General features: G+C 65.4%; 59 protein-coding genes, 1 tRNA gene and 1 pseudogene (2 of these 61 cut by a window edge). 37 read left to right on the top strand and 24 right to left on the bottom strand.

Annotation, left to right across the window (positions count from 1 at the left end):
* From KQ310_RS08995 to KQ310_RS08985, 3 genes are all read left to right on the top strand, one after another.
* Window positions 1–157 carry the end of an MlaD family protein gene (locus KQ310_RS08995; RefSeq protein WP_259721410.1) on the top strand. 749 nt of this gene lie to the left of the window's left edge, so the window shows 157 of its 906 coding nt (coding positions 750–906); its start codon lies off the left edge, out of view; the stop codon is at window positions 155–157.
* A gap of 163 nt (window positions 158–320) precedes the next feature.
* Entirely contained in the window at window positions 321–614 is a 294-nt protein-coding gene (locus KQ310_RS08990) for a hypothetical protein (RefSeq protein WP_259721409.1), read from the top strand.
* Window positions 615–913: 299 nt separating this feature from the next.
* A complete protein-coding gene (locus tag KQ310_RS08985; RefSeq protein WP_259721408.1) occupies window positions 914–1,387 on the top strand; it encodes a tellurite resistance TerB family protein in 474 nt (157 codons plus the stop codon).
* Window positions 1,388–1,632: 245 nt separating this feature from the next.
* Here KQ310_RS08985 and KQ310_RS08980 read toward each other — a convergent pair.
* Window positions 1,633–1,717: transfer RNA gene (locus KQ310_RS08980), tRNA-Ser, on the bottom strand.
* A gap of 91 nt (window positions 1,718–1,808) precedes the next feature.
* Between KQ310_RS08980 and KQ310_RS08975 the strand changes: the two genes are divergently transcribed.
* The 4 genes from KQ310_RS08975 to KQ310_RS08960 all read left to right on the top strand — a co-directional run bounded on the left by KQ310_RS08975 (window position 1,809) and on the right by KQ310_RS08960 (window position 5,046).
* A complete protein-coding gene (locus KQ310_RS08975) occupies window positions 1,809–3,113 on the top strand; it encodes a SpoIIE family protein phosphatase (protein ID WP_259721407.1) in 1,305 nt (434 codons plus the stop codon).
* Between the two features lie 104 nt (window positions 3,114–3,217).
* The gene (gene siaB, locus KQ310_RS08970) at window positions 3,218–3,766 is read left to right on the top strand and encodes a biofilm regulation protein kinase SiaB (protein ID WP_259721406.1); all 549 of its coding nucleotides are present in this window, start codon (window positions 3,218–3,220) and stop codon (window positions 3,764–3,766) included.
* 6 nt (window positions 3,767–3,772) lie between these two features.
* On the top strand, window positions 3,773–4,168 hold the full coding sequence (siaC, locus tag KQ310_RS08965; RefSeq protein ID WP_259721405.1) for a biofilm regulation phosphoprotein SiaC: 396 nt from the start codon (window positions 3,773–3,775) through the stop codon (window positions 4,166–4,168).
* Between the two features lie 5 nt (window positions 4,169–4,173).
* The gene (locus KQ310_RS08960; protein ID WP_259721404.1) at window positions 4,174–5,046 is read left to right on the top strand and encodes a GGDEF domain-containing protein; all 873 of its coding nucleotides are present in this window, start codon (window positions 4,174–4,176) and stop codon (window positions 5,044–5,046) included.
* Window positions 5,047–5,184: 138 nt separating this feature from the next.
* Here KQ310_RS08960 and nrdJ read toward each other — a convergent pair whose 3' ends face one another.
* Entirely contained in the window at window positions 5,185–7,653 is a 2,469-nt protein-coding gene (gene nrdJ, locus KQ310_RS08955) for a ribonucleoside-triphosphate reductase, adenosylcobalamin-dependent (protein WP_399238004.1), read from the bottom strand.
* Between the two features lie 107 nt (window positions 7,654–7,760).
* Here nrdJ and KQ310_RS08950 point away from each other — a divergent pair, with 107 nt between their 5' ends.
* Window positions 7,761–8,471, top strand: coding sequence for a class I SAM-dependent methyltransferase (locus tag KQ310_RS08950; protein WP_259721403.1), 711 nt, complete (start codon window positions 7,761–7,763; stop codon window positions 8,469–8,471).
* Here KQ310_RS08950 and KQ310_RS08945 read toward each other — a convergent pair.
* Entirely contained in the window at window positions 8,468–8,761 is a 294-nt protein-coding gene (locus KQ310_RS08945) for a hypothetical protein (RefSeq protein WP_259721402.1), read from the bottom strand. The genes KQ310_RS08950 and KQ310_RS08945 overlap by 4 nt on opposite strands.
* Between KQ310_RS08945 and KQ310_RS08940 the strand changes: the two genes are divergently transcribed.
* From KQ310_RS08940 to KQ310_RS08930, 3 genes are all read left to right on the top strand, one after another.
* Window positions 8,760–10,427: a peptide chain release factor 3 gene (locus KQ310_RS08940; RefSeq protein WP_259721401.1), complete on the top strand. Its 1,668-nt coding sequence runs from the start codon at window positions 8,760–8,762 to the stop codon at window positions 10,425–10,427. The genes KQ310_RS08945 and KQ310_RS08940 overlap by 2 nt on opposite strands.
* 117 nt (window positions 10,428–10,544) lie before the next feature.
* Window positions 10,545–10,769: a hypothetical protein gene (locus tag KQ310_RS08935; RefSeq protein ID WP_259721400.1), complete on the top strand. Its 225-nt coding sequence runs from the start codon at window positions 10,545–10,547 to the stop codon at window positions 10,767–10,769.
* 71 nt (window positions 10,770–10,840) lie between these two features.
* Complete coding sequence (locus KQ310_RS08930; RefSeq protein ID WP_259721399.1) at window positions 10,841–11,527, top strand: CPP1-like family protein; 687 nt, start codon at window positions 10,841–10,843, stop codon at window positions 11,525–11,527.
* A 3-nt stretch (window positions 11,528–11,530) separates the two neighbouring features.
* Here the strand turns inward: KQ310_RS08930 and hslO are convergent, their stop codons facing one another.
* Together hslO and KQ310_RS08920 are read right to left on the bottom strand one after the other, a co-directional pair.
* Window positions 11,531–12,445 (bottom strand): Hsp33 family molecular chaperone HslO, encoded by a 915-nt coding sequence (gene hslO / locus KQ310_RS08925; RefSeq protein WP_259721398.1) that lies wholly within the window; start codon window positions 12,443–12,445, stop codon window positions 11,531–11,533.
* Window positions 12,446–12,589: 144 nt separating this feature from the next.
* Window positions 12,590–13,264, bottom strand: coding sequence for an ABC transporter ATP-binding protein (locus KQ310_RS08920; RefSeq protein WP_259721397.1), 675 nt, complete (start codon window positions 13,262–13,264; stop codon window positions 12,590–12,592).
* Window positions 13,265–13,361: 97 nt separating this feature from the next.
* On the opposite strand from KQ310_RS08920, the gene KQ310_RS08915 reads away from it, so the two are divergent.
* Both KQ310_RS08915 and KQ310_RS08910 read left to right on the top strand, forming a co-directional pair.
* Entirely contained in the window at window positions 13,362–13,817 is a 456-nt protein-coding gene (locus KQ310_RS08915) for a DUF3531 family protein (RefSeq protein WP_259721396.1), read from the top strand.
* Between the two features lie 38 nt (window positions 13,818–13,855).
* Window positions 13,856–14,716 (top strand): 16S rRNA (uracil(1498)-N(3))-methyltransferase, encoded by an 861-nt coding sequence (locus KQ310_RS08910; RefSeq protein ID WP_259721395.1) that lies wholly within the window; start codon window positions 13,856–13,858, stop codon window positions 14,714–14,716.
* A gap of 86 nt (window positions 14,717–14,802) precedes the next feature.
* On the opposite strand, the gene KQ310_RS08905 is transcribed toward KQ310_RS08910, so the two are convergent.
* Window positions 14,803–15,228, bottom strand: coding sequence for a hypothetical protein (locus KQ310_RS08905; RefSeq protein ID WP_259721394.1), 426 nt, complete (start codon window positions 15,226–15,228; stop codon window positions 14,803–14,805).
* Between the two features lie 94 nt (window positions 15,229–15,322).
* Between KQ310_RS08905 and KQ310_RS08900 the strand changes: the two genes are divergently transcribed.
* A complete protein-coding gene (locus tag KQ310_RS08900) occupies window positions 15,323–16,099 on the top strand; it encodes a DUF92 domain-containing protein (RefSeq protein ID WP_259721393.1) in 777 nt (258 codons plus the stop codon).
* Here KQ310_RS08900 and KQ310_RS08895 read toward each other — a convergent pair.
* The 7 genes from KQ310_RS08895 to KQ310_RS08865 form a co-directional block, all read right to left on the bottom strand.
* Entirely contained in the window at window positions 16,071–17,087 is a 1,017-nt protein-coding gene (locus KQ310_RS08895; protein ID WP_259721392.1) for a sigma-70 family RNA polymerase sigma factor, read from the bottom strand. The two genes, KQ310_RS08900 and KQ310_RS08895, sit on opposite strands and share 29 nt — an antisense overlap.
* A gap of 102 nt (window positions 17,088–17,189) precedes the next feature.
* On the bottom strand, window positions 17,190–17,885 hold the full coding sequence (locus KQ310_RS08890) for a GDSL-type esterase/lipase family protein (protein WP_259721391.1): 696 nt from the start codon (window positions 17,883–17,885) through the stop codon (window positions 17,190–17,192).
* Window positions 17,886–17,979: 94 nt separating this feature from the next.
* Window positions 17,980–19,536, bottom strand: a complete 1,557-nt coding sequence (locus KQ310_RS08885) for an ABC transporter permease (RefSeq protein ID WP_259721390.1) — start codon at window positions 19,534–19,536, stop codon at window positions 17,980–17,982.
* A gap of 14 nt (window positions 19,537–19,550) precedes the next feature.
* On the bottom strand, window positions 19,551–20,315 hold the full coding sequence (locus tag KQ310_RS08880) for an ATP-binding cassette domain-containing protein (RefSeq protein ID WP_259721462.1): 765 nt from the start codon (window positions 20,313–20,315) through the stop codon (window positions 19,551–19,553).
* Between the two features lie 288 nt (window positions 20,316–20,603).
* Entirely contained in the window at window positions 20,604–20,840 is a 237-nt protein-coding gene (locus KQ310_RS08875) for a hypothetical protein (RefSeq protein ID WP_259721389.1), read from the bottom strand.
* Window positions 20,841–20,953: 113 nt separating this feature from the next.
* Window positions 20,954–21,892, bottom strand: coding sequence for a putative selenate ABC transporter substrate-binding protein (locus tag KQ310_RS08870; RefSeq protein ID WP_259721388.1), 939 nt, complete (start codon window positions 21,890–21,892; stop codon window positions 20,954–20,956).
* A gap of 64 nt (window positions 21,893–21,956) precedes the next feature.
* Window positions 21,957–23,135 carry a pyridoxal phosphate-dependent aminotransferase gene (locus KQ310_RS08865; protein WP_259721387.1) on the bottom strand — a complete coding sequence of 393 codons (1,179 nt, stop codon included), beginning with the start codon at window positions 23,133–23,135 and terminating at the stop codon, window positions 21,957–21,959.
* 138 nt (window positions 23,136–23,273) lie between these two features.
* Here KQ310_RS08865 and KQ310_RS08860 point away from each other — a divergent pair, with 138 nt between their 5' ends.
* The 10 genes from KQ310_RS08860 (at window position 23,274) to KQ310_RS08815 (ending at window position 34,496) form a co-directional block, all read left to right on the top strand.
* Window positions 23,274–23,978, top strand: coding sequence for a uracil-DNA glycosylase family protein (locus KQ310_RS08860; protein ID WP_259721386.1), 705 nt, complete (start codon window positions 23,274–23,276; stop codon window positions 23,976–23,978).
* 59 nt (window positions 23,979–24,037) lie between these two features.
* A complete protein-coding gene (ispG, locus tag KQ310_RS08855; RefSeq protein ID WP_259721461.1) occupies window positions 24,038–25,264 on the top strand; it encodes a (E)-4-hydroxy-3-methylbut-2-enyl-diphosphate synthase in 1,227 nt (408 codons plus the stop codon).
* Window positions 25,265–25,359: 95 nt separating this feature from the next.
* On the top strand, window positions 25,360–26,691 hold the full coding sequence (locus tag KQ310_RS08850) for a S41 family peptidase (RefSeq protein WP_259721385.1): 1,332 nt from the start codon (window positions 25,360–25,362) through the stop codon (window positions 26,689–26,691).
* A gap of 181 nt (window positions 26,692–26,872) precedes the next feature.
* The gene (locus tag KQ310_RS08845; protein WP_259721384.1) at window positions 26,873–28,279 is read left to right on the top strand and encodes a V-type ATP synthase subunit B; all 1,407 of its coding nucleotides are present in this window, start codon (window positions 26,873–26,875) and stop codon (window positions 28,277–28,279) included.
* On the top strand, window positions 28,276–28,887 hold the full coding sequence (locus tag KQ310_RS08840; protein ID WP_259721383.1) for a V-type ATP synthase subunit D: 612 nt from the start codon (window positions 28,276–28,278) through the stop codon (window positions 28,885–28,887). Before KQ310_RS08845 ends, KQ310_RS08840 begins: the two co-directional genes overlap by 4 nt.
* Entirely contained in the window at window positions 28,884–30,692 is a 1,809-nt protein-coding gene (locus KQ310_RS08835) for a V-type ATP synthase subunit I (RefSeq protein WP_259721382.1), read from the top strand. The genes KQ310_RS08840 and KQ310_RS08835 overlap by 4 nt, the downstream gene beginning before the upstream one ends.
* Entirely contained in the window at window positions 30,689–31,144 is a 456-nt protein-coding gene (locus tag KQ310_RS08830; protein WP_259721381.1) for an ATP synthase subunit C, read from the top strand. Before KQ310_RS08835 ends, KQ310_RS08830 begins: the two co-directional genes overlap by 4 nt.
* A gap of 57 nt (window positions 31,145–31,201) precedes the next feature.
* On the top strand, window positions 31,202–31,903 hold the full coding sequence (locus KQ310_RS08825; RefSeq protein ID WP_259721380.1) for a hypothetical protein: 702 nt from the start codon (window positions 31,202–31,204) through the stop codon (window positions 31,901–31,903).
* Window positions 31,900–32,643, top strand: coding sequence for a DUF2764 family protein (locus tag KQ310_RS08820; protein ID WP_259721379.1), 744 nt, complete (start codon window positions 31,900–31,902; stop codon window positions 32,641–32,643). The genes KQ310_RS08825 and KQ310_RS08820 overlap by 4 nt, the downstream gene beginning before the upstream one ends.
* Window positions 32,640–34,496, top strand: a complete 1,857-nt coding sequence (locus KQ310_RS08815) for a V-type ATP synthase subunit A (RefSeq protein WP_259721378.1) — start codon at window positions 32,640–32,642, stop codon at window positions 34,494–34,496. The genes KQ310_RS08820 and KQ310_RS08815 overlap by 4 nt, the downstream gene beginning before the upstream one ends.
* 5 nt (window positions 34,497–34,501) lie before the next feature.
* Here KQ310_RS08815 and KQ310_RS08810 read toward each other — a convergent pair whose 3' ends face one another.
* The 6 genes from KQ310_RS08810 to KQ310_RS08785 all read right to left on the bottom strand — a co-directional run bounded on the left by KQ310_RS08810 (window position 34,502) and on the right by KQ310_RS08785 (window position 38,252).
* Window positions 34,502–35,290: a hypothetical protein gene (locus tag KQ310_RS08810; protein WP_259721377.1), complete on the bottom strand. Its 789-nt coding sequence runs from the start codon at window positions 35,288–35,290 to the stop codon at window positions 34,502–34,504.
* Window positions 35,291–35,571: 281 nt separating this feature from the next.
* Window positions 35,572–35,799 carry a hypothetical protein gene (locus KQ310_RS08805; RefSeq protein ID WP_259721376.1) on the bottom strand — a complete coding sequence of 76 codons (228 nt, stop codon included), beginning with the start codon at window positions 35,797–35,799 and terminating at the stop codon, window positions 35,572–35,574.
* Window positions 35,774–35,941 carry a hypothetical protein gene (locus KQ310_RS08800; RefSeq protein ID WP_259721375.1) on the bottom strand — a complete coding sequence of 56 codons (168 nt, stop codon included), beginning with the start codon at window positions 35,939–35,941 and terminating at the stop codon, window positions 35,774–35,776. The genes KQ310_RS08805 and KQ310_RS08800 overlap by 26 nt, the downstream gene beginning before the upstream one ends.
* Window positions 35,938–36,258 carry a mechanosensitive ion channel family protein gene (locus tag KQ310_RS08795; RefSeq protein ID WP_259721374.1) on the bottom strand — a complete coding sequence of 107 codons (321 nt, stop codon included), beginning with the start codon at window positions 36,256–36,258 and terminating at the stop codon, window positions 35,938–35,940. The genes KQ310_RS08800 and KQ310_RS08795 overlap by 4 nt, the downstream gene beginning before the upstream one ends.
* The gene (locus KQ310_RS08790) at window positions 36,225–36,533 is read right to left on the bottom strand and encodes a hypothetical protein (protein WP_259721373.1); all 309 of its coding nucleotides are present in this window, start codon (window positions 36,531–36,533) and stop codon (window positions 36,225–36,227) included. The genes KQ310_RS08795 and KQ310_RS08790 overlap by 34 nt, the downstream gene beginning before the upstream one ends.
* Window positions 36,534–36,605: 72 nt before the next feature.
* Window positions 36,606–38,252 (bottom strand): mechanosensitive ion channel family protein, encoded by a 1,647-nt coding sequence (locus KQ310_RS08785; protein WP_259721372.1) that lies wholly within the window; start codon window positions 38,250–38,252, stop codon window positions 36,606–36,608.
* A gap of 393 nt (window positions 38,253–38,645) precedes the next feature.
* Between KQ310_RS08785 and KQ310_RS08780 the strand changes: the two genes are divergently transcribed.
* From KQ310_RS08780 to KQ310_RS08755, 7 genes and pseudogenes are all read left to right on the top strand, one after another.
* Window positions 38,646–38,861 carry a hypothetical protein gene (locus KQ310_RS08780; RefSeq protein WP_259721371.1) on the top strand — a complete coding sequence of 72 codons (216 nt, stop codon included), beginning with the start codon at window positions 38,646–38,648 and terminating at the stop codon, window positions 38,859–38,861.
* Between the two features lie 87 nt (window positions 38,862–38,948).
* Window positions 38,949–39,173, top strand: a complete 225-nt coding sequence (locus KQ310_RS08775; protein WP_259721370.1) for a glucosylglycerol 3-phosphatase — start codon at window positions 38,949–38,951, stop codon at window positions 39,171–39,173.
* A gap of 43 nt (window positions 39,174–39,216) precedes the next feature.
* Window positions 39,217–39,318: pseudogene (locus KQ310_RS16025) on the top strand (hypothetical protein); the annotation flags it as partial.
* A 28-nt stretch (window positions 39,319–39,346) separates the two neighbouring features.
* Window positions 39,347–39,787: a glucosylglycerol 3-phosphatase gene (locus KQ310_RS08770; protein WP_259721369.1), complete on the top strand. Its 441-nt coding sequence runs from the start codon at window positions 39,347–39,349 to the stop codon at window positions 39,785–39,787.
* An 84-nt stretch (window positions 39,788–39,871) separates the two neighbouring features.
* Window positions 39,872–40,789, top strand: a complete 918-nt coding sequence (locus KQ310_RS08765) for an alpha/beta hydrolase (protein WP_259721368.1) — start codon at window positions 39,872–39,874, stop codon at window positions 40,787–40,789.
* 5 nt (window positions 40,790–40,794) lie between these two features.
* Entirely contained in the window at window positions 40,795–42,309 is a 1,515-nt protein-coding gene (locus tag KQ310_RS08760) for a 1-acyl-sn-glycerol-3-phosphate acyltransferase (protein ID WP_259721367.1), read from the top strand.
* Between the two features lie 96 nt (window positions 42,310–42,405).
* Entirely contained in the window at window positions 42,406–42,798 is a 393-nt protein-coding gene (locus KQ310_RS08755; protein WP_259721366.1) for an MAPEG family protein, read from the top strand.
* Window positions 42,799–42,871: 73 nt separating this feature from the next.
* Here KQ310_RS08755 and KQ310_RS08750 read toward each other — a convergent pair whose 3' ends face one another.
* Window positions 42,872–43,615 (bottom strand): DUF3598 family protein, encoded by a 744-nt coding sequence (locus KQ310_RS08750; protein WP_259721365.1) that lies wholly within the window; start codon window positions 43,613–43,615, stop codon window positions 42,872–42,874.
* Window positions 43,616–43,684: 69 nt separating this feature from the next.
* On the opposite strand from KQ310_RS08750, the gene KQ310_RS08745 reads away from it, so the two are divergent.
* The 5 genes from KQ310_RS08745 (at window position 43,685) to KQ310_RS08725 (ending at window position 48,753) form a co-directional block, all read left to right on the top strand.
* Complete coding sequence (locus KQ310_RS08745) at window positions 43,685–43,996, top strand: DUF6737 family protein (RefSeq protein ID WP_311134725.1); 312 nt, start codon at window positions 43,685–43,687, stop codon at window positions 43,994–43,996.
* Between the two features lie 468 nt (window positions 43,997–44,464).
* Window positions 44,465–45,046 carry a hypothetical protein gene (locus tag KQ310_RS08740; RefSeq protein ID WP_259721364.1) on the top strand — a complete coding sequence of 194 codons (582 nt, stop codon included), beginning with the start codon at window positions 44,465–44,467 and terminating at the stop codon, window positions 45,044–45,046.
* 40 nt (window positions 45,047–45,086) lie between these two features.
* Complete coding sequence (locus KQ310_RS08735) at window positions 45,087–45,656, top strand: hypothetical protein (protein WP_259721363.1); 570 nt, start codon at window positions 45,087–45,089, stop codon at window positions 45,654–45,656.
* Between the two features lie 169 nt (window positions 45,657–45,825).
* A complete protein-coding gene (locus KQ310_RS08730) occupies window positions 45,826–47,610 on the top strand; it encodes a GGDEF domain-containing protein (RefSeq protein WP_259721362.1) in 1,785 nt (594 codons plus the stop codon).
* A gap of 186 nt (window positions 47,611–47,796) precedes the next feature.
* Window positions 47,797–48,753: a cation diffusion facilitator family transporter gene (locus KQ310_RS08725; protein ID WP_259721361.1), complete on the top strand. Its 957-nt coding sequence runs from the start codon at window positions 47,797–47,799 to the stop codon at window positions 48,751–48,753.
* A 190-nt stretch (window positions 48,754–48,943) separates the two neighbouring features.
* On the opposite strand, the gene KQ310_RS08720 is transcribed toward KQ310_RS08725, so the two are convergent.
* The 4 genes from KQ310_RS08720 to pyrC form a co-directional block, all read right to left on the bottom strand.
* Window positions 48,944–52,102: an efflux RND transporter permease subunit gene (locus KQ310_RS08720; protein WP_259721360.1), complete on the bottom strand. Its 3,159-nt coding sequence runs from the start codon at window positions 52,100–52,102 to the stop codon at window positions 48,944–48,946.
* Between the two features lie 132 nt (window positions 52,103–52,234).
* Entirely contained in the window at window positions 52,235–52,471 is a 237-nt protein-coding gene (locus KQ310_RS08715) for a DUF3136 domain-containing protein (protein ID WP_399237987.1), read from the bottom strand.
* Between the two features lie 133 nt (window positions 52,472–52,604).
* On the bottom strand, window positions 52,605–54,101 hold the full coding sequence (locus KQ310_RS08710; protein ID WP_259721358.1) for a bifunctional orotidine-5'-phosphate decarboxylase/orotate phosphoribosyltransferase: 1,497 nt from the start codon (window positions 54,099–54,101) through the stop codon (window positions 52,605–52,607).
* Between the two features lie 96 nt (window positions 54,102–54,197).
* A complete protein-coding gene (gene pyrC, locus KQ310_RS08705) occupies window positions 54,198–55,280 on the bottom strand; it encodes a dihydroorotase (RefSeq protein ID WP_259721357.1) in 1,083 nt (360 codons plus the stop codon).
* A 30-nt stretch (window positions 55,281–55,310) separates the two neighbouring features.
* Between pyrC and KQ310_RS08700 the strand changes: the two genes are divergently transcribed.
* Window positions 55,311–55,527, top strand: partial view of a bifunctional aminoglycoside phosphotransferase/ATP-binding protein gene (locus KQ310_RS08700; RefSeq protein ID WP_259721356.1) — the start only. The gene runs 1,424 nt beyond the window's last position; 217 of the gene's 1,641 nt are visible here — the first part of the coding sequence; the start codon lies at window positions 55,311–55,313; the stop codon falls past the right edge of the window.

Below are 55,527 nucleotides of genomic sequence, written 5' to 3'. Positions count from 1 at the left end.
CCTGCGCGAGATCCGCCGCTTCACCGCCGGCACCAATCGCCTGCTGCAGATGTTCGCCGCTCCCCTGCTGGTCGACTCACCAGCCGAACCGGAACCGGCCAGTCCTCTGGTCAGTCCTCCCAGCAAGGCAGATCCATCCGACAAAACAGCCAACTGACGCGGCAACCGACTGGGGAGGCATGGGAAGATCTCCGGGATTGACGCGGGAGTCAGCCTTGATTGACATGCACGCAACTGGCTCCAGCGCAGCAACAACCGACCGGCCTGCGCCAGAGCCAGCTACTGGCAGGCGGGACTCGTTGCTGAACAGACTGGCGCCCATGGCGGTCACGGCCCTCGCCCTTGTCCTGGGTCCTGCGGCCACTGCCGAGGCCGCCGACAACGAATTTCTGGTGCGCCAGGCCGTCGACTTCTACTGCGGCAGCATGAAAACCGAAAACCCCGGCCGGATGACCGATTACGACCGGGGGCTCTACGAAGGCATGGCGATCGGCTTCATCTTCGGTCAGTACCCCAAGCAGGCTGATTTTGTCGAAAAGCTGGGGGAGGATCGCTTCAACCAGCTCTTCTACGGCGGTATTCGAAAGCAATGCCCGTCCAAGGCGTTCGATTGATAGAGGCTCGACTGTCACAGGCGCAGCTGATGGTCGCTGGTCTGCAGAACCTTCGCTGACGGTCGCTGGGCTGTAGTGCAACAGGCTGAGATCTGGCGCCCGGGACCTGAACTGTGTCCATCGCGTCCCACAGGGTGATCCATGTGAGGAGATGCCAATCACACCGGCTCAACGAAAGCCATCAACGTGGGGCATCAACATGAATCTGCATGACAAGACAGCCGGGCCTGTTGCAATGGCGACCGAAGTGCGGCGGGGGTCTGACTGGTGATAGAGATGATCTTCCTCTGATCCGCTCCATGGATTCCCCCACCGCCCTTGCCGCCGTGGCACTGGCTGCTGTCTCCTGGGATGGCAGCCTCACCCGCGCCGGCACCCGTTCCCTGCGCCACCTGCTGGATTATCGGGCTCCCTACAACCAGCGCAGCGAAGCCCAGATGATTGCGCTGATGGATGACCTGCTGGCCGAATTGCGTCGGCTCGGAGCTGAGGGGCTGATGGAGCGTGCAGCCAGTGTTCTCGACCCGCGGCAACGTCACACCGCCTATGCCATGGCGGCGGAGATCATGCGCTCCGATGGTCCCCTGCTCGAACAGGAGCAACTGATCCTCGAGCATCTGGCCGACACACTCGAACTCGATCTGCTCGAAACCACCAAGGTCCTGGAGGTGATGGATGTCCTCCACGCCGCCCTGGACGATCCGGCCTGGTTGCCTCCCAGCATCGAGACCCGGCTCACCGAAGACAAGTCCGTCGCCTCCGTGGCCGTCTGAAGCGCTGCATCCCTGGCTGTGATGCGTCACCGTGATCCAGAGCGGCGATCACTCCGGCTCAGCCAGGCTCGGCTCGGCGAAGAACCTGCAGGCCTCTGACCATGGCAGGAGTCAGAGGCTCTACGGTGCTGGGTAGACAGTCGGGGGGTCGATGCAAGTGGCGACATGACCCGAAGCGAAACCAACCCCAAGGCGACCATCCGCCATTTCAAAGGGCTCGAGCGAGGCCTCAAGGAGCTGAAAAGCGGAGGGGGCGGGATTCGAACCCGCGGAGGCTTTCACCTCGCTGGTTTTCAAGACCAGAGCCATCAACCACTCGACCACCCCTCCAGGGGTCGCTTCGGGTTGAGGCTCAGCAGCCACTGCCCGAATGCTGCACCATTGTCCCACAGGCATTTCCCTCCCTGCCGCTTCCACCGTCATGGTTCCGCAACGTCGGCACAAGCTCCGAGGCAGTTCCTTCGCTGGACAAGCAGCAGACATGGATAAAATCTATTACCGTTCCGATCATCGTGTTCCCGAATCGGAGGAGATGATTCTCCCCCGATTCGGAGCAGACACCAGTCGGACCTTGATGGCCCCTCAGAAGCACCTCTCGATCCAGAAGACTTTCGCCCTGATCGCCCTGATCAACGGCGGAGTGCTGTTGTATCTGATTATCTATAATTTTACCCTGCTCAGAGGAGAGACTGCCGAGCAATCTTCAGTTTATGTCTCCCTGCTGCTGACGCTCATCCTGGCAGTTCTTGCCATTATTTCCTATCGCATCATCTTCGCCCGGATCGTTGCACCTCTGGCCCGGCTGGTCGAGGAAACCCGCCGGATTGAAAGCAATGATCACGATATCTATCTCACCGTCAAAGGGAAAGACGAGGTCAGCCTGCTTGCCCACACCTTTAACCTCCTGCTCTCCAACATGCGGCAGGCGTTTGACGAGATTGATTCCTCCAATAAGCAGCTTGTTCATGCCAATCGCCAGATTTCAGAATCGCTTCGCTATGCGGGCTTGCTGCAGCGCTCCATTCTTCCCGACCGTCAGCTGAAAGATGTCTTTGGCGACGATCATTTCATCCTCTGGCAGCCTCGTGACACCGTTGGTGGTGATTACTACATCCTCCATACTGAGCCCGATCGCTGCCTTGTCGGCGTGGCCGACTGTGCCGGCCACGGCGTCCCCGGAGCCATGATGACGATGATGGCCAGAGCTGGCGTGGATCGTTCCGTTCAGGAGATGGGACTCGATTCCCCAGCGGCACTGCTTCGGGCCATCGACCATTCGATGCGGAGCCTGCTCGGAGATGCTCAGCTGAGTCGGGCGATCGCCACCAGCATGGACATGGGCCTGGCTCTGATTGATTTTCAGAATCGCTTGATCCGCTTTGCAGGTGCAAAGATCACTCTCTACGCAAGCAACGGCGTTGATGTCATCAAGCAAAAAGGAGACAATCGCGCCATCTGTGATCGCCGAATTGGAGCCTATCAAGATTATGATGTTCCTTTGCGTCAGGGATATACCTACTATCTCACCACTGATGGCTATCTTGACCAATCCGGTGGCGAGTATGGCTTCGGCCTGGGCAGCGAACGGTTCTCTGCCTGGCTCCTCCAGCACGCCGCCAAGCCCCTTCCCGATCAGCGCCGGGCATTCTCAGAGAGCCTGGCTGAATTTCGTGGTGCTCTTCCCCAGCGTGACGACGTGACCGTGTTGTCGTTTCGATTCCCGTAGATGTCAATACCAATCATTTTCTCTACGGACAGCCCCTCATCCACCATGAGCATGCAACCATTAAGTCTGCCCGAAAGGATTCTGCCACGGTCCTGGATCTTGCCATGACAATCACGATCCAAAATCTGTCAGCCTTACGCCAATACTTTAGCGCTGAAAGTATTTTCATCTGCTTCAATGGTCCCGTCTCTCGCAGCCTCATCAGCGAGATCGGTTTGGCCTTGAAAAATCACATTGAATCCATCGAGGCCAGCCAGACAGCTGCGATTGATGTGTTCAGTGTCTACGTGGAAATGAGCCAGAATATCCGTCATTACACCAATTCGCAAGGATACAATGAAGCCGACTCAACCGCGACCGTCGTGATCGCAGCCTCTGATGAGCTGCACTACTCGGTCTCGGCTGGCAATGTGGTGGAGCAAGCTGATGGGGAAAAGCTGTTGGAGCGAATCATGGAGCTTGCAGCACTTGATAAGATGGAGCTCAAGGCACTCTATAAAAGCCAACTCCGTCAACCACGCAATCAAGAGGCTGTCACAGGCGCCGGCCTTGGCTTGATTCAGATTGCCCGGATCGCCTCGCGCCCCTTGGAAGCTAACCTAGATCTGCTGGACGACGGACGAGCCTTCTTCAGTCTTCGCGCCATCATCTGAGTGCCTATGGATTCGCCGACCGGCCCAAACCTCAGCCTTCCCGCCAGCCAGTCGACGCCTGCGATCGATGCTGACTGGGCAGCGGGGCTGCTGGTGATGACCGGTGAATCCTATCCGGAAAACACCTACGAACTCTTTGACCAGGTGATCTCTTGGGTGGAGAACTATCTGGAAACTGGCAAGATGCCGCTGAGGATCAACCTAAAACTGAATTATCTCAATACCAGCAGCATTCGAGCGATGATCGATATCTTTGACCTTCTCCAAACTGCTTTCGATGAAGGAGGAGATGTTGCTGTTCACTGGATTTACGATACTCGCAATCCACGCTCTGCCGAGCTAGGCGAGGAATTCAAGGAAGACTACTCCTTTCCTTTTGATATTATGACCATAGAGAGCTGATCATCATGACCGCCAAGGAGAGTAATGATGAGCTAGAGCTGCTGGTGCAGCAACTCTTGGAGGATGAAGCCCATCATGGCCACCCTCTACATGACGCACTCCAGCAACTTTGGCGGCGCATGGCTCTGCAGCTGACGAAGCTGGAGCACGTCACCGACACTGACCACCCTGCTGAGGCCGCTACTGACAAACCTTCCGATGGTGCTGCTCACAACACCGCTGAAATTGCTGCTGCTGCTGCCGCTGCTTCGTCGCATCATCACTCAAATCTGTTGCACCGCTATGACAGGCAACTGCACCGACTGGAGCGCGTGATCAAAATTTCAGATCGCTATCAGGCGATGCTGAAAGATCTGAATCAAAGCCTGCATGAAGCGGCAACCCATGACCAGCTCACCGGGATTCCCAACCGCCGGTTAATGGCTGATCGCTGCCGAGATGAGGATGAACGCGCTTCCAGGCATGGCACTAGCTACTGCATGGCCATCTTTGACGCAGACCTTTTCAAGTCCGTGAACGATACCTATGGCCACGACATGGGCGATCGTGTCTTGATTGAGCTGGCTGCAGTCTTAAGGGGTGGCATGCGCGAATACGACCTTTGCGCCCGCTGGGGCGGAGAAGAGTTTCTGGCTCTTTTCGTCGGAAGCAGTGCAAAGACCAGTCTGGAAATCGTCAGCCGCCTCCTGCAGAATGTGCGCAACTTGACAATCTCTGCAGACGGCCAAGAATTGCGCGTCACCATGAGTGCTGGCTTGGCAGAGCACGAACCTGGAGAAACCTACGTGGAGACCTTCACACGTGCCGACGCCGCTCTCTATGAAGCCAAGCAGAGCGGACGTGATCGCTGTGTCTTTCATCAGTTCGGCATTGACTGATCAATCTGAGACTTAAAGCCAATCAGGACCAATCCAAGTCTTAAAGCCAATCAGATTGATCGTGGGCGCGCTCAAGATCGCAACATTCCAGGCTGAGATGCCACCAGACTTTGGCTGGCAGCATCTGATCTGGAACGGCTATGTGGGCTGGGCCAGCGGCAACAGACACTTATCAGAATCACATCCTGCCGGGCCGGCTTCGATCAATTCGCCACCATCGTAATGCCGCAGAGCTTCGAAGAAATCGACCGTATGGCGACGCTGCTCCACCTCACGTTGCAAGCGTTCGTAGGTGGCATGATCGATCGGCTCAAACGGCAATCGCGGGAAGGTAGCGTTGGCATCGAAGCGGGCCAGTAGAGCCGCAGAGATATATCCCTTTCCTTCATCAATGGCCTGCCAAATGGCATCAGCCAAGGGCTCAATCTCATCCTCACGGAACTCCACGGTGGCCGATGTGTTGTGCGCCGTGTAGTGCTGCTGCACCTGCATATAGAAATCAAACTGGGCTAAGGCAGAGAAGTTGTTGATCTCCACCCTGTCGGCACCGGGGATGTTGGCCCAGCTCACCTGGGTGGGGATTTCAACCAGCCACTCCGTGCAACGGGGATCAAACGGATCATCCAGGAGCCGGCCCTGCTCATCCTTATCGCTCTGGCTGGGGACGATGGTGTAGCCGTAATCCATGCAGGCCAGGGCGACCGGATCATTCTTGCGGAAGGTGATGCGGCGGATGAAGCGTTGGGCCTTGGGCGGATGCCAACCGGGGGATGCACCCGTGAGCAGGCTCTTGGTGCCGGCTGGCTGCACCGTGGTGCAACGGTTGGGGCGGCGCATTCCGTGGCGATCGCAGTAGTTCCACACCGCCTGGTTGACGATCTCCTTCCAGCGGCTCAGGTAGGCGGCCTCCTGGGCCTTGAAACTGAGGCCCTCGGACGTGGCAGGACGGCCAGCTTCCCACCAGTTCAGCCAGGGGGTGCCGAAGGCGTGCACGAAGAAGTCGAACAGGCCGGTGAAGCTCACCCCCACGATCGGATCCCAGGCGCGGCTCTGGCGGTAACGCTCCACCTCGAAGCGGTGGTTGAGCAGGCAGGCCACGGCCAGGCCACCGGCCGTGAAGGCCTCCTCCTGGGCTTTGTGGTCGGCAGGATCGATGCGGTTGAGGTGGATCTCAGCCAGGTTGCAATGGAAATCGTCGCCGAGGATTTCGCCGCAAGGGTTGAGGCCGTAGCGACCCAGGCGATGCTCCAGTTCGGCCGGACTGATCTCCGGATGATGCAGCGTCAGCCAGCGGCCTGCTTCCTCGCGTCCCTGATCCACATAGATCTCGATGAACTCGCTGCGCAGCTCCGGGGTGGGCAGCAGATCGGCGTTGGAGCGGGCGATCGCCTCAGGGGCGAACTGGATCGCGCCCTCGCCGGACTGGAACTGCTTGATCACCGCCTCCAGCACCGTCTCACGACTCGGGCGGGTGTGAAAGACGCGGGTGTGGTTGGCCATCCGGAGCGCGTCGCGCTCGGGATCGATCCGCCAGTTGCCGGCAGCATCCTGTTGCCAGAGGTTCTCCTTGGCGCCAGCCGCGGGCAGGTCATCGGCGGCGAACTGACGCATGCCGGCACTGCGACGAATGTTGCCCGCCACGATCGTGACCGCCGCCTCATCGATCAGCAGGCAGCACTCCACAGAGCTGAGCTGACGGCCACGGGCCTTGTTGAGGATCTTGGCCACCCGGCCATAGAGATCCTTCAACTTCACCGGGTTGGCCATGCCGCCGAAGCCCTTGAGGGTTTCACCGACGGGACGCACATCGGAGAGATCGACCGAGATCTCGACGGTGCCGCCCTGTTCAGCCTCGCCGAAGCGTGGGTCACTGCAGAGTTCAAGCAGCAGCTGATAGCTGTCAACCCAACCGCGGCGGGTATCGCCCACCCGGATGTGGACCTTGTGGCCCTCGATCGTGTGGCTGGTGGTCTCCTGCCGCTGGCCTGCGGGGGTGGCGCCGATGTCGCTGACCCCGGTGATCACCAATTGGTTGCGCACCGCCGGCAGCCGGTTGATCAGACGGGGCTCGATGATGGCGCCGGTGCCACAGCCCATCATGGCGAGGTCCATCATCAGACCGAATGCCTCCCAATCCACCAGGTTGGTGGAGGTGCAGTTGTAGGCACCTGAGAAGTTTTCCGGTTGCTCGATCCAGTCGGTGCCACCGATCCAGAGCCAGCGGCCCGAAGGGAGAGCCATCTGCTGCTGCTGCATCCGACGCAGCAGGTTCACGTCCTCCTCCGAGAGGTTCCCGAGGCTGCGCAGCCCGGCCAGGTTGCGTTCGGCCACCTCATGCCAGCTCTCGCGGCCGGTGGCCGTCTTGCGGGAATAGGTGCGGTAAAAAACCGGATTGGCCGCAGGCGCGGTGGCGGGGAAATCAGTCTGGGACTGACCCTGCTGGCCGCCAGCCTCGCCGCGTTCAACCGCCGCCGCCGCACCGGCAGCCACAGACTGGGGATCGCTCTGCTGGAGCGACTCCGGGCGAAGGGGGGTGAGGGTCACCGCTGCTGAGGCCAGGTACGTGAAGGCCACCTTAACGCCACTGGTGGGGGCAGCAAGGTTCACCCTGCACCAGCGGCAGTGGTCAGGTCCGATCGGGCGCGGCGGACCAACAGCGGATGTGGCTTGGCGGTTGCCGCAGCAGGCTGGGATCCTTCGCCGCCACGCTTGCCATGCCCCGCCCCGATCCCGAACCGATGCCGAGGCAGCCAGAGCCGGAGCTGATGGACGAACCGGCCCAGGCGACGGCCTATGCCGCGGCCGATTTCACCGCCACCGACAGGCTGGTGGTGGATCGTTTCGCTGAAATCCTGGCAACCCTCACGCCAGGCCGATGCCCCGGCTTACTGGTGGACCTCGGTTGCGGGCCCGGCAACATCAGCGTTCTGCTGGCCGAGCGTTATCCCGGGGCCCATGTGGTGGGCATCGACGGGGCCGCGGCGATGCTGGCGATCGCCCGGGAACGGCTGGACAGGCAGGGGGATTTCCCTGCAAGCCTGGAATTCCGTCAGCTCGTATTGCCCTGCGATGCCCTGGATCAGAGTGATCTGAGCGGGGCCTGCGAGGCGGTGCTCAGCAACAGCCTCTTGCACCATCTGCATGACCCGGCCGTGCTCTGGCACACGGTTCGGCAGCTGGCCGCACCCGGGGCGACCGTCTACATCAAGGATCTGCGACGACCCGACTCAGCGGCTGCCGCTGAGGATCTGCTGCACCGCCACCTGGGCCAGGCGCCAGAGATCCTGCAGCGGGATTACCTGGCTTCGCTGCATGCGGCCTTCCGCCCCGAGGAGGTGGAAGCGCAGCTGCTGCAGGCGGGATTGACAGGGTTGCGGGTGGCCCCCCTGGACGACCGCTACCTGGAGGTCTGGGGCCAGCGTTAAGTCGGTCGCTCCAGGACAGCGGCTGGCGGCTGGAGCGGCACCAGCCGGTTGCGGCCGAGCCGTTTGGCCTCATACATCGCCTGATCGGCCTGCTGCATCAGACTGTCGATCGGCTCAGCTGCCGCTATGAGGATCGTCTCCGCCAGGGCCTCGGCGTTGGCGAGGTCCTGAATACCGAACACCATCACCAGCAGCTCGTCGCCCCCCAGCCGGGCCGCCAGGTCATCGCGGCGCAGGCAACGAAGCAGCCCGTGCCCGGGGCTGGGGCTGCCTGTCAGGCTGGGGTGCATGACGAGCACAGCCCAGTCCCCCTCCGCAGCGGCCAGCAGCGCCGCCGACCCCGAGCTCGCCGCCCTGGCCGAGGCGGTGAGCCGGCGCCGCAACTTCGCGATCATTTCCCACCCGGACGCCGGTAAGACCACCCTCACCGAAAAACTGCTGCTCTACGGCGGCGCGATCCAGCAGGCCGGTGCCGTGAAGGCCAAGGGCGAACAGCGCAAGGTGACCTCCGACTGGATGGAGCTGGAGAAGCAGCGCGGCATCTCGATCACCTCAACAGTGCTGCAGTTCGACTACAGCGGCAGCACGATCAACCTGCTCGACACCCCCGGCCACCAGGACTTCTCCGAAGACACCTACCGCACCCTGGCCGCCGCGGATAACGCGGTGATGCTGGAGGACGCGGCCAAGGGACTCGAGCCCCAGACCCGCAAGCTGTTCGAGGTCTGCCGCATGCGGCAGATCCCGATCTTCACCTTCATCAACAAGATGGACCGGCCAGGGCGCGAACCCCTGGAGCTGCTCGATGAGATCGAGACGGAGCTCGGTCTTGCCTGCTGGCCGGTGAACTGGCCGATCGGCAGCGGCGATCGCTTCCGCGGCGTGATCGACCGCCGCAGCCGGCAGGTGATCCTGTTTCAGCGGGCTGAGCGGGGCCGCCAGAGCGAGGAGAAGCTGCTGTCCGTCGAGGAGGCCGCCAGCAGCGATCTGGTGGAAGCGGATCTGTTAGCGGCAGCCCTGGAGGAACTGGAGCTGCTCGATGGAGCCGGTGCCGACCTCGACCTCGAACTGGTGCACGCCGGTGAACTGAGCCCGGTGTTCTTCGGGTCGGCCATGACCAACTTCGGCGTGCGGCCCTTTCTCGATGCCTTCCTCGAACTGGCCCAGAAGCCGATCGCCCGCACCAGCAGCGCCGGCACGGTGGATCCGATCCGGCCCGGCTTCAGCGGCTTCGTGTTCAAGCTGCAGGCCAACATGGATCCCCGTCACCGCGATCGGGTCGCCTTCGTGCGGGTCTGCAGCGGCCGATTCGAGAAGGACATGACGGTGCAGCACGCCCGCACCGGCAAGGCGATTCGCCTCTCGCGGCCGCAGAAGCTGTTCGGCCAGGACCGGGAGGTCGTGGAAGACGCCTACCCCGGTGATGTGATCGGCCTCAACAACCCGGGCATGTTCGCCATCGGCGACACGCTCTATGTGGGCCCCAAAGTGGAATACGAGGGAATCCCCTGCTTCAGCCCGGAGATCTTTTCCTGGCTTCGCAACCCCAACCCTTCAGCCTTCAAGAGCTTCCGCAAAGGCGTCAACGAGCTGCGCGAGGAGGGTGCCGTGCAGATCCTCTACGACACCGACCAGAGCAAGCGCGATCCGATCCTGGCGGCCGTGGGCCAGCTGCAACTGGAGGTGGTGCAATACCGCCTCGAGAACGAGTACGGCGTGCAGACCCGCCTGGAGCCCCTGGGCTTCTCGGTGGCCCGCTGGGTGGTGGGGGGCTGGCCGGCGCTTGAACAGGTGGGCCGCGTCTTCAACTGCAAAACGGTGCGGGATGCCTGGGACCGGCCGGTGCTGCTGTTCAAGAACACCTGGAACCTCAACCAGCTGCACGACGACCATCCCGAGCTGGAACTGAGCGCTGTGGCCCCCGTGGTCAGTGGCGTCGAGCCGATCGCGCTCTGAAGGCAGCCCATGGGGGCAGACGGACTGCCGAGCACGCGGTGGGGGTCGCGCTTGGGCGCAGGATCCGCCAGACTGCTGTTCACTAACCGAAAGGTTCTGCAACAGAAGGTCATAGTCATGCCCCTGCCGGTCTGGCTGGTGCGTCCCCGCAGCGACGGGGGCTGTGATTACGTCAACTTTCTCCCTGCCCAGGGGGCTGTGGAGATGCGGGAGGGCAGCCATCTCCCTCCCCAGATGCCCCTGTTGAAGCATCGCCACCGTCTGCCTGTCGACGAAGCTGAAGCCTGGCGTCGCCGCCTCCAGCAAGAGTCCGGATACCAGTGCAGCGATCCCCTGTTCTGAGCTGAACAACCAGGGGCAGCCCACCCAGGGTGGCCGGTTCTCGATACGCTCCTGAATACGCAGAGCTGGCCATGAATCAAGGTTCCGATCAGCCGTCCCGGGCGGCCGATGCCTCCGACCCCTATGAGCGGCTCGGCATCGCGGCCGACGCCAGTTTCGATGCCGTGCAAGCCGCCAAGCTGGCGCGGCTCGACGAAGTGGGCGATGACCCCCTGGCCCGCTCCCGAATCGAGGCCGCCTACGACGCCGTGCTGATGGAGCGCCTCAAGGAGCGGCAGCAGGGGCGGGTGAGCTTCGCGGCCCGCTCCGCCTCCCAACGGGAACAGGCCTCGCCGCCGCCTGCCCGGCCGGCCCTGCCCGCCCTGCCCCAGTTGCCGCAGCTGGCCGTTCCCAAGTTCTCCGGCGCCGCCCTGCGCCTGCCCAGTCTGGGCTTGGCCAGTGGCGCCGAGCTCTGGATTCCCCTGGCCGGCATCGGTTCGCTGCTGGCCCTGCTGCTGTTCACCCCGAGCGCAGCACCGGAGCTGCTGCTGGCCCTTGCCACCGGGGTGGCCGTGATCAACCTGCAGCGCCGGCTCGGTCGGTTGCTGGTGGCGGTCGGCTGGAGTTTGGCCTTGCTCGCGATCGGGCTGGTGATCGGCGGACTGCTGGCCGGTGGCCTCGACCCGTCCCTGCCCATGGGCCTGCCCCTCACACCCCTCCAGGTGCAGAGCCTGCCGGCCCTGCTGCTGCTGCTGCTTGGTGCCCTGCTGATCGGGTGAGGATTACGCCACAGCCAGCTCGTCGATCAGCTCCTGCAGTTCAGGGGCCTCGACCTGGTAGGCCTCATTGCAGAAGTGGCAGACCAGCTCGGCCTGGCCGTCTTCCAGCAGGATGGCGCTGAGTTCGTCGCGGCCCAGCAGTTTCAGGGCGCTGACGCTGCGGCGGCGGCTGCAGGGGCAGTGGAACTGCACCGTCTGATGGGGCTCTCCCTCCTGGAGCAGCTGGGGATCCAGATCCGGAAAGATGTCCTCCAGCAGCGCCTTGAGATTGCCCTCGCAGGCGGCCAGCCGATTGCTGAAGCCGCTGATCTCCCGGCAGCGCTCCTCCAGCAGGGCCACCAGGGCCGGTTCCCGGGCCGCCTTGGGCAGCACCTGCACCAGCACCCCTCCGGCGCAGCGCACGCCGCTGCTGTCGATCCGTTCCCCCACGAACACCGCCGAGGGGGTCTGCTCGGAATGGAGCAGGTAGGAGGCGACGTCCTCGCCGATGCCGCCGCTGACCAGCTCAACCGTGCTGCTGAACGGCACGCCCTCGCCCAGGTCGCGCACCACGTGCAGGTAACCGGTGCCGGTGGCCGTGCGGAAGTCGAAGTGGGAGCCGCCATCGCCATCGTGCACCAGATCCAGCTCCAGGCTGGGCTGACCCACGTAGCCGCGCACGGTGCCGTCGCGGCCGGCATCCACCATCAGGCCGCGCAGCGGGCCATCGGAGGCGATGCGCAGATTCACCCGGCCATGGGCCACCTTCATCGAGCTGGCCAGCAGCAGACCGGCGGTCATCGCTCGCCCCAGCAGGGCGGTGGTGAGGAAGGAGAGGTCGTGGCGGCGGCGGGCGTAGCGGCTGGCCACGGTGGTGGTCACCGCCACCAGACGGATACCGCCCCCGGCGGCGGTGGCACGCACCAACTGATCGCCCATCACACCGACCTGCCCGCAACCGAACTGGAGGGCATCGTAGGGAGTGCTCTGCGGCGGAGAGCGATGCGGCCGTAGGCGATGCAGAGGTGGGTGCTGCGGCGGTGGGCTGTCCTGACCCTCCGGCTGGACGGGCTGGCTCCTGGGTCAGCCCAGTCGGGCGATCGAGCGCTGCGCCGACTGACCCTGGTGGGGTTGGCAGGTCTGGAGGGTGCCGTTCTCCAGGAGCCAGCGCTGGGGCGCCAGATCACCGAACAGCTCCGGCTCATGGGTCACCACCAGCACCGCCCGTTCGCGGGCGATGCTGCGCAGCAGCTGCAGCACCTCATCGCGCACGGTCCAGTCGAGCCCGGCGGTGGGTTCATCCAGCAGCAGCACCCGCGGATCGCGCAGCAGCTGCACCGCCAGGGCCAGCCGGCGCTGCTGGCCCCCACTGAGCCGCTCCGGTGCCTGCTGCAGCGAGATCCCCATGAGCCCCACCTTGGCCAGCACCGCCTCGGCCCGCTCCTGGGTGAGGCGCCGCTGGCCGAGCTTCAGCTCCTGGCCCAGCGTGAGGCCGAGGAAATGGCGTTCCGGGAACTGGAACACCAGCCCGCAGAGCCAGCGCCGACTGCGGCTGGAAAGGGGTTCGCCGTTCCAGAGAATGCGGCCGCGATCGGCCTCGGCCAGTCCACTGATCACCTCCAGCAGGGTGGTCTTGCCGCAGCCGCTGCGGCCCGTCACCAGGGCCGGCTCTCCCACCTCCAGCCGCAGGCTCACGTCGTGCAGCACCGGTGTGGCAGCCGTGGCGGGCTGATAACGAAGGTTCTGAAGCTCGAGCATGGCACCAGCATGCTGGGCCGCCGCCGGAGTCGGCGGGTCGAGGCGGCGTGTTTGATGGGGAGACAACGATCGCAACCCCACCGGTTCGCACTGCCCCATGGAGATCCGCTTCCGCGAGGTCGACCCGTTCAACTGCTGGATCTGGATGCGCTTCTCCCATCCCCTCGGCCACGGGGAGCGGGGCTACGTGGAAACGGTGTTCGACAGCTGGTTTTTCCTCGGCAAGCTCGGCGGTTTCAATGCCGAGACCCTGCAACTGCATGAGGAGGCCGCCGATCTCAGCTGGCTGGTGGTCGACGAGGAGGAGGCGCAGCAGGCCCTGCCCGCCCTGATGCACAACATGGGGCCGCTGGAGCTGCAGGGAGAGTGGGCCCGCTGCTGGGTGGATATGGGGACCAGCGATGTCTTCGCCCTGGACGTGCTGCTCAATGCCCTGCGGCAACTCAACAAGGACGTGGTCGAGATCGAGGAGGTGGTCGTGGGCGGCATCAACGAGGACTGGCCGATCGAGGAGCAGCCGGACAGCCTCTTTCCCCAGCTGGAGGACGAATGAGGCGCCGGTTGGGTCGCGGCTGGGGGTGAGCCAGAGCGATGGCCCGGGAACTGCGCCGCCTGCTGATCGATCCGGACCGGCTGCGGCAGGGCGGCGAGGCTGGGATCGTGCTCAGCCGCCAGGAGAGCCACTACCTCAGCAGGGTGCTGCGACTGCGGCCCGGCGACCGGTTCGCCGTGGTGGATGGCTGCGGGGCCCTCTGGACCGCGCAGCTGCAGGAGCCGGGCCGCGCCGACCTGGAGCAGCCGATGGGGCAGCCCCTAGAGCGCCAGGCCCCCACCTCCCTCCGGATCGGCCTGGCCCTGGCGATGCCACGGCGCGACGGGGAGCTGGTGCTGCGCATGGCCACCGAGCTGGGTGTGGATCAACTGGGACCCCTGCAGGCCGAGCGCAGCGTCCGGCGCGGCGATGCGGCGGACACGGCGATTCCGGAGCGCTGGCGCGCGGTCGTGCGAGAAGCAGCGGAGCAGTGCGAGCGCCTGTGGCTACCGCGCTGGGAACCGCTGCGGAGCGCGGCTGCCTGCCTGTCCGCGCCGGTGGAGGGCCTGGGTCTGCTGGCCACCACACGCCAGGGAGAGCTGCCAGCCCTGGAGGATGCCTGTGCGGCCTGGCAGCCCATGGATCGTCCAACACCTGCATTGACCGTCTGCTCGGCTGAGACATCCCCGGCTGCGACATCCCCGGCTGCGGCATCCCCGACAGCGGCATCCTCGGCTGCGACCACCATCACCCTGGCGATCGGGCCGGAAGGGGGCTGGTCTGAGCACGAGGAGGAACTCGCAGTGGCCGCTGGCTGGCAGCTGGTGCAGCTGGGATCCACGATCCTGCGCAGCTCGACCGCTGCCGTGGCCGGCGTGGCCCGCCTGGTGGCCTGGCGGGAGCGGCTGGGGCGCAGCTGAATCAGACCTGAGCCGGGGCGGCGATGCCCCTGGCTTCAACCGCCCACAGGATTCTGCTGCTCACAGGATTCAGCTGCCCGCAGACTTCAGCTGCGGAACATGCCGGCGGCCATGCTGCGGAAGCCGGCCAGGTTGGCGCCACCACGGCGGCGACGGGTCACGGCAGCGCCGGGCACCAGGCAATCAGGAGCGAAGGTCGCGAGGGTCGGGGCCGGACGGCTGGCAGCCGCGGCAGCAAGCTCGGCGGCGATGGATTCAGCAGTGGTGAGCTCAGCACCGGCGGCGGGGGCAGCCTTCTCGCCATCGACAGCGACCGCCTCAGGGGAAGTGGCAGCGTTGCCCTTGCTGGCTTTGGCGGCGTTGGCTTCAGCCTTGCCGGCTTTGGCCTCAGCCTTCTCCTGAGCCGCAGGCGGTGCGACCGGGGCCACGATCACGGCGGGCTTCTTGTCTTCTGGGGTCTTGGCGTCGCCGCCCAGCTCAAGGAAGAACGACGGCTTGAGCTTGAACACCATGGCGGCGTCGAAAGACTGGCCCGATTATCCGCTCCCGGCGGCACGATCCCCCCAGCGCTTAGATCTGTGCAACACATCCATCGACCCTGGCCCTGTGCTGAGCAACGCCATCCCGGCCCAGACCGCCGCGCACTGGCTGCTGGCCCTCGCCGTGAACGGAATCCTGATCAGCCTGGCCCAACCCCTACCGCTGCTCACCCGTGCAGGCTGGATCCATGCCGGCCTGCTCGGCACCCTGCTGTGGGGCTGCCTCGGGGCCGCCGGCTGGTGGGCCGTGGTGGCCTACCTCGCCCTGGGGTCGGCCGTCACCCGTCTGGGGCTGCGCCGCAAGCAGGAGCAGGGTCTCGCCGAGGCCAGAGGCGGTCGCCGCGGCCCGGAGAATGTCTGGGGGTCGGCCCTCACCGGCACCGTTCTGGCGGTGCTGGTGCCGCTCAGCCCGCCGGCCTGGCGGCCGCTGCTGCTGATCGGTTTCGCCGCCAGTTTTGCCGCCAAACTGGCGGACACCTTCGGCAGTGAGATCGGCAAGCGCTGGGGCCGGCACACGCTGCTGATCACCAGCCTGCGGCCGGTACCGCCCGGCACGGAAGGGGCCGTGAGCCTCGAAGGCACGGCCGCCAGCCTGGCGGGCAGTGCCCTGATGGCCCTGATCCTGCTGGCTCTGGGCGTGCTGCCGGACGGGTTCAGCTGGGGCCTGGTCACCGCCGTGGGACTGGCGGCCACCCTGCTGGAGAGCTGGCTCGGTGCCACCGTGCAGCAACGGGTCGCCTGGCTCACCAACGAAGTGATCAATGGCCTCCAGACCCTGGTGGCCGCCCTGCTGGCGATGGGGGCGGCGCGTCTGCTCAGTTCTGCTGCATTGCCGGGCGGTTGAGCTCCTGCCACTGCTGCGCCTCCCGTTGCAGCCCCTGCAGCAGGGCGTCGGTGCGGCGCTGGGCCATGCGTGGATGAAGACCGAGCTCGCGCCCCAGGGCCACCCAGGTGTCGCCCTGCAGATGGCGACCGTTCAGCAGCTGCCGCTCCTGAAGACTGAGCTGTGCCAGGCGCTGCCGCAGCCAGTTCAAAATGGTGTGATCTTGAGGATCCTGATCGTTTTCGGTGGGTTCTGCAGCGGCAGATGCCGCCGGATCGAAAGCCACCGACTCGAAAGCTGCAGACTCGAAAGCTACCGACTCGAAATCAGCAGAGACTGAGGTCGCCGGATCCGCCAGCTGGTCCAGCAGACAGCTGCTGCAGCCCTCGCCGTCATCCCCGCCGATCGGGGCATCGAGGGAGCGCAACCGCTCGCAGGTCTGCAGATCCGCCGCCTGCCGCAGGGCTTCGGTGCTGCAGGACAGCTGGCGGGCCAGCTCCGCAGCCGACAGCGGTGGCTGGCCTGCATGCAGCCGCAGGGCCTGGAGCCGTTCCACCCGTTGCTGCAGCTGCCGCAGGCGCCAGGGCGCCCGCAGGGGCCGGTGCCGATCGCGCAGGTATTGCTGCATCGTGCCGCGGATGTAGGGAACCGCAAAGCTGCTGAGGCTGACGCGACGTTGAAGGTCAAAGGCCTCGACGGCCCGCAGCAGGCCGATCGCTCCGAGCTGGATCAGATCGTCCAGGGGCAGATCGGTGCTGGCCGCCTGGAGTCGGGCCTGCAGCCGCACCAGCGGCAGATTGACCTGCACCAGGGCATTGCGCCAGTGCAGCCGCACATGGGCTTCGCTGCTGCAGGCGTAGGCCGCCAACCAGGCTCGGTTGATGGCCGCCGGATCCGCCGGGCCAGCCCAGCGCCGAGGCGCGGCTGGGGCACTGGCGGCAGCGGCACTGGCTGCCGTGGAGGCTGCCGGGGATGACGAGCGAAACAGGGGAACGATCGAGCCGACCATGGGGGAAACACGTCCGTCCTTTCACGGTCGGTCTGGAGGCCAGGCGCCCACATCCCCTGATCCGGTGAAACCTGCTCACCCATTCGGGTGATATTGGCCGCCTCAAACAGCCGGCGTGACGGTGGCGCGGGGATCCAGCTCGGCCCAGCGCAGCAGCGCCGGCCAGCGGCTCACCCGCTCGTACACCTGCCGGTGGCCTTCGGCGTTGAGGTGAAGCCCATCGGGCTCGATCCACTGCAACCAACGCGGATCGGCCGTGAGGGCCTCCAGCAGCGGCAGAAAGGGCACGTCCGCCTCCATGGCCGCCTCCTCCAGCAGCCCCTCGTAGCGCCGCACCGACGCCAGGTCAAACCAAAGAACCTCGGCATAGGGCATCACCGCCTCATCCACCGGGGTGAGCCCCAGCAACAGCACCGGCGCGATCCGCCGGGCCTCCCGCAGCAACTGCTGCAGGCCGAACAGAAAGGCCTCCGGTTCCAGCTGCTCCCGCCCATCCAAGCGGCCCACCCGGGCGGTGTCATTCAGGCCGATGCCGATCAGGATCCCCTGGGGTCGCTGACGGCGCAGCTCGCCACGGCAGTGCACTTCTCCCGGCAAGCGAGCGGTGAGGCGTTCCAGGCCATCGCCTCGCACACCGAGGTTGTAGAGCACCGGTCCCTGAGGCAGGCCCATCCAGTGGCGCCGCAGCCGCTCACACCAGCCGCCATGCTCCGGATCGCCCCAGCCGTAGACCAGGCTGTCTCCCAGCACCACCAGTTTGCGGGGAATCCGGGTCGGGCCGGGCACGATCGACACCATGGGGGTTCTCGGAGCTTGGGAGTCTCGCCGCTGGATCCGGCAGCCCTGCCAGTTTCCCGGTCAGCTGTTCTGGGGTCCGCAGCCCGCGCTGGCCTCAGACGACCAGCAAGCGCTGGCGCAGCCGGTCGCTGAGGTCCTCGCCCAGCAGGGTGAGAACGGCGTAGACCGCCAGCAAGGCTGCGATCTGATCCCAGGCAAAGCCGCTGAGGCTCTCCAGCAGCTGGGTGCCCAGCCCCGTGGCGCCCACCAGGCCCACTACCACCGATTCCCGCAGGATCACATCGGCCCGATAGGCGCCATAGGCCAGGTAGGAGCGGGCCAGCCGGCTGTAGCGGCCATAGAGCAGGGCCAACCGGGGGCCGACGCCACCGGCACGCAGGGCCTGTTCAGCTCCCGGGTCAGTGCTCTCGACCGCTTCCAGCAGCAGGCGCCCCAGGATGCCGAGGTTGTGGAAGCCCAGCGCCAGGGCCCCGGTGATCAGACCCGGCTGCAGCAGAAACAACAGCAGCAGGGCCGTCAGGGGTGGGGGCCAGAGCCGGCCCAGGGCCCAGATCAGTTGCAGGGCGGCCCGGGCCCAGCCCCAGGGTGCCGCCAGCAGCAGCAGCAGCGGCGCCACGCCCACCGCCAGGGCGGCGGCGAGCAGGGTCATCACCAGAGTGGTGCCGATCAGGTCGGCCCAGGGCAGAGCCAGCACCCCAGACCAGTCGCCCTGGCCCAGGCCCGGCAGGCCCTGCCACTGCAGCAGGTCCTGGGGGCGCACCTCCAGCCGCGCCGCCGTCCAGAGCAGCAGGGGCAGCAAGGCCAGGGCGGTGAGAAGGATCTCGCGGCCCCGTCGGCCCACGCTCGCCCGTTTCAGGCCCAGACGGCCCGGCATGCCCCAGCGCCGCCGCAGCCAACCCACCAGGGTCTCGAGCAGCAGCATCGCGGCCAGCAGCAGCCAGAGGCTGGTCCAGAGCTCGTGAAAGGCGAGCGACTGCAGAGTCAGCCGCAGATCGGTGCCGATCCCCCCCAGACCGAACACCCCGAGCAGCGTGGCGCTGCGCAGGGCGCATTCGAGGCGGTACCCGCCGTAGCTGAGCACCTGCGGCAACAGCGGCGGGCCGATGGCCGTGAGCAGGGCCGCGCCAGGGGGCGCACCACTGGCGCGTAACGCGTCCAGGCTGCGGGTGGGCAGGGCATCGAGCAGGTCGGCGGTGACGCGGGCCACCAGGGCGCCGTAGGGCAGGGCGATGGCCACCACCGCCACCGCCGGCTGTAATCCCACGAGCTGCAGCAGAAACAGCCCCCAGAGCAGCTCATGGATCGAGCGGGGCAGCGCCAGCAGACGGCGGATCAGCCCAGCCGGAGCAGGCCCAGCGCCCCAGGTCCACCACACCGTGCGGGAACTGGCCAGGCCCAGCGCCAGCCCGAGGCCGAGGCTGAGGGCCCAGCCGAGCAGGGCCACGCCCAGGGTGATCCCCAGCCCCTGCAGAGCGGAACCCACCACCAAGGGGTCCAGGGAGGGCGTCACCGCCGCAGCGGCGAAACGACCGAGCAAATCCCAGCCGCCGCCATGGATCAGCTGGGGCAGCAGGGCCATAACTGGCAGCAGCGCCAGCGCCGGCAGCAGCACCCAGAGCGGCACAGCGGGCCGCAGCCAGGGCCTGTCCATCGCCGGCAGCGTGGTCATTGGGGCTCGCCGACTTGGGGCTCGCTGGCATACAGAGCCTTCAGATCCTGCGGGCTGATCGCACTGGGCGGGGCGTCAACAACCACCCGGCCCTGGCGCAGGCCTACCACCCGGGAGAATCCGCCGATCAGATCGGGCCGATGCAGGCTCAGCAGGAGAGCTCGGGGGGGCTCGGCCTGCGCCAGCAACAGGGCCAGTAGATCCTGCGCCAGGCGCGGATCCAGACTGGCCAGAGGCTCATCCGCCAGCAGCAGAGTGGGCTCCTGGCGCAGCAGGCGGGCCAGGGCCACCCGCTGACGCTGCCCGCCCGAGAGGGCGGCGACGGGCTCGCCGAGCAGGCCGGGATCGAGGTCAACCTGGCGCAGGGCCTGGACGTTGGCCTCAGTCTCCAGGGGCAGCAGCAGATTCAGCAGGGCCCGAGGCCAACCCCACGCGGCCAGGCGGGCGGCATTGAGATTCTGCTGAACGCTGAGCTCCTCGATCAGGCGAAGGTCCTGCCAGAGCGTGCCGATCCGGGCCTGTTGGCGCCGCCGTCGCCGGCCGGAACGGGCCCGCGCTTCCCCCTGCCAGACCACCGCGCCCCGCGTGGGCTCGAGCAGTCCATTGGCCACGGCCAGCAGGGTGCTCTTGCCGGCGCCGCTGGCACCGAGCAGCGCCACCGTGTCTCCAGGCTGCAGCCGCAGGGTTACCCCCTGCAGCCGAGGGCGCGTCACACCAGCCACGACCCGCCCAGTCACGGCGATGTCCAGCAGCTCCAGCACTGGCGGAGCCGTGCTGTGGATTGCCGCTGCTGGGGCGGCAGAACCGGTGAAAGGGGCCTGTGGGAATCTCACCAGGGGAAGGGAGCGTCGACGGAGCGGAAGCCCGTGCACCCTGGCAGAGACAGGAGCACAGCCTGGAGGATTGGCTGGGATCAGCTCTTGAACAGGCTCACGAACTTGCTCTGGCAAGACGGCTCCAGTTGATCGACCAGAACATCAACATTGACTGGCAATAGAAGCTCCCCTGGAACAGAAAAGCTGGAACAGGAAAGCTGAGGAATTCAGAGTTCAGCTGAGATCATTCGGCTCCAGCAGTCTTTGCAGATCGGCTTCCCACTGCACCCGTTCGGCAGGGTCCCCCACCAGGGTGAGAGCACCGCTTTCGGGCCACCAGTTCAGCCGAAGATTGGTCTGCTGCTCGTCGAACACGAATAGTTCGTAGGCCCCCTTGTGCTCCCAGTGGCCGGGATGGCCGAGGCGCTCCACGAGACTGCGCAACTCCTCCAGCGTTCCTGAAAACTGCATGAGCGGACCTTCATGAAGGTAGGGGAACGCTAAACACAATCGCGGCTTTGTTCCACTGGGGGGCTCGCTGGCCGCCAGCATCCAAGCCTCAGTTCTGCCCTCACCTAAGCCGATCAGCGGATCTTGCCGATCTGCCGTCCCACCTGCTCGATCTTCTGGTAGTCCGAGGCCTGGGCCTGGGTGAACTGCTGCGCACCGAACAGCTCCAGAATCTGCTTCTGCTCAGGATCCTTCGGCCGCCAGCTCACGATCGCCGCCTGGATACGGCCCGTGAAGCCCTTGCCGAAACGCTTGTCCAGATCTGGCTGGGCAATCCAGTGGTAATCGGGGTAGCCAGGTGTCCGCCAGATCGCGATCACCTTGCTGCGGTTCACCTTGCCGTCCCGCAGGCTGCTCTTCCAGACCTGCTCGTTCACCACGCCGGCCTGATACGCACCGCTCTGCACCAGGGCGATCGTGGCGTCGTGGCTGCCACTGAATCCCGGTGCGCCGCCGGCGAAGGACTTGAGACCCACACCGGCCTGACTGAGGAAATACTGGGGCATCAGCCGCCCGGAGGTGGAACTCTCAGACCCGAAGGTGAAGCGCTTGCCCTTGAGCGCCGTCAGGCCCTTCTGGTCGCGGATCGGCTGGAGGCCACTGGCGGTGTTGGCGATGAACACGCTGTGGAACGCGGCATCGATGTCGCGCTGGGCGATCACCTTCGCCCCCGGCTTCTGCAGACGGGCCTGCACGCCGGTGAGACCGCCGAACCAGACCAGATCGAGATTGCCGGTGCGGAACGCACTTACGGCAGCGGTGTAGTCGGTCATCGGCACGTACTTCACCGGCACGCCCAGCTGCTGACTCAGCTCATCGGCCACCAGGCCATAGAGCCGGTTCAGCTTCTCGGGGTTCTGGTCGGGGATGGCACTGATGCGCAGCATCGTCTGCTGAGCCTCAGCCCGGTTCAGCAGTGGAGCGGCCTGGGGGTGGATCGGAGGCAGGACCGCTGGCAGCAGGGCCAGGGACAGGCCTGCCAGCACGGCGGTCCAGCGGGCTCGGGGCGTCATGGTGAAAAGGATGGGAAAAAGGGCGCAGCAACTGAGGCAGGGGCGCTGCGGCAGGGGCCAGGGGTCAGAGGCTGGCCAGGCAACGCTCGAGACGCTCCAGGCCGTCGACGATCGTGGCAGGCGAAGCGGCGCACGACAGACGGATGCAGCGATCATCCCCGAAGGCCACACCCGGCACCACCGCCAGGCCCACCTCCTCCAGCAGCCGCCGGCAGAGCGCCATCGAATCGAGGCCATAGGCGCTCACGTCCGGGAAGGCGTAGAAGGCCCCCTGCGGCGCGAGCAGGGTCACACCGGCAATCGTCTGCAGGCCTTCGCTGAGCAGGGTGCGGCGCTGATTGAACTGCTCCGCCATCGCGATCACGCAGTCACGCGGGCCTTTCACTGCGGCCAGAGCTCCGTACTGGGCAAAGGTGCAGACATTGCTGGTGCTCTGGCTCTGGAGGGCGCTGGCGGCGGCCACCACGGCCCGGGGCCCCGCCAGCCAGCCGATGCGCCAGCCGGTCATCGCCCAGCCCTTGGCAAAACCATTGACGATGAAAATCCGGTCGGCCAGATCGGGGGCCACTGCCGCGAAGCTGTGGTGGCTGTGGCCCGGGGCCAGCAGGAATTCGTAAATCTCATCGCAGACCACGGCCACATGGGGATGGCGGCGCAGCACCACGGCGATCGCCTCGAGATCAGCCCGACCCAGCACCATGCCGGTGGGGTTGGAGGGGCTGTTCAGAATCAGCAATTTGCTGGCTGGCGTGATCGCCGCATCCAGCTGTTCCGCCTGCAGGCGAAAACCTGCACTGGCATCACTGGGCAGCAGCTTCACCGTGGCCCCGGCCAGCTGGGCGAGTTCGGGATAACTGAGCCAATAGGGAGAGGGAAGCAACACCTCATCGCCAGGACCGAGCAGCACCTGGAAGAGGTTGTAGAGCGCCTGTTTGCCGCCGTTGGTGACCAGCACCTGGTCACTGCTGGTGGGAACCCCGTTCTCCAACGTGAGCTTGGTGGCGATCGCCTGGCGCAGCTCCGGCTCGCCGGCGGCGGGGCCATAGCGGGTATGACCGCTCTCGAGCGCCGCCGCTGCGGCCGTCCGGATGAAAGGAGGCGTATCGAAATCAGGTTCGCCGGCACTGAGGCTGCAGATGTCTCGCCCCTCGGAGCGCAGCTGCTTGGCTTTGGCGGCGATCGCCAGGGTGAGAGAGGGCTGCAACGCCTGCGCCCGGGCAGACAGCGTCAACGGGGCCGGCATGGGACAGGCGCGCCAACGGGGCGCGGCTTCGGCGAAGGGGTCATCCTGCCCTACGCCCCGCAGCCTCCGGCCTGAGCCCTTCACCATTCGCCACGGCCCTGTCAGTCGGTGACCAGTCGCTCTCCAGGCCTCAAACCCATGCCGGAAAATGACCCCATGGCCGTTGATCCGATCCAGCCCACTCTCCTGGTGACTTCAGAGACCCCCTCGCCAGCCCTCGACACCCTGCCCGAGGCCTGCAGCGCCTGCCGCCGCTGCGCCCTGGCAGAGACCCGGCACCAGGTGGTGATCAGCCGGGGCAATCCCCGCGCTCGCCTGATGGTGATCGGCGAGGGCCCCGGCGCCCAGGAAGACGCCTCAGGGCTGCCCTTCGTGGGGCGCGCCGGACAACTCCTGGATCAGATGCTGTTGAGTGTGGGGTTGGACAGCAACCGGGATGCCTACATCGGCAACGTGGTGAAGTGCCGCCCGCCCGACAACCGCAAGCCCACCGCCGAGGAGATGGCGTCCTGCCTCCCCTGGCTGGAGAGCCAGATCGCGGCCGTCGATCCAGCCGTGATCCTGCTGGCCGGCGCCACCGCCATGGAGGGGCTGCTGGGGGTGAAGGGCGGGATCACCAAGCTGCGGGGTCAGTGGCGCCAGGGCAGCGGCACGGTGCTGGGCGGCCGCTGGCTGATGCCGGTCTTCCATCCCTCCTACCTGCTGCGCAATCCCTCCCGGCAGCAGGGCAGCCCCAAGTGGCACACCTGGCAGGACCTGCAGGAGGTGCGGCGGCGCCTCGATCAGCTGGCCAACGGCCCGGAGATCCCGGCAGGGGAACCGTCGGCGGAGCGAGGTTTGTGACAGGCTTTGGCCCGATACCCGGCCCCCCCGCCATGACCGGCACCCTGGCCCGTCCTGACATGTCCGCCGCCGCCCCTGCGGGGCTCCCCACCGACTGGGCCAACAACCCGCGCTACGACACGCTGATCCGCCGCCGGCAGACCCGCAGTGTGCGGGTGGGTGATATCTGGGTGGGCAGCGAGCACCCGGTGGTGGTGCAGTCGATGATCAACGAAGACACCCTCGACATCGAGGGAGCGACCGCCGGTATCCGCCGGCTGCACGAGGCCGGCTGCGAAATCGTGCGGCTCACGGTGCCGAGCCTGGCCCACGCCAAGGCGGTGGGGGAGATCCGCAGGCGCCTCGAAGACAGCTATCAGCCCGTGCCGCTGGTGGCCGACGTGCACCACAACGGCATGAAGATCGCCCTGGAGGTGGCCCAGCACGTTGACAAAGTGCGCATCAATCCGGGCCTCTACGTGTTCGACAAGCCTGATCCGAACCGCAGCGAGTTCACCCCCGAGGAGGTTGCCGCCATCGGCTCGCGCATCCAGGCCACCCTTGAGCCCCTGGTGAGCCTGCTGAAGGAGCAGGACAAGGGCCTGCGGATCGGCGTGAACCACGGCTCCCTGGCGGAGCGGATGCTGTTCACCTACGGCGACACCCCTCTGGGGATGGTGGAAAGCGCCATGGAGTTCATCCACATCTGCGACCGTCTCGATTTCCACAACATCGTCGTGTCGATGAAGGCGTCGCGGGCGCCGGTGATGCTGGCCGCCTACCGGATGATGGCCGACCGCATGGATGCAGGCGGCTTCCATTACCCCCTCCACCTAGGGGTCACCGAGGCGGGCGACGGCGACTACGGCCGCATCAAGAGCACCGCCGGCATCGCCACCCTGCTGGCCGAGGGCCTCGGTGACACGATCCGCGTGTCACTCACCGAAGCACCGGAGAAGGAGATCCCTGTCTGCTATTCGATCCTACAGGCCCTGGGCCTCAGGAAAACGATGGTGGAGTACGTGGCATGCCCCAGCTGCGGCCGCACCCTGTTCAACCTGGAGGAGGTGCTGCACGTGGTGCGCAACGCCACCGCCCACCTCACCGGCCTGGACATCGCCGTGATGGGCTGCATCGTCAACGGACCCGGCGAGATGGCCGACGCCGACTACGGCTACGTGGGCAAGACCCCCGGCACGATCTCCCTCTACCGCGGCCGCGACGAGATCCGCCGGGTGCCTGAGGCCGAGGGGGTGGAGGCGCTGATTGCCCTGATCAAGGAAGACGGCCGCTGGGTCGATCCCTGACCCCCCGCCTGTGGCGGTGCGGGGATCCGTTGCGATGGATGGGGCAATGGGGGTTACGTTGAAGAGACATTCAAGACTGATGGGAGCCCAAGCTGATGGCCAAAGGTCGCGCCGGCATCCTGGTGCTGGTTGGCTTGAGTGCCTGTGCGGCCACCGCCGTCATGGCCCGGGAACTGGTGATGGCCCCCGGGGGCAGTCCGCTGGTGAGCGACAGCCCCAAGGAGGTGATGGACCAGGCCTGGCAGATCGTCTTCCGCGATTATCTGGACACCACCGGCAAGTACACGCCGGATCGCTGGCGCCAGTTGCGTCGCGACGTGCTGGCCAAGAGTTACGGCAACCCCAAGGAGGCCTATGAGGCGATCCGCGGCATGCTGGGCAGCCTTGACGACCCCTACACCCGTTTCCTGGATCCCCGGGAATTCAAGGAGATGCAGATCGACACCTCCGGAGAGCTCTCCGGAGTGGGGATCCAGCTGAGTCTCGACAAGGAGACCAAGGAACTTGTGGTGGTCTCGCCGATCGACGGGTCGCCGGCCTCCAGAGCCGGGGTGCAGCCGAAGGACGTGATCACGTCGATCGACGGCAAAAGCACCAAGGGCATGACCACCGAGGATGCGGTCAAGCTGATCCGCGGGCAGGCCGGCAGCAAGGTGAACCTGACCCTGCGCCGCAAAGGTCAATCGCTCGAGGTGCCACTGATGCGGGAGCGGATTGAACTGCATGCGGTAGATCATCAGATCAATACCACCCGAGATGGCATCAAGGTGGGCTATATCCGCCTCAAGCAATTCAATGCCAACGCCACCAAGGACATGCGCCTGGCGGTGAAGGATCTCGAGGACAAAGGCGTGCAGGGCTATGTGCTGGACCTGCGCAGCAATCCCGGCGGCCTGCTGATGGCCAGCGTTGAGATTGCCCGGCAATGGCTCAACGAGGGCACGATCGTGTCCACCAAGACCCGCGACGGCATTCAGGATGTGAAGCGCGCCACCGGCCGTGCGCTCACGGAAAAGCCCCTGGTGATCCTGGTCAACGAAGGCTCCGCCAGCGCCAGCGAAATTCTCTCCGGTGCTCTGCAGGACAACAAACGGGCGGTGCTGGTCGGGCAGAAGACCTTTGGCAAGGGTCTGGTGCAATCGGTTCGAGGTTTGTCGGACGGTTCCGGCATGACCGTGACCATCGCCAAATACCTCACCCCCAGTGGCCGCGACATCCATAAGCACGGCATTGATCCCGATGTGCCGGCCAAGATGACCGAGACGGAGGCCCAGAAGCTCAAGCTTGAAGATCTGGGGACCCCCAAGGACACCCAGTACCGGGCCGCTGAATCCACCCTGATGAAGCAGCTGCGCATCACCGCAACCTCGGGCAGCACCTACAAGCCCGGCACCGCGAACCTGCCGGCGGCCCTGGGAAGCCGCTGACTGGTGATGGCTGCTTGTCAGACAGCTCGGTGACGCTGGCAGGCCTGGATGACAAAGCTGCAGTCTTGAGCTGACGCCCTGAAGCCGAATGCCTAGGCTGAAAAGAGAACATTCTGGTGACCGGCCTGAAGCTTCTCCAGAAACAGCTTCAGGCCAGACAGCATCGGGCCGCGGTGACAACATGAGTCTTTTCGCCAGCTACTCGAAGATTCTCGAGATCGTGGGCGACATCATTCGGGTGGAGGTGCCTGCAGGAGAAGACGTCAATGAAAATACACCGCGCTTCAATGATCTTGCCGTGCTCCAGAACGCCAATGGCAGCTCTTCGCTGGCCCAGGTGATCGATCTCAAGCAGGGCTCGGTGGCCCTGCAGGTGTTTCGCGGTACCAAGGGGGTTTCGACCAACTCCCAGGTGCGCTTTCTCGGCCACCCGATGACGGCCACCTATTCGGACAACATCCTCGGCCGGGTGTTTCGCGGCACCGGCGAGCCGATTGATGGTGGGCCCGATCTGTCGCAGGATCCCCGGGTGCCGATCGGTGGGCCATCGGTGAATCCAATGTGCCGCATCCTGGCCTCCAAGATGATCCGCACAAACGTGCCGATGATCGATATCTACAACTGCCTGGTGGAAAGTCAGAAGATTCCGATCTTCTCCGTCTCCGGTGAACCGTTCAATCCCTTCCTGGCACGGATCGGCATTCAGGCCGATGCCGATGTGGTGGTTTTCGGCGGGCTCGGTCTGATCTTTGACGACTACTACGCCTTCCGCAAGACCTTCGAAGAGGCGGGCGTCTTCCCCCGCACGGTGATGTTCGTCAATCTGGCCTCCGACCCGATCGTGGAACGGATCCTGATCCCCGACATGGCCCTGGCGGTGGCTGAAAAATTTGCCGTGGAAGAAGGCAAGCGTGTGCTGGTGCTGCTCAGCGACATGACCTCCTTTGCCGACGGTCTCAAGGAAATCAGCATCGCCATGGATCAGGTGCCGGCCAACCGTGGTTACCCGGGAGATCTTTACTCCCAGCTGGCGCGCCGCTATGAAAAAGCCGCCGATTATGCCAAGGGCGGCTCCGTGACACTGCTCACGGTCACCACCATGCCCGGCGGCGACGTGACCCACCCGGTGCCGGATAACACCGGCTATATCACCGAAGGGCAGTTCTACCTCCACGACGGCATGATCGATCCCTTCGGTTCCCTGTCGCGGCTCAAGCAGAACGTGATCGGCAAGGTGACCCGGGACGACCACAGCCAGATCATGAATACCACGATCCGCCTGTATGCCGGGGCCAGGGATGCGCAACAGAAACAGGCCATGGCATTCGAACTTTCGGACTACGACCGCAAGCTGATCCACTTCGGCGTCCTCTTCCGTGAACGTTTCATGGACATCAATGTGGATCTGCCGTTGGAGGCGGCACTGGATCTGGCCTGGCAGACCCTGGCCGAGTGCTTTGAACCTCAGGAATTGCTGATGAAGCAGGAACTGATCGACAAGTACTTTCCCCATCCCGTGCCTTCGAAGCCAACTCCTGCGCAGCCAGGCTCTCCGCCACCAGGCCCGCAGAAAGCCGCCGTCGCATGAGCAGACTCTCCCTCACCAAGGCCTCCCTCAGCCGGCAGAAGGGTCTGCTCAAGACCTATCACGATGTCCTGCCGTCGCTGGATCTCAAACGTCGCCAACTCAGTGCAGAGCGTGAAGCCGCCCGCCGCCAGCTGGAGCAAGCCCGGGCCCGGGCGGCGGCCATTGAGACGGAGGTGGGAAAGTCCTGCCCGATGCTGGCCCATGAGCGCATCGACCTCTCGGAGCTGGTGACGATCACCGCCGTCCATCAACGGGAGGAGAACCTGATGGGCACGCGCCTGCCGACGCTGCTGGGGGTGGACTTCCGGGTGGCCGACTACGGCTTGCTCAGCCGACCCTTCTGGGTGGATGCCGTGGTGGGCTGGCTGCAGGAGGCGCTGCGTACTCAGCTGCAACTGCAGGTGGCTGAGCAGCGGCTGGATCTGCTGCGACAGGCCGAGCGCAAGGTGACCCAGCGGTTCAACCTGTTCGACCGGGTGCTGATTCCCCGGACCCGCAGCAACATCAGGCAGATCACGATCTACCTGGCGGACGCGGAGCGGGCCGGAGTGGTGAATTCAAAGATCGCCAAACGCAAGAAAGAACGGCAAACCGCCGTAGTGCCATGACGATCATTCCCCTGGCCAAGCTGACGCTGTTCGGACTCTCCGCCGACCGGAAGCCCCTGCTGGATGGCCTCCAGAGCTTGGGCTGCGTGCATCTGATCCCCCTGGCCAGCAGCACGGAAGACGAGAGTTTCGTGGTCGCACGACCCAGCGAAGACGCCCGCAAGGCCCTTCGCTATCTGATGGATGTCCGGCGACGGCGCCATCAGACACGGGTGGATGCCGCGTTCGATTTCGACCACATCGTGGCCGAGGCCCTGGCCAACAGGCAACGCAAGCAGCAGGCCGAAGATCGAGTGCTGGCGCTTGGCAAGCGCCTCGATGAGCTGGGGCCCTGGGGTGATTTCAGCCTGCCTGATCTGGCTGGTCTGGGGGGCTGCCGTCTCTGGTTCTACCGGGTGCCCCACTCCAAAGTCGCCGCCTTTCGTGCGGCCCTTGGCGGTCTTGCCCTGCCCTGGCAACGGCTGCACGAATGCTCCCGTTACGGCTATTACGCCCTGATCTCCAAGCAGGAACCCGATCCAGCGCTGCTGCCGGTGGCCCGTTCCCATGTGGGGTCCCAATCCCATCAGGACGTGCAGCGCGAACTGGATGACGCCCGTACCGCCCTGGAGGATGTGGAGGCCGAGCACGAATCGCTCAGCCGCTGGGCCTTTCTGCTCTCCAAACACCTCACCCGGGCCGAGGATGCCCAGGCGCGGCAGCAGGCCAGCGGCATGGCGCTCGACGACAACACCCTGATGCAGCTTCAGGGCTGGATCCCTCGCCCCGCCCTGCCCCGTCTCGACACCTTTACGCAGCAGCACGGTCTGGCCTATCTCGCCGAGGTGCCGCAGCCGAAGGACGCGCCTCCGACCCTGTTGCGCAATCCCGGCAGCCTCAGCGGCGGCCAGGATCTGGTCACCTTTTACGAAACCCCCGCCTACCGCGACTGGGATCCTTCGATCATCGTCTTTTTCTCCTTCGCGTTCTTTTTCGCCATGATCATGGCGGACGCCGGCTATGCCCTGCTGCTGGGGCTGGTGGTGGCCCTGAAATGGAAAGCGATGGGACGCTCGCCCAGCGGACGTCACTTCCGCATCCTGGCGGTGGTTGGGCTGGTGATGGCGCTGGTCTATGGAATCCTGGCCGGCAGCTATTTCGGCATCGAACCTCCAGAGGGTTCCCTTCTGGCGCCCTTCAAGCTGCTGGATCTGAATGATTTCGCCGCAATGATGAAGCTGTCGCTGATCGTGGGCTGTGCCCATCTGCTGCTGGCCAATGGCGTGGTGGCCCTGCGGGGCAAGACGCTGGCCCAGACGGCACCACCGATCGGCTGGATGGCGGTGATTCTGGGCGGGCTGACGCTCTATCTCAGCCAGGCCGCGGCACCTTTCCTCCATGTGGGCATCGGTCTGATTGCAGGTGGACTGCTCACCGTTCTGCTGCTCAGCAGTGAACGCCGCATCAACCAGCCGGCCGATCTGCTTCTGCGCCTGCTGGACGGCCTGGGATCACTCACCGCCATCTCGAAGTTGTTCGGCGATGTGATGAGTTATCTGCGTCTGTTTGCCCTGGGCCTGGCCAGTGCATCCCTGGCGATCACCTTCAATCAGCTGGCGGGGCAGGTCTCACACTCGGGCCTGGCTCTGGGTGTACCGATTGCCCTGCTGATTCTCGTGCTGGGCCATGGCATCAATCTGTTGCTGGCCATCATCAGTGGATTTGTGCACGGCCTACGGTTGAACTTCATTGAATTCTTCAACTGGGGGCTATCCGGGGAAGGTGTTCCCTTCAAGCCATTCATCAAAAAGGAGCTTGCCTCGTGAACGACCATTTCGCCCTACTCGCACTCGGCTGGATCGGGATCTATGCACCGGTTTCGCTCGGAGCGATCGGCGCCTCGATCGGCTGCACCATCTCCGGTCAGGCGGCGATCGGCGCGATGATGGAGGTCAACAGCGGTTACGGTCGTTTCGTCGGCCTCTCGGCACTGCCCTCGTCGATGTCGATCTACGGCATCGTGGTGATGTTCATCCTCAACCGGCCGGTGATCCCGGCCAATGCCGGCGCCCTGTTCGGCCTGGGGATGCTGTCAGGCCTCGCCTTTCTGATTGCAGCGATCTACCAGGGTCTCTGCTGCGCATCGGCCATCGCCGGATCGAAGTCGAAGCCGGAGATCTTCGGCCTTGCGTTGGCACCGGCCGCGATCGTGGAGGGCTTCGCCGTCTTTGCCTTTGTGTTTGCCCTGGTGGCTGCCGGTGGGATCCCCAGTAAGTGACCCCAGGTCACTTCACCTGTGTGATCCGCTGTTCCATCTCCTCTGCCCTGGAGTGCGATGCCCAAGTTCCGAGCCAACCGTGACGACACCCCGGCCCAGGTGGCTGCGGGGGTTGAGGAGCTGATCGCCCGTCTGCGCGATCAGGGGGTGGACGCCGGCAGGAGCCAGGCCGATCAGCTGGTGGCCGATGCCCGGGCCGAAGCCCAGCGTCTGGTGGAGCAGGCCCGGCAGCAGGCCGACCAGATTGTGCAGCAGGCCCGTCATCAGGCGGAAACCCTGGAAAACTCGGGCAAGCAGGCCCTGACGCTGGCCCTGCGGGATGCGGTGCTGGAGCTGAAATCGCAGCTGATGGAGCGGTTCCGGGGTGAAGTGCGCCAGCTGGTGGGAGAGGAGCAGCAGAAGCAGGAAATCCTCGAGAAGATGATCGTGGAGGTGGTGGGCCGTGTTCGAGGCGAGGCCGACCGCTCCCAGCAAGCCGAAGTGATCCTGCCCCGCCACATCGCCGGCCTCGACGAACTCAGCCAGAATCCCCAGGAGCTCCAGAACGGCGTGCTCACCCGGTTTGTGCAGCTCGTGTCCCAGGGGATCCTGCGCGAGGGCGTCACCTTCGGCGTCGCGTCCGACCACCAGCAGGGGCTGCGGTTGCGGCTGGTGGATCGCGACGTGGTGCTCGACATCAGTGACGCGGCCGTGGCCGAGGCGATCCTCCAGCATCTGCAACCACGTTTCCGGGCCCTGCTGGAGGGTGTCGTGAAATGAGCCCCCGTTACACGGCCCTGATGGCCAGCCTTCCGCCCCTGGGAGGACTGTTGGAGGCGCGGGCACCGGCGATCTCGATGCTGAAGCTGGAAAGCCGCCTGACCCTGCTGCATCCAGAAGACAAAACCATCCTGGATCTGATGGTGGGTTTCCTCTCCCAGGCGGTGCGGGATGACGACAGCCTGGCCAGTCCGGTGGATACCCGTCTGCTGGCGTCGGCGGATCAGTTCTTCAAGGAGGTGTCAAACCCCACCCTGCGCCAGCTGGTGAGCCAGCGTCTCGACCTGCGTACGATCCTCGCGGCCCTGCGACGTCGCCACCGCGGCGAGAGCGAGCCGCCCACTGGCCCCGCCTGGGGCTTTGGTCCGTGGCTGGGCACGATCCAACGGCGTTGGAAGGAACCGGCCTTCGGTCTTGAGGCGGTCTACCCCTGGATTCCCGAGGTGAACCACCTGCTCGAATCGGGCGATCTGGTGACCCTGGAACGCGCGTTATTCGGGGTGATCTGGCGGGATCTTGACCGGCTTGGCTTCGGTCACCATTTCGATCTTGAAGCGGTGGTTGTGTATGTGGCCCGCTGGGCGCTTGTGGATCGCTGGTCCCATTACGACGCCCGAAAGGCCGTGACCCGCTTTGGCGATCTCGTCAACGCCTCGCTGGCGGGCATCGCCAACGGACCCCAGGCTCCGCCACCCCCACGCTCCGCTCCCGCCACTCAACCCGTCGCTGCCAGCCGATGACCGAAGCCATCTTCAACATCGCCCGTGTGGTCGCCGTGCAGGACGATCTGGTGACAATCGCCATGGCCGACACCAATCCGCGGCCGATCCTCAAAAATGAGGTGATCTATATCCTGCCGACCCGCAAGGACGGAGACCGGCAGGAGCGCCTCAAGGCCGAAGTGCTGCGGGTGCATGGCACCACCGCCGATGCCCAAGTGTACGAAAGCACCAAAGGTGTGGGCGTGGGGGATCCGGTCGAGCAATCGGGCGAATTGCTGTCGGTCACCCTCGGGCCAGGTCTGCTGGGCCAGGTGTACGACGGTCTGCAGAATCCCCTCGCCGGGTTGGCGGCCGGCTATGGCACCTTCCTGCCCCGCGGAGCGGTCGTGGCGCCTCTGGACACCGAACGGAAGTGGTCGTTTCAGTCCACCGCCAGGATGGGCCATCGGCTCAGGGCCGGTGACGTGATCGGCACGGTGCAGGAAGGCCGCTTCACCCACAAGATCATGGTGCCCTTCGACGAGCCCGGGGAGGTCACGCTCGACTGGATCCAACAGGGCAGTTTCACCATCGACACGGCTGTGGCCCGCATCAGGGATGACCAGGGGAACAGCCGTTCGCTCAGCCTCACCCAGGAATGGCCGGTGCGGCGACCCTTGCCCCAGACCCTGCTGGAGCGGCGATTGTGTGAGCGGCTGTATCCGGAGGAGCCGATGATCACCACCCAGCGGATTGTCGACACGTTCCTGCCGATCGCGCGCGGGGGCACCGGTTGCATTCCGGGGCCCTTCGGTGCGGGCAAAACCGTGCTGCAGAACATGATCTCGCGCCACTCCGACGTGGACGTGGTGATCGTGGTGGCTTGCGGGGAGCGGGCCGGCGAGGTGGTGGAAACGATCACCGAATTCCCCAAACTGATCGATCCGAAAACGGGCGGATCCTTGATGGATCGCACAATCATCATCTGCAACACCTCCTCGATGCCCGTGGCGGCTCGGGAGGCTTCGATCTACACCGGGCTCACCCTGGGCGAGTACTACCGCCAGATGGGCTACAACGTGCTGCTGATCGCCGATTCCACCTCGCGCTGGGCCCAGGCAATGCGCGAAACCTCCGGTCGCCTCGAGGAGATCCCCGGCGAAGAGGCCTTTCCGGCCTATCTCGACTCCTCGATCAAGAGTGTGTACGAACGGGCCGGCATCATCCGCACCAACGACGGCAGCGTCGGCAGCCTCACCATGATCGGCACCGTGTCTCCAGCCGGGGGAAATTTCGAGGAACCCGTCACCCAGTCCACCCTCAGCACCGTGAAGGCCTTCCTGGGACTGAGCGCGGATCGGGCCTACAAGCGTTTCTATCCCGCCGTCGACCTTCTGATGTCCTGGTCGCGCTACTTCGTCCAACTGGAGGGCTGGTTTTCCAAGCATATTGCCCCCGACTGGGTGAAGCGGGTGCAGGCGATGACCGATCTGTTACGGCGCGGTGATGCGGTGAATCAGATGATTCAGGTCACCGGTGAGGAAGGCGTCAGCATCGAAGATTTCATCCTGTATCAGAAGTCTCTGTTCCTCGACATGGTGTACCTCCAGCAGGATTCCTTTGATGAGGTGGATTCCAGCTGCCCGATTGAGCGCCAGAAGACCTGCTTCGACCTGGTCTACGGGCTAGTGAATCGCAACTATCACTTCAACGACAAAACAGCTGTTCGTGATTTCTTCACCCGTCTGACGGGTCTGTTCAAGAACCTCAACTATGCACCAACCAGCTCACCCACCTACACAGGATTTCTGCAACAGATCCATGCTCTCGCAGCCACCCAGGCTCAACGGCCAGCCCCCACAAGGCCGGCTGAACCCGTGGCCACCGGCTGAGCACCTCAGACCAGGGTGGCGGAATCCTGTCCGGCGTCATTGCCAGCCATCAGGCCGGTGAGATCGGTGGTGCCGAACACCTGCCGGTAGGCGGCGGTGCTGATGCAGGCCACCACGGGAATGGCCACGAAAATTCCCACCACACAGGCCATCAAACCAAGCAGCATCACAGCGAATTCGGCCAGACTCAGCAGCAGCACCTGGCCCCACTGCGGATCCACCACAGCGCGGCCCCGCTGGAATGTGTCGATCGGGCCCCGTCCCTCCAGCAGGGTTAGCTGGGCCAGGAATTTCTGGTTGATCACCACATAGATCAGCACCACCAAAGCTGCCAGCAACGGCAGGACTGTCAGCACCTGGCCCAGCTGCGCCACGCCGAAGGCCAGGCCGCCGGCCACGAGGAGCATCAACACCAGCAAGGCACCCAGCACCAGCCCGTTGCGGAACAGCCGGGTCATGGCCGCTCCATCCCAGCGCACGAAGGTGTCAAAGCTGGGTTGCCCCCCCTCCAGAGCGCTCCAGGATCCCCGCACCAGGGCAACGCTGCCCCAGAGGCTGACGATCACCCCGGCCAGGGCCCCCACCATTGCCACCAGCGCCATCGGCAGGCTGGTAGGCAGCCCCTCTTCATTGGTGCCCAGCCGCTGAATGGCACTGCAAACAGCATTGGCCACCGTGAGCAACAAGGAGAACCCCACGAACACCCAAGGGGCCCGGCTGAATGCCGCCCAGCCTTGCTGGACCGCTTCGATCACATCCAGCCGGGCCGGACTGGACGGAGAACTCTCGAACATGGAGGCGACTCCCTGGGGAGCATCAGATGCGCCCACCGTAGGGAAAGACACTCGTCAACGCCATGATCGTCCAGAGCCATCACAGACTGAATTGACGGCTCCAGATCGTGTCCTCGGTCTCGGCTCCGTTCAGTCAGCCCAGGGAAGCCACGCTGTTCAACCAACCCGCTGATGGCGCGGCGCCAGAGTGAACGTGCCTTGCTGGTGATTCTGACCTTGCCTTATCTGCTCCACCTTCCCTGCTTCGGAAGGCCGTTGTGGCCAAAACGAATCGATGACAATCAGGCCGGCGATGACATGACCAAAGGAGAATTGACAGGAGGCTTTTCCGGAGGAGTTGGACCACCCTCGAGAAAGAGTGTCTGAGTGGAATAGGCAAAGGCAATGGCTTCGCGTTGAAATTGTTCCATGATCTGCAGGCTCACTTCTTCCTGAAGATTGAGGGCAAGCAGATCATCGCCACTGGGGACAAAAAACACGGACTCAAACTCCAGCGCGCTGCTGGCCAACTGCACGAAGTGGCAGCGGAATCCGGCGCACCTTCTCCAGCGGCGTCTGGTCTTCCACGCGGAGGTGGTGTACCAGGCGGCGTCGGGGCAGATCGCCGAACTTGCGGATCGTCTGGCTGAGCAGATCCTCGTTGCTGATCACGATGCGCCCGCCACCGAGGCTGCCCAGACTGGAGGAACGGATGCCCACCCGCTCCACCGAGGCCCAGTGGTCGCCGACCTGGACACCTGCCCGATCTCGAAGGGTTGATCCAGCAGGATCGTGAGGTCATGGATGAAGTTTGACACCGGCCCCTTCAGGGCCAGGCCCCCGAGCAACCAGAACAGCGTGCGGAGCATCGGGGCCAGACCCTGCAGGGTGGCGATCTGCTTGTCCTTGCCGAACCGCCGCAGCGACCGACCCAACAACAGCAGCAGGCTGCTGTTCACCAGCCGCACCACCAACACGATCGCGACCAACTGAAAACCGCCTCCACGACCCTGTCGAGCCAGGCACCAGTACCAGTGGCCAGAGACTGCAGCTGAGACACCAGGCTCTGCCGCCCCCAGAACGCCACCTCCAGATAGGCCAGCGGTGTGACCGTGCTCAACACCAGGCTGGCCAGCATGTCGTCAGTGCGGCTGCTGCTGGTACGCCCGACCAGTCGCATCACCCAGCGCTTGTGCAGGCGCGCCGCCAGCCAGACCACAACAAACCCCAGGGCCATGCCGCCCAGAGCGGTGAGCAAAGCCATCGCCACCGTGTTGTTAACCGTGTTGTTGATCCCTCCTGTGGATTCTTCCACTGGATCAATCCCCTGAATCAATCAACTGGGCGGCCGATCCGTGGCGGGGGCGCCAGGTTTGATCTCAACCTCTGAAATCCGTTCCTGCAGAGCTCGGCTGAGCTCCGGCGGCAGCTGTAACTGCAAGGCAGCTTCACCGAGATGAAGGGTGCGTTGGGGGAAGGGGATCGTGATGCCGTAGTGCCGCAGGACAGCTTCGATGCGGTAGTTCAGGGCACTGATGATTTCGTACTGGCGAAGTGGCTGATTGATCCAGATCAGCAACTTGAAGTTGAGAGCATTGTCACCGAAGCCCTTGAAGAACACCTGCGGTTCCGGTTCCCTGAGGATGCCGTCAACGTCAGCGCAGGCTTCGCACAGGGCTTGGCGTACCTCTTGTGGATCGCTGCCGTAGGCCACCCCCAGCGGCACCTGCAGGCGGGAGGTGGTGGAGCCGTGGCTCCAGTTCACCACCCGGGATTCGAGGAATTCGGAATTGGGCACGATGATGGCAATCCGATCCAGGGTGAGCACTTCGGTGCTGCGCAGATTCACCCGCTGCACGGTGCCTTGCAGATCGCCGATCTCCACGAAATCCCCCACCCGGATCGGCTGCTCGAAGATGATCACCAGACCGCTCACAAAATTCTTGGTGATGCCCTGCAGGCCGAGGCCCACGCCCACGCCCAGCACACCGGCGAACAGGGTGAGCGAGGACAGATCCAGCCCCCAGAGCTGCAGCAGCACCAGGGTGCCGATGAACAACAGGCCGTAGCGCACCACGAAGGCCACCGCCTCCTGGGCTCCCACGTTGATGCCCGTGTAGCGCAGTACCCGACTGCGCAACAGCCCCTGCAGGACCCCGACCAGGCGGGTGAGCAGCACAAACAACCCCAGCAGCACCACCACATCCAGAACGGAGTAGCTGCGTTCTCCCAACGGCAGAAAAGGGGAGGCGAGGCTGTCGCTCAATGCGGTGACGACGCGATGAAAACCGATCCGGGCGGCGGGAAACGGTTGGGCGGCCAAGGCAATGGCGGCGATCCAGAGGCCGATCTTCAAGGCCAGCACCCCACTGCGCATCAGGAAGTGCAGGCCCTCAACCCGCATCAGCCGCGCCGGATCCTCACTGGCCGGCTCACGATGCCTGTGGGCCAGGTTCCGGGCCAGCCAGCCCAGAGCGAGCTGTCCCAGCCAGGCCAGCAACAGCCAACCTGCCGCCAGCGCCAGACTGCGGCGTACGTGATCCGGTTGACGCTCCCGGCGGCCCTGCTCAATCGCCTGCTCCAGCTCCGCCTTCCAGCGCTCGGCCTGCGTGAACGGATCCAGCCCATCGGGGGCATCGCGCCGGGTCACGGTGAGCAGAACCTGGCCATCAAGGGAGAGCACCGGCAGGTTGTTGCGCTCCCGGATCGTGAGCTGCACGGGGCGACGGGAGAGCACCGCCTGCTGGAGGATGCGGTTGACCGGCTCCACCCGTTGCTCGGCACTGAACTCGTTCGACGACCAGACGCGGAACAGGGAGCGGCCGTCCAGTTCCACCGGCTCGGGCCCCGCCGCCAGGGAGGCGGCATTGGTCAGCGCCCCTGCCGTTTCCGTCGCTGCCGGTGCTTTGGATTCGGCAGGACTCGGCCAGAGCGATGTGGCGCCAACCCCCTGAAGCCCCCCCACTCCGGCCGTGATCGCCAACCAGGCCGCCAGAACGATGGGGACCAGAAACCGACGCAGCCGCTGGCGGCCTCGCTTGTGGCATCTCTGGAGGCATCGCCATGGAGAAGCGCGACGGGTTGGAGCCATGCCGTTCTCTTCAGAGGTCGATGCCCGGTGCTGACACCTAGCCCAGGATCTGCAGCCACCATCCCACCCCTGCGACCAGGCCAAATCCAAACTAATTATTAAGATCGCCTTCCAGGGCTGGAGCGGATGGGACAGCCTTGGACGTGTCACAGTCCGGAGCCTGCTGGATCGGTGAAGCCGTGCCAGTGGGGTCTTCAGCCGGACCGAGTCGCTTGTTCTCCGCAACAGGTCCCCATGGACATCCCACCGCCCTCCCATCCATCGAGCCTCTCGGTTGCGTATCCCGTGGCCCCTGCCCGTGCCACCACGCTGCAGATGCCTACCCTGCGCTCTCGTTCGCGGCTGACCGCCCTGCGGGAGCGGCTGGAGGTGCTGCACGCTCAGCTGGCCGAGCAGGTGGAGCTCCTGCCGATCGGCAATGAGAGCTGGATGGAGACCGAACGCGAGCTGCGGGCCGCGGAATCAGCCATGGCTCAGCTCCATGGCAAGCGCTGGGTCTGAGCAGCGGGCCCCGATGATGGAGGCAGGATCCCAGCCCGTGGCGATTGGCAATCTCCCTGCTCAGCAGCACCGGTTTCAGCGGCGACCATGACCAGCTGCTGCAGGGTTGATCCTTCCTATCTGCGGGCCTGCAAGGCGATCGAAGGGAGCTTTGCCGTGCTGACCAACGGCGAGCACGGCGGTCGCCGCGGCATGAATCCCAGCGGCGAAGCAGCCGTGGGCGATGCCGAACTCAGCTTTCTCGAGCGTCTGCCGATCCGGCTGCGCGAGGACCTGACCACCGTGCTGGACAACCAGGTCTCCCCTGCCTGAACATCAACACCCTCTTCCCGCATTTCGCGGCAGAACCGGATCTGTGGGGCCGGCTGCAGAAGGCCATGGCCGCCCTCATGGAGGGTCTGCTCGAGCAGGAGGCGGCCGCGAACTGCTCAGGCCCGGCCAGGCGAGCGATGCCGGCACCACCGATTTCCAGTTCATGCTGAGCGGTGCGCTCAAGAAAGGCCGGCGTGCTGGTGTTGCTCAATCGCCACGTGCGCACGGCCCACCGCCGCCATGCGGATCTGCTGCGGCTGGCGCAGGAGGGCTTCGATCCGGCCAGGCTGCCGCAGCTGGTGGGCGTCGGCGACACGGTGACCTCCCAGCCGACCAAGCCCGGCTGTGGCGAACGGCTGCGGGGCGGCAGTGATCGGGGCTTCCTGAGGCTGGTTCAGGATCTCGGCCGCCAGTTCGGCACCGACAACGTGGTGCTGTTCGTGGACAGCAGCCACGGCGAGGTGGGGCGGCCCGGTCTGGGGGAGGGGATCAGCGATCCCGCCGATCCGCTGACCCTCCACGACCACTTCGCCGGCGGCCATCGCCACTACACCGATTTGTTCACGCGGCTGGCTGCAGCCCTGAGTGCTGGTGGAGCTGCACAACGATTCTGAGCAGAATCACCTCCTGATGATGGACGAGTCCCCTCACCGGCCAGACGGATGCCCCAGCCGTCCCGATCCCTCTCCCCACAGGACATGCCGGACCCGGGCTCTGCCCCGGACGCTGGGGTGCGCTGGCAGGAGGGCTGGTGGACCACCGCCACCAGCCTGGCGCCCGTAGGCCTGCGTCTTTATCGGCAACGCTGGAGCGGGGCGCCGCCGCCGCGGGCGACGGTGGTGCTGGTGCACGGCATCGGCGGCCACAGCGGCCCGTTTGCGGAACTCGCTCAGGAGCTGGTGGGGCTGGGGCTGGAGGTGTTCGCCTTTGATCTGCCGGGCCATGGCCGTTCCGAGGGGCCCCGGGGGCTGGTGGGTTCCTGGACCGATTACCGCCTCTGTCTGGATCACTTCCTTGCCGGCGAGGTGGCCGCGGCCTGCCCGGGGCTGCCCTGTCTGCTGATCGGCCACAGCCTTGGGGGGACGCTGGTGCTCGATGCCGCCCTTGCTTCGGTTGGGGCAGGAGCCAGTCCGCCGATTGTGGGCGTGGTGGTGTCCAATCCTGCCGTCGGAGAGACCGGCGTGGCGCCCTGGCGGCTGCTCTGTGCGCGGGTGCTGTCGCGGATCTGGCCGGCCTTCAGCCTCTCCACCGGCTTTCCCCTGGAGCTGGCCTGCCGGGATCCGGTTCGCCTGGAGGCCTATCGCCGCGACTCCTACCGCCACAGCCGCTGCTCAGCGCGGCTGGCCACGGAATTCCTGGCGGTGGCGCGGCATCTTCAGGAGCAGGCCCCCGATCTCACCCTGCCGGTGCTGGTGCTGCAGAGCGGCGCCGATGGGGTGACTCCGCCGGCAGGGGCCGAACGGTTTTTCACAGCGGTGCCGGAAGGCAGCAAGACCTGGCGCTTCTACCCGGCCAGCTACCACGAACTCTTCGACGATCTGGATCGCCAGGAGGCTCTGGCCGACCTGCGGAGCTGGATCGAGGCGTTGCTGGCGACGCCAGCGGGATCGCCGTGACGCCCATGCCTGAACGCACCGGCCAGGGACTGGAACCGATCCCACCCCGGCTGAACCTGGCGATGGTGCGTCTGCTGCACGGCCTGCTGCCGCTGCTGTTGCGCTTCCGCTGGTTCGTGTGGCTGCCGGCCCGGATCAAAGCGCTGGAGCTGGTGGAAGGGGAGCGGCTGATGGAGGCGTTCCAGCGCTTTCAGGCCGGAGAGCTGCGCTTGATCCTGGCGTTCCGCCATGGGGAGGTGGATGACCCCCTCTCCGCCTTGTGGCTGCTCTCCCGCGGGCTGCCGGCCCTGGCCCACCGCAGCGGTGTGCATCTGCGCCTGCCGTTGCATGCCCAGTTCCTGTACGACCGCGGCATGCCGCTCTGGGGCGGACGCGGCCTGGGCTGGGTGCTGTCCCGCCTGGGCGGAGTCTCGCTGCGGCGCGGCCGTCGCCCCGACTGGACGGCCCTGCGCACCAGTCGCCACCTGGTGCTGGATGGCACCTGTCCCTTTGCGGTGGCACCGGAGGGGGCGACCAACGGCCATGGCGAACAGCTGGGCCCCCTGGAGAACGGCGTGGCCCAGCTGGGCGTGTGGTGCGTGCAGGACCTGGACCGTGCCGGCCGCAGCGAGGCTGTCTGGATCGTGCCGATCAGCCTGCAGTACCGCTATTGCCGGCAGAACTGGGGGGCACTGGAGAACCTGCTGGCGCGGCTGGAGCTGCTGGTGGGTCTGGCAACCGATCGGGCCGGAACGAGGCCAAAGGATGAAGCGCCAGACAACGCGGCCATCCAGAACCAAGCGGTCAGCACAGACCATGCGGTCAGCACGAACCATTCGGCCAGCACGGACAAGGCGCTGCGGCTCTACCCGCGGCTGCTGGCGATCGGGGACGTACTGCTGGAGCAGCTCGAACGGTTTTACGAACGTCTCATTCCGCAGCCCAGTCCTGGGACCCCAGCCACTGCCGCGCAGGGGAGTACCGCAGATTCGCCCGGCCGGGGTGAGCGGATCCGGGCGCTGCTCGATCGGGCCTTGGCCTTGGCGGAAAACCGCCTCGGTCTCAGCGGCGGCGGCACCCCCGAAGAACGCTGCCGCCGGCTGGAGGAGGAAGGCTGGCGGCGCCAGTTCCGCGAGGATCTGCCGCTCCGCCGCCATCTGTCCCCCCTGGATCGCGCTCTGGCCGATTGGCTTGCCCGCGACGCGGCCATGGCCCTGCGGCACATGCGGTTGGCGGAGGGCCTCGTGGCGGTGTCGGGCGACTACGTGGCCAGCCGCCCCAGCTTCGAGCGCTTCGCAGAAACTGCTCTGTTGCTCCACGATGCACTGCAGAGGCTGCAGGGGGTCCGGCTACCACGCCGGCCAGGGCTCGGGGCTAGGCAGGTGCGCCTCACGGTGGCCGATCCGATTCGGCTGCGACCGCAAGGCAAGCCGCTTCCGGCCGCAGCGCCGGTTGGGCCCGGCAACGGCGGACGCCAGCGGCAACGGACCGCAGCAATCACCGCCCGCATCCAGGCGGCTTTCGAGCAGGCGTTGATCTGATCCAGGAAGGCCAGGGGATCTGGCCAAGGGTGAGGGGTGGAACCGGCTGGCCATGAGAGCATCCGCAAGACCCAAGGCCTCTGCCGCCCAGTTCCGATGAGCCTGCCGCCCCTCCCTGCTCTGGTTACCATCCTGGCCCTGGTGCTCTACCAGGCCACGACCCTGCTGGTGGGCCGGGCGCGGGTTCAGCACCACGTCAAGCCCCCCGCAACCACCGGACCCGAGGGCTTCGAGCGCGCCCTGCGGGTGCAGCAGAACACTCTGGAGCAGCTGGTGTTCTTCCTGCCCACCTTCTGGATGGCGGTGAGCCTCAATCAGGCCGGCGTGGCCTGCGCCCTCGGCTTCGTGTGGATCGGGGCGCGGATTGCCTATGCGGTGGGTTACATGCAGGCGCCGGAAAAGCGTGGCCCCGGCTTCGGCATCGCCCTTCTGGTCAGCGTGGCCCTGCTGGTGAGGGCCTTCGTGGGCGTGGTGGCACAGATGGGCTGAACCGCTGGGCTGAACCGCTGCGATCACAGCTGGGATCAACCTGGCCTCACAGCTGCAATCAATGTTGAGATTCTCAGGCGCTGGCGCTGATCGACTCGAGCAGCCCATAGCGATCGTGACGCCGCTCGATGCGAGCCCCTTGCCGGGCCCAGGCCGGCTGCCACTGCAGGGCCACCATCTGGGGTTGATCGGGCTGGCGTTGCAGCGGGATGTCGATCTGCACATCCGCTTCCGGCTGCCAGCGGAGCAGCGAAAGACCGTTGGCCTGCCAGACGGTGGTGGGAGGCGGCAGACGAAGCGGAGCTGGTGGAACCGGATCCTGCCGGCCCGGTCGCCCCTCGTTCACATAGACCAGGCTGGAGAGGCCATCGGCGGCGAGCTCGATCACGACCCGGCGGCGCCGATCGCCCAGCACCACACAGAGTTCGCTCACCCAGGTCCAGGGGCCGATCCGGCTCGGGCCCAGGCTCCAGTGGCCATCTGGGGAGATCTGCATCTCCGAGGGGGGTTCGCGGAAGCGCATCGTGCGCACCGCGCCGCTGCTGCCGTTGGTGAGAGCCGCCTCGATCTCGGGGAGGGCAAAGTCCTCAGGTCCGATCGTTCGTTCCTGCACCTCCAGGTGGCTGGCAAAGCGGTCGAGCTCGTGGCCCTGGCCGTCGAGCCGGATGAAGCTGCCCTCCCAGAGGCCGGCGTTGTGCTGGAGCAGGGTGATGCGCCGCTGACTGCCATACGGCAGCGTTGGCTCCTGGCCGGAACGGGCGGGTTGAGGCGGCGCGTTGGTGGTCATGGGCGTGGGGTGGAGCTGACGGGCGGCCATGAAGAGACCATGGGAGGGTCGTGAGCCTCCAGGACGGTTGTGACCGAACCCACCGCGTCCTAACCCTCCGTGTCCGAAACCTCCGCGTCCGAACCCACCGTGTCCAACCCGCCTTCAGGCTTGCCGCCAGTCCCATCGACCCCTGCGCCGGCAGGGCCGGGCATCTGGTCGACCAAGCCCTGGTGGTGCCAGCCCTGGTCGATCCTGCTGACGGGAGTGGTGGCGGTGGCGGCGAGCTGGTGGCTGCTGCATCGCTGGTGGCTGAGCGGCCTTGTGGCCTCGGGGGTGCTGCTCTGGTGGGGGCTGTTCCTGGTGCTGGTTCCAGCGGCCTATCGAGCCCAGATGGAACCCGAAAAGCCAGACATCCTTGGGCAGGGCTGAAAGGGCACCACTGGGAGTAATGCTTCCGAGAACGGGCTGGGATCTCAGGCCACTGGTTGCATCAAACCGCCGCCGTGGTTGTCGTCGTCATCGTTGTTCTCCCGATCACCCTGCAGAAGGGCATAGAGGCCGAGGGCGAGAAGGCTGACCATCCCAGACACAATCCCGAAGCCGCCCTGGAGGCTTCCACCCACATCGACCAGCTCACCCACGTCTGCTCTGCGCAAAGATTGTGAGAATTGTAACGTTCTTTTGCGGAGGCTGTGCTGGACCCTGTCTTTCCCTCTCTCCCGGGCAAGTCGGCACCTGGCTGCTGGCCAACGTCGACAGGGGGGACGCGGTGTAGGCGGAACCGATGGCGCAGCTCCAGCTGGCTTCGTGGTCACATCCGGTCACACCTTGGTGGCGGCAAGTCACACCTGACGGGCCCCTCTGGACGGACAGTGAAGAGGTGGCTCACCTGCCGCCATGACTCGATCCCATCTCATTCCACGCCCAGGTCGCCAGCCACTGGCCATGCCCCACAGCCGCCCCGATCCCCAGACACCCGCGCCTGCAAAGCCCAACGGACGGGGTCTGATCCGCAACCTGGTGCTGGCGCTTCTGGGAGCGGCGACCATCAGCCTGGCCCTCGCCCCAACGGCGGCAGGCGCAACCAACTGGGAATCGATCGATCGCCTGCGGCTGCTGCTGAAGCGCGCCGGGGTGCAGGTGGTGCAACGCGACTGCGGTCAGCGGGGGCTGCAGGGCCTCTACAACCACGGCAGCGACACGATCGTGATCTGCAGGGTTCATAACAGCCCCCAGGCGGTCTGGAACACCCTGGCCCATGAGGCCACCCATCGGATGCAGGCCTGCCGTGGCGGTGCCATCACCGATTCGACTTACCACCGCTCCATGGCCCAATCTCTGGCCAGACGATCACCAGAGGATCTGGCATCCCTGCGCCTCTATCCAGCCCGCGAACGCGCTGGAGAACTGGAGGCCCGGTACACCGCCCAGCTGCCCCCATCGCAGGTGATCCAACTGTTTGAACGCTATTGCGGCTAACGCCTCCCTCCCCTCTCTCTCAGCACGCCTGGATTCGACCATGAACAACCTGCTTCTCTCCCTGGCCATGGCGGCCCTGAGTCAGTTTTCCAGCCTGGGGCTTGGCGGCTTCGGGCCTGGCCTTGGCGGTGGCGGGTTTGGCGGTGGTGGATTTGGTGGTGGACTTGGGGGTGGACTTGGCGGTGGTTTTGGCGGCGGCTTCGGCATTCCCGGTCTCGGCGGCGGCGGCAGTCGGCCCCGCTTTCCAACGGCCGCCCCATCCGGAGCATCCGAACAGCTGGCCAGCGTGGCCGTGGTGCAGTGCCTGCTCTCGGACGGCCAACTCGATCGCAACCAGGCCCGGAGCCTGCTCAACCATCAGGCGCAGCGACGGGGCTGGCCAAGGGGATGGGAAACGGGGGTGTCCTCCCGCCAGGTCGAGCAGATGATCGGGGGTGCCGGGGGCTGTGATCCGCTGCTGGCCCAGCTGCGTCAAGGCGGCAGCGCCACCGGTGGCCGCCGCGGCAACGGCATCGCAATCCGGTCCTACGCGGCGCCTTCAGGAGTCATGCCATCACCAGGGGCCGGGCGCAGCGAAAGCGAGGGGTTCGGCCTGGCGCCCTACCGCTGAAACAAGGGCCACGTCCCAGGATCACCCGAAGCGCGGCTGATCCGGACGAATCGATCAGGCCGATCCAGCGCAATCCGATTGGGGGCAATCCGATCGGGGGCAAGATTGCATCCAACCAGACGGAAGCGGAACGATGCGCTGGGCTTCTGGCTTCAGGCCAAGGCAATGGTTGCGTGACCACTGGGCCATCGCCCTCCTGGCCGTGGGCGCAGCGGCAGGAAGCCTGCTGCCACTCCACCCGTTCTTTGGAGCCCACTGGCAACTGGGATCGATTGCCACCGTCTTCGCCGTGTTGCGCTTCGGTTGGTGGGGTGTCCTGGTGGGGGCCGCCGAGGCGTTGGCGGAAACCTGGACACAGGGGCCCTGGTGCATCCCGGTGGTTCTGCTGGAGGTGGTATGGCTGAAGCTGTTTCTGGATCGCCTCAATAATGGCCGGCGCAATGCCGATAATGGCCGCATCATCCTCGCGGATGTTGGCTTCTGGCTGATCGCCGGCATTCCAATCATCCTGCTGTTCCATATCTTGCTGCCGAACCTGAGCAGCGTCGATGGTCTGACACAGGCGCTGGTGCAGAGCGTGAACAACGTCGTGAATACCACGATCGGCTTCACACTCTATCTGCTTGTGAAATTCCGATATCCCGGAAAGATCGTTGTCAAGGGAATTTCAATCCGGGGATTGAGCATGAGCATCGTGCTGCTTGCGATCGCCATTCCCACCTTTGCAGTCAGCTCCCTGTTGGCGGGCAACCTTCAACTGAGCTTGCAGCAGAAAGAGCGGCACATGCTGAGCCTGCTCGCCAATCGAGCCATCACAATGTCAAATCAGGAGTTTGCCTTCTTGCAGCGGGCTCTACCCGATGGAGTGGAGCGCATGGAAGTTCGGATCCGCCGTAGCAATGGCGAGATTCTGGCTACAGATAGCCAACTCTTCGATACCCTGAACCAGGGCTACGAACCGTTCAAGCAAGCCATCCTTCCGCGGGAGGATCTGATGCTGAAGATTCCACGAAATCGTCAGCCATGGAGACGCAGACTCGAACAGGGTTACTGGATCTACGAGGCCAGCCTGGGCAATCACCAATCCAGACAAACCTCCACCCGGATCACCGTGGCCTATGCCGCCGCCGAAACAATCCAGGCCCTGCAACGGCAAACCACCCAGACCGTGAGCCTGATGGCCTGGGTGATCCTGATCGGCGCCCTGCTCAGCCACTGGCTGGGCCGCAGCCTCGATCAGCAGTTCGTCAAGGTCTTGGCGCCGATCTTCCGCCACCAGGCCCGGCAGGGCAGCGGCAAGGCCAGCCTTTACGCGGTCCCGAGCCTGGCCACCTCGGTCATCCTGGAGCTCAATGCCATGGTGAAGCTGATCAACAGTCGACTGGTGCGCGTCAACCGGCTCAATCGGGAGCTGGAGGAGATGAACATCGAGCTCGAACGCTCCCGCCAGGAACTGCATCACCTGAGCACCACCGATCCACTCACTGGTTGCTACAATCGCCGGGAACTAATTCGCCGACTCAAAGAAGAAATTGCCCGCGCCGATCGACAAGAAGGCGAGCTGAGTTATCTCTGCTTCGACATCGATTTCTTCAAGCGCGTCAACGACACCTACGGCCACGCCATGGGCGACGCCGTGCTCGTGAACGTCGCCGATGCGATCCGCAGCCGCCTGCGGGCCACCGACTGTTTCTGCCGCAGCGGCGGTGAAGAATTCACGATCCTGTTACCGAACTGTTCCAGCGAAGCCGGTCTCAATTACGCCGAACTGCAACGCCTCGGTGTGGCGGACACTGTCACCACCCTCGATGGCACGGCCGTGCAGGTGACCATCAGTCTCGGCCTCAGCACCTACCGCCCCGACCAGGATGACGCCGAAGCCCTGATGGCTCGCGCCGATGCGGCCCTCTACGCCTCCAAGGAGAACGGTCGCAACCAGGTCACGCTGGGCTGACTGGCCGAAACCCTGCCGCACCGTCAGGATGGGGCGTGCGGCAGCCCGGCCTTGACATGGACAACGACGTTTTGTTGCCGGTGCTGGCCGGATTGGGGCTCATCCTTCTGATCGTGGCGGGTTCGGTGGTGCTGGTTCTGCGGCCCAGCGACACCCCCGGCCGCAAGTCCTGAGCGAACGGCGGTGATGCCCACCCACGACCACAGCCACAGCCACAGCCACAGCCACAGCCACAGCCACGGGCATAGCCACAGCCCAGGACACAGCCACGATCAGGGGATATCCAGCGCCAGGGGATCGGCGTTCCGCTGGAGCGTGCTGCTCAACAGTGGCCTTTCCGGCCTGCAGATCGTGATCGGCCTCGGCTTCGGCTCGCTCGCCCTGATCTCCGATGCGATCCACAACCTTGGCGATGTGGCTGGCCTGCTGCTGGCCTGGGGGGCAGAGCGCCTCAGCGACCGCCCGGCCAGCGGCCGCTTCACCTACGGCTTCGGACGCAGCACCCAGCTGGCCGCCCTGATCAATGCCACGCTGATCCTGATGGCCGCCGCGGTGGTGATCGTCGAGGGGCTTCAGCGGCTCCGGGATCCCCAGCCGATCAGCAGCACGCCGGTCATCTGGGCTGCGGCAGCGGGCATCCTGGTGAACCTGTTCTCGGCCCGCCTGTTCGGCCACGACCACGGCCAGAATCTCAATCGCAAGGCCGCCGTGGTGCATCTGCTCACCGATGCGGCGGTATCGGCGGCGGTGCTGGTCAGCGCCGTGCTGGTGAGCTGCACCGGCTGGTCCTGGATCGATCCAATGACCGCGGTCGGTGTTGGCCTGGCCGTGGCCTGGAGCGGCTTGGGGCTGATGCGGGAAGCCGTGCTGGTAAACCTCGATGGTGTGCCGCGACCGATTGAATTGGACCTGGTGCGCCAGACTCTGCAGGAGCTGCCAGGCGTCGAGACAGCCCACCACGTGCACATCTGGGCGATGAGCACCTCGCGCACAGCCCTCACCGCCCATCTGCGCTGCCGCAACAACGGAGTCAGCGATACGGCGCTGCTGGCTCAGGCCCGTGAGCGCTTAGCCGAGCTGGGCATCGATCACTCCACCCTGGAACTGGAATGGATGAAGCCGGGTGAGCCGCCACCAGCGTGAATCACTCTTGAGGGCACCTCGGAAAATTCCGCTTCCGCAACGGATGCACCGGGTGAAACTCATTACCTGGCTTGAGCGACCCCGATCCGGTGGTCCCAAGCACGGGCGATTGTTCGAGGTGCCCTGATCATGCTGCTGGTGTGATGTGCGGCAACCAACGTTGCACTGTTGCCCTCTCCATAGGCTCCGCTCAGCCCTGCTCACCGGCAAGGGCTGCCTGGCTCTTCTCCAGGCGCCGCTCCAGACCGCGACGCTCCCAGCCCTTCACCAATCGGTAGATCACCGGCACCACGAACAGGGTGAGCACGGTGGCCACCAACAGGCCAAAGAACACCACGGTGCCAATGCTGATCCGGCTGGCTGAGCCGGCACCACTGGCAAACAGCAACGGCAGAAATCCAGCCAGCGAGGAGATCGCCGTGAGCAGGATCGGTCGCACCCTCGCCAGGGCAGCGCCATGGATCGCCGCCTGCAGCTCCATGCCCTCCGCCAGCCGCTGGTTGGCGAACTCCACGATCAGAATCCCGTTCTTCGCGGCCAGGCTGACCAGCACCAGCAGGCCCATCTGGCCGTAGACATCGAGCGGCAGGCCGCGCAGGGCCAGGCCCAGCACCGCCCCCAACAGGGCCAGCGGCACCGTGATCAGGATGATGAACGGATCGGCGAAGTTCTCGTAGAGGCCGGCCAACACCATCACCATCACCACCACCCCCAGGGCGAACACCCGCAGGTTGCCCCCGCCCGCCTTGCGCTCTTCCCTGGCCAGTCCTGCCCATTCCAGGTCGGTGCTGGTGCCCTGGCTCTGATCCAGCCTCTCCAGTTCTGCCATTGCCTGGCCCGTGCTCACCCCCGGCTTGGGCAGGGCCCGAATCGAGATAGCCCGCGCCAGGCGGCTGTGGTTGATCGTGGTGGGGCCGGTGTCCTGCTCGACCCGCACCAGCTGGGCCAGGGGGATGAGCTGTCCCTCGCGGCTGCGCACGCGCAGGGAGAGCACGTCGCGGCGATCGCCGCGATGGCGACCATCGAGCTGCACGATCACCCGCCGCACCTCGTCGCTCTCGAAGCTGTCGTTGACGTAATCACTGCCGAAACTGGCCCCGAGCGTGTCCACCACATCGGACAACTTCACCCCAAGCGACGCCATCTGCAGCCGGTCGGGCACCAGCAGCAGGCGGGGCGCGTCGGCGGAGAAGCGGGTGGAGACCCTCTCGAACAGCCCACTGGCCTGAGCTTCGGCAATGAAGGCCTCAGCCTGTCGCTGGAAATCGCTGAGGCTCAGCTGGCCAGCGCTGGTGTCGAGCAGTTCCAGCTCCAGGCCACCCTCGCTGCTGAATCCCCGCACCGTGGGGGCTTCGCTGAGCTGAACCAGGGCGTTGCGCACCTGGCTGCGCAGGGCAGCGCTGAGCCGCTCCACCACGGCGGCGCTGCTCTGATCGGCGGAGGGTCGCTCCTCGATCGGTCGCAGCCGCAGAAACACACTGCCTTTGTTCGGGCTGCTGTCTCCGAAGGAGCGACCGGCATAGAAGTTGCCGCTGGCCACCAGAGGTTCCGCGGCGATCACCTTCCGGACCTGCTCGATCACCTGCTGGGTCTGGGGCAGGGCCGCGCCATCGGGCAGCACCACCGCGGCACGCAGCTGGCCGCCATCCTCCTGGGGGATGAAGGCCGTGGGCCGCTGCTGCAGGGCCACGCCGGTGCAGAGCAGACCGACCAGCAGCAAGGCCAGCACCGGCCGGGGACGGTCCATGACCCGATCCAGCCAGCGGCCGTAGGGAGCTTCCAGCGCTTCGAGCCAGCGCTGGGGAGGGGTGATCCAGCGGGCCAGCCAGGCAGGCTCGCGCCGCTCGGAGTGAAGCAGCCGGCTGGCGGCCACCGGGGTGAAGGTGAGGGCGTTGAAGGTCGAGAACACGATCGCCGCGCTGATCGCGATGGCGATCGGGGCATAGAGGCGGCCCAGACTTCCCGACAGGGTGAGGATCGGCAGGAACACCACCACCAGCACCAGAGAGGTGGCAATCACGGCCCCACCCAGTTCGTGCATGGCTTCGCGGGCCGCCTGCATCGGCGGCGTGCCGTTCTCGAGCCGTCGGCCGATGTCCTCGCTCACCACGATGGCGTCGTCCACCACCAGACCGGTGGCCAGCACCATGCCGAACAGGCTGAGGGTGTTGATCGAGGTGCCGGTCGCCAGCAGCACGCTGAGCGATCCCACCAGGGCGACAGGCACCGCCGCGGCGGTGATCAGGGCCAGGCGGCTGTTGCCCAGGCCCAGCAGCAGCACCAGGAACACCAGCAGCACGGCTTCCCGCAGGCTCGCCAACGTCTGGTCGATGCTGGCCCGCACGTTGTCGGCTTCATCGACGATCAGCTGCAGCTCCACCCCGGGCGGGAAGCGGGGCCGCAACTCATCGAGAGCAGCATGCACCGCCCGGCCCACCTCCAGGGCGTTGCTGCCATCGCGCTGGAACACGCCGATCGCCACCACGGCATCGCCGGCCAGGTTGGTGGCAATCGTGTCGTACGACTCACTGCCGAGCTCCACCCGCCCCACCTCGCGCAACTGGGTGATGCCGCCATTGCCGCTGCGGGCCACCACCAGTTGCTCCAGTTCTGCGACGCTGCGCAGACGACCCTCCATCCGCAGCGGCAGGGTGACCAGCTGATCGGCGGGCGATGGCGCTTCTCCGACCTGGCCCAGGGTGGCGAGCACGTTCTGGTCTTCGAGAGCGTCGCTGACGTCCTTGATCGTGAGGTTGCGCTCCTCGAGGGCAGCGGGGTCGAGCCAGAGCCGGAAGGCCAGGGAGCTGCCACCGAACAGACCCACCTCCCCCACACCGTTGACCCGCTGCAGCCGATCGCGCACCGTCTGCTCCACCCAGCCACTCAGAAACGCGTCGTCGTACTGGCTGCGGTCGGCGCTGAAGCTCAGCACCATCAGCAGGTCATCGGAGCTGCGGCTCACCTGAACGCCGAAACGCACCACCTGGGCCGGCAACTGCCGCGCCACCACCGTGGCTTCATTCTGGGTGTTGATCTGGTTGATCTCCGGATCACCACCCTCGAACGAGAGGGTGATCAGGCTGCCGTTGGAGGAACTCACCGAGCGAATCGAATCGAGTCGCTCCAGCCCGTTGAGCTGCTTCTCCAGCAGGCTCGTGACCCCCTGTTCCACCACCTCAGGACCGGCACCGGGGTAGCTGGCCCGTACCGTGACACGCCCCGGCGCGATCGGCGGCAGATTCTCGATCGGCAGCCCCCCCAGACTCACCAGGCCCACCAGCAGCACCAGCAGGCTGCAGACCAGAGTGAGCACCGGACGGCGCAGGAAGGGATCGGAGACCGACTTCAAGACGGCAGCAGCGCAGGGGGGAGTCTCAAGAGAGCGTCAGACAGCTGCCGCAAAGCGGACTGGCTGCAGACGCTGAGATCCTGCCGGAAAGGGCCGTTCAGCGCGAGGGGGTGGAGGTTGGGGTGAGGAGACTCAGCCGATGTCCCGCTTCAGCACGACATAGAGATAATCGGGCGATTTGTAACGGCTGGGCAGACAGGTATGCAGTTGCTCCAGGCGACTCCAGCAGACCGTGCGCTTGATCATTTCAATCGCCTTGCCCTCCTTGAGCAGCAGGCGCATGGCCTTGCAGTAGAGGGAATAATTCGCTTCCAGCTCCCCGATTGTGAGAGTCTGAGACACTCCTGTGACGGGCTTGACGCTGGTCATAGGCCTCCGTGCAACCCAAAGGGTTGATTGCGGTCATTGACCACCCTACGGGTTGGCTGCGGCACCCTCAATTTTCGGTAACGGTCGCTACCAACGCTGCGCCACAACCGCAACAGGCGCAGGCACCCGCCGATCAGGCCGGGGAGGCGGTGGCCGGAGCTCTGTGCTCGAGCACCGCCAGCTCGGTCTCGCCGATGCGGCCCACAGCCCGCAGGGCCGCGGTGATCCGATCGATGTCGAGCACGGCATGGCAACGCACTCCTGCCGCATCCAGCCGCTCGCGGGCGCTGGAATCGGCGACACCGCCGTGGTCGATGAACACGACAACGTCGTCAACGATCAGGCCCGAACTTTCAAGCTTGCCGATGCCTTCCAGCACGCTACGGCCAGTGATCAGAATGTCGTCGACCACCAGCACACGATCACCAGGGTCGAAATCCCCCTCGATCAAGCGGCGGGCTCCATGGGCCTTCACTTCCTTGCGGGGATAAATCAGTGGCTTGTGCAGCTGCAGCGACAACCCAGTGGCCGTGGGCAGAGATCCATAGGGAATGCCGGCGATGCGATCAAACGGCAGCCCCTCGATGACCTCGGCATAGGCATGCAGAACCCGGTGAAAGAGATTGGGATCGGAAATGATCTGCCGCAGGTCAATGTAGTAATTGAACACGGCCCCCGAAGCCTGCACGTACTCACCGAACAGCAGACAACCGATATCAAACAGATCCACGATCAGCTCCTCCATCGGATCCACGGCCGCCTCAGGCTGCGGCAACCACAGCTGGCAGGAGCCGTCGCCACCGATCGGTCGGGCCTCGAGGCAACGCAACCGCTGTTCCTCGATCCGGAGCTTGAGCTGCTCGGCCCGCGGGCCGATGTCGTCTTCCACCAGCATGTTCTGGGGCAGCGGCAGCAGCAGGCCATCGGCAGCGGCGGTAAGGCCGGCCTGCAGCAGCGCCTCCAGGCGCTCCTCCTCCCCCCAGAGGCTGCGCAGGATCAGAAACCGCTCCGGCGCCTCCTGGCGCACCCGGGCCAGGATCTCCGGATCACTTGTTCCCACCTCCAGCAGCAACTGCTCCGGCGTGGCCCAGAGCTGGCACTCGCGCACGATGCGCAGGTAGAGCGGGTTGGTCTCGTCGGGATGGTGCTGCAGCACCCGCGCGGCGGCGTTGGAGCTGTGGCAGGTCACCACCACTGCCCGGGAGGGATGGAGCAGAAAGGGGGCGGCGATGTCCTGACCGGCCAGGGGGGAGAGGGTCACGGCGTCGGCCCCCAGATCGCGGAACAGGTAATGCGCCAGGGCCGAGGAGGTGTTGAGGTCGCCGTGTTTGGCGTCGATGATCAAGGGGATGCTGAGCGGCACCAGCTCACGCACCTCGCGCAGCAGCTCCAGGCCGATCGGACCGAGCGCCTGGTAGAAGCCGAGGCTGGGCTTGTAGGCGCAGACATGGGGGGCGGTGGCCTCCACCACCTCCTTGATCCACGAGCGGGCCTGGCTGAGGAAGGAACGGCCCGCCATGCCGCGGCGCTGCACCCAGTTCTGCAACATCTCCGGGTTGGGGTCCAGTCCGGTCACCAGCAGCGACTGGTTCTCGGCGATGGCTTCGGTGAGGGAAACGAAAAAGCCCACGCGCGGGGGGCGGCATGGATGGGTGCTAAGCCGGCCGCTTTGCACCAGGCACCGGCCTGACACAGGACTTATTGATCTGCTGCTTGATGGCCCGGATCACCCAGCCGCCACCCCGCGCAGCAGGGGGGTCGCCAGACGCCACGGCAGGGTCTCGCCGGCATGGAAGGGCACCAGCTCAATCGCCCGGCCGGCTGCGTCGTTACGGTGCAGCTGCGCCGGGATCAGCTGCGGCTCTCGCTCCAGGGTGATCGTGCCCTCGTTGAGGGGCAGGCCGTAGAAGCGGGGACCGAACACCGAGGCAAAGGCCTCGAACCGGTCCAGGGCGTTCTCCTGATCAAACACCTGGACGTAGCTCTCCAGCGCCCAGGGTGCGTTGAAGATGCCGGCGCAGCCGCAGGCCGTCTCCTTGGCGGCACGGCCATGGGGCGCTGAATCGGTTCCAAGGAAAAAACGGGGATCTCCGGAGACGGCCGCAGCCCGCAGGGCGAGGCGATGGAGCTCCCGTTTGGCCACCGGCAGGCAGTAGAAATCCGGCCGCAGACCGCCGCTGAACATGGCGTTGCGATTGATGTGCAGATGATGCGGTGTAATCGTGGCCGCCAGATTGGCGGGCGCACTGCGAACGAAGTCCACCGCATCCGTGGTGGTGATGTGCTCCAGCACCACCTTCAGAGCGGGATGACGCTGCAACAGCGGCTGCAGATGGCGCTCGATGAAAACAGCCTCGCGATCAAAGATGTCGATCGAGGCCTCGGTGACCTCGCCATGAATCAGCAGGGGCATGCCGATCCGCTCCATGGTCTCCAGCACCGGCGCGATCGCCGCCGGATCGGAGACTCCCGCCGCCGAATTGGTGGTGGCGTGGGCCGGATAGAGCTTGCAGGCGGTGAACACACCGCCTGCGAAGCCGGCCGCAATCTCGGCGGGGGCGATCGTGTCGGTGAGGTAGGCGGTGAGCAGCGGCGTGAACGTGCATCCATCCGGCAGGGCCGCCTGGATGCGTTCGCGGTAGGCCCGGGCCGCCGCCACCGTGGTGATCGGCGGCCGCAGGTTGGGCATCACGATCGCCCGGGCGAACTGCCGCGCCGTGTCGGACACCACGGCCGCCAGCATGGCGCCATCGCGCAGATGCACATGCCAGTCGTCGGGCTGACGGATCGTGAGGCGCTCGGCAGCCATGGGCAGCGGCAGGACAGGGACAAGCCAGGATTGACCCTAGGCAGCGGTACCGGCGTGGTGACCAATCCGGAGGCGAACGCCCTGATCACGGCCCTGCAGCGCCCCGCGGCCTACGGCCATCCCGTGGACAGGATCACCCTGCTGGAGACCCACATCTCCTGGGTGCTGCTCAGCGGGCCCTACGCCTACAAGATCAAGAAACCGGTGATCTTCGGCTTCGTCGACTTCTCCAGCCTGAAGCGCCGCC

This window comes from Synechococcus sp. CS-1328 (genome assembly GCF_025128095.1).
In the GTDB taxonomy this organism is placed as follows: Bacteria; Cyanobacteriota; Cyanobacteriia; order PCC-6307; family Cyanobiaceae; genus CBW1002.
The sequence above is the reverse complement of the archived record's forward strand: the minus strand, read 5'-3'. Positions and strand labels throughout refer to the sequence as shown.

Coding starts and splice junctions, on each gene's coding strand:
- KQ310_RS08915 (WP_259721396.1), top strand. CDS start 13,362: ATGGAGATCCGCTTCCGCGAGGTCGACCCGTTCAACTGCTGGATCTGG.
- KQ310_RS08860 (WP_259721386.1), top strand. CDS start 23,274: ATGCCGGAAAATGACCCCATGGCCGTTGATCCGATCCAGCCCACTCTC.
- KQ310_RS08975 (WP_259721407.1), top strand. CDS start 1,809: ATGGTTCCGCAACGTCGGCACAAGCTCCGAGGCAGTTCCTTCGCTGGA.
- siaC (WP_259721405.1), top strand. CDS start 3,773: ATGGATTCGCCGACCGGCCCAAACCTCAGCCTTCCCGCCAGCCAGTCG.
- KQ310_RS08865 (WP_259721387.1), bottom strand. CDS start 23,135: ATGCCGGCCCCGTTGACGCTGTCTGCCCGGGCGCAGGCGTTGCAGCCC.
- KQ310_RS08755 (WP_259721366.1), top strand. CDS start 42,406: ATGAGCCTGCCGCCCCTCCCTGCTCTGGTTACCATCCTGGCCCTGGTG.
- KQ310_RS08775 (WP_259721370.1), top strand. CDS start 38,949: ATGACCAGCTGCTGCAGGGTTGATCCTTCCTATCTGCGGGCCTGCAAG.
- KQ310_RS08870 (WP_259721388.1), bottom strand. CDS start 21,892: ATGACGCCCCGAGCCCGCTGGACCGCCGTGCTGGCAGGCCTGTCCCTG.
- KQ310_RS08945 (WP_259721402.1), bottom strand. CDS start 8,761: ATGCACCCCAGCCTGACAGGCAGCCCCAGCCCCGGGCACGGGCTGCTT.
- KQ310_RS08930 (WP_259721399.1), top strand. CDS start 10,841: ATGAATCAAGGTTCCGATCAGCCGTCCCGGGCGGCCGATGCCTCCGAC.
- pyrC (WP_259721357.1), bottom strand. CDS start 55,280: ATGGCTGCCGAGCGCCTCACGATCCGTCAGCCCGACGACTGGCATGTG.
- KQ310_RS08895 (WP_259721392.1), bottom strand. CDS start 17,087: ATGGTCGGCTCGATCGTTCCCCTGTTTCGCTCGTCATCCCCGGCAGCC.
- KQ310_RS08990 (WP_259721409.1), top strand. CDS start 321: ATGGCGGTCACGGCCCTCGCCCTTGTCCTGGGTCCTGCGGCCACTGCC.
- KQ310_RS08725 (WP_259721361.1), top strand. CDS start 47,797: ATGCCCACCCACGACCACAGCCACAGCCACAGCCACAGCCACAGCCAC.
- KQ310_RS08740 (WP_259721364.1), top strand. CDS start 44,465: ATGACTCGATCCCATCTCATTCCACGCCCAGGTCGCCAGCCACTGGCC.
- KQ310_RS08765 (WP_259721368.1), top strand. CDS start 39,872: ATGCCGGACCCGGGCTCTGCCCCGGACGCTGGGGTGCGCTGGCAGGAG.
- siaB (WP_259721406.1), top strand. CDS start 3,218: ATGACAATCACGATCCAAAATCTGTCAGCCTTACGCCAATACTTTAGC.
- KQ310_RS08750 (WP_259721365.1), bottom strand. CDS start 43,615: ATGGCCGCCCGTCAGCTCCACCCCACGCCCATGACCACCAACGCGCCG.
- KQ310_RS08840 (WP_259721383.1), top strand. CDS start 28,276: ATGAGCAGACTCTCCCTCACCAAGGCCTCCCTCAGCCGGCAGAAGGGT.
- KQ310_RS08985 (WP_259721408.1), top strand. CDS start 914: ATGGATTCCCCCACCGCCCTTGCCGCCGTGGCACTGGCTGCTGTCTCC.
- KQ310_RS08735 (WP_259721363.1), top strand. CDS start 45,087: ATGAACAACCTGCTTCTCTCCCTGGCCATGGCGGCCCTGAGTCAGTTT.
- KQ310_RS08935 (WP_259721400.1), top strand. CDS start 10,545: ATGCCCCTGCCGGTCTGGCTGGTGCGTCCCCGCAGCGACGGGGGCTGT.
- KQ310_RS08890 (WP_259721391.1), bottom strand. CDS start 17,885: ATGGTGTCGATCGTGCCCGGCCCGACCCGGATTCCCCGCAAACTGGTG.
- KQ310_RS08820 (WP_259721379.1), top strand. CDS start 31,900: ATGAGCCCCCGTTACACGGCCCTGATGGCCAGCCTTCCGCCCCTGGGA.
- KQ310_RS08905 (WP_259721394.1), bottom strand. CDS start 15,228: ATGGTGTTCAAGCTCAAGCCGTCGTTCTTCCTTGAGCTGGGCGGCGAC.
- KQ310_RS08850 (WP_259721385.1), top strand. CDS start 25,360: ATGGCCAAAGGTCGCGCCGGCATCCTGGTGCTGGTTGGCTTGAGTGCC.
- KQ310_RS08845 (WP_259721384.1), top strand. CDS start 26,873: ATGAGTCTTTTCGCCAGCTACTCGAAGATTCTCGAGATCGTGGGCGAC.
- KQ310_RS08940 (WP_259721401.1), top strand. CDS start 8,760: ATGACGAGCACAGCCCAGTCCCCCTCCGCAGCGGCCAGCAGCGCCGCC.
- KQ310_RS08875 (WP_259721389.1), bottom strand. CDS start 20,840: ATGCAGTTTTCAGGAACGCTGGAGGAGTTGCGCAGTCTCGTGGAGCGC.
- KQ310_RS08950 (WP_259721403.1), top strand. CDS start 7,761: ATGCCCCGCCCCGATCCCGAACCGATGCCGAGGCAGCCAGAGCCGGAG.
- KQ310_RS08835 (WP_259721382.1), top strand. CDS start 28,884: ATGACGATCATTCCCCTGGCCAAGCTGACGCTGTTCGGACTCTCCGCC.
- KQ310_RS08920 (WP_259721397.1), bottom strand. CDS start 13,264: ATGCTCGAGCTTCAGAACCTTCGTTATCAGCCCGCCACGGCTGCCACA.
- KQ310_RS08760 (WP_259721367.1), top strand. CDS start 40,795: ATGCCTGAACGCACCGGCCAGGGACTGGAACCGATCCCACCCCGGCTG.
- KQ310_RS08960 (WP_259721404.1), top strand. CDS start 4,174: ATGACCGCCAAGGAGAGTAATGATGAGCTAGAGCTGCTGGTGCAGCAA.
- ispG (WP_259721461.1), top strand. CDS start 24,038: ATGTCCGCCGCCGCCCCTGCGGGGCTCCCCACCGACTGGGCCAACAAC.
- hslO (WP_259721398.1), bottom strand. CDS start 12,445: ATGGGCGATCAGTTGGTGCGTGCCACCGCCGCCGGGGGCGGTATCCGT.
- KQ310_RS08715 (WP_399237987.1), bottom strand. CDS start 52,471: ATGACCAGCGTCAAGCCCGTCACAGGAGTGTCTCAGACTCTCACAATC.
- KQ310_RS08825 (WP_259721380.1), top strand. CDS start 31,202: ATGCCCAAGTTCCGAGCCAACCGTGACGACACCCCGGCCCAGGTGGCT.
- KQ310_RS08885 (WP_259721390.1), bottom strand. CDS start 19,536: ATGGACAGGCCCTGGCTGCGGCCCGCTGTGCCGCTCTGGGTGCTGCTG.
- KQ310_RS08790 (WP_259721373.1), bottom strand. CDS start 36,533: ATGGCTTTGCTCACCGCTCTGGGCGGCATGGCCCTGGGGTTTGTTGTG.
- KQ310_RS08810 (WP_259721377.1), bottom strand. CDS start 35,290: ATGTTCGAGAGTTCTCCGTCCAGTCCGGCCCGGCTGGATGTGATCGAA.
- KQ310_RS08815 (WP_259721378.1), top strand. CDS start 32,640: ATGACCGAAGCCATCTTCAACATCGCCCGTGTGGTCGCCGTGCAGGAC.
- KQ310_RS08910 (WP_259721395.1), top strand. CDS start 13,856: ATGGCCCGGGAACTGCGCCGCCTGCTGATCGATCCGGACCGGCTGCGG.